This window comes from Acinetobacter larvae, from assembly GCF_001704115.1.
Lineage (GTDB): Bacteria > Pseudomonadota > Gammaproteobacteria > Pseudomonadales > Moraxellaceae > Acinetobacter > Acinetobacter larvae.
The window spans coordinates 3,690,975-3,741,098 of record NZ_CP016895.1 but is presented as its reverse complement, the minus strand read 5'-3'; the positions used below and the strand labels follow the sequence as shown (position 1 = coordinate 3,741,098).

Sequence of the window (50,124 nt, the reverse complement as noted above, 5' to 3'; positions counted from 1 at the left end):
GTGAGACCCCATTATTTATACCATTCAATTTCAAAGCCATCCCCCAAGAGGGCTCGCCATTCTACCCAAGTTATCCACATCTGTCATGACTAATTCGGGCGAATTTGTGTAAAAAAACAACCCCTCGCACCATATTTTTAAATTTAAAGCCATTATGGATAGCTCTAAGCAAAAGCTGTGGATAAAATATAGCATAAACTTATCCACAATCCAGTCTTTTAATTCAAACATAGATATCAACAACCCAAACTATTGTTATTTTTAAATAAAAACATCATTTCCACAGAAAAACCCTCCCCTAATAATAATAAATTTAAATTTATAAATTTGAATTTAATTATAGAGGGCTTCAAAATTGTGGATAACCATTTTAAATTCATTTCCAGTAAAATAAATTCAAATTTAAAATCTCGACGTTTTATTATATGTGGATAAACTTGTTGTTAACGCTGTTTATATCTGTAATTTACTTTAAAAATCTAATACTTACAATGTGAATATTTTATATTAATTATAAATCGTGTGAAAAACAGACAAAAAATCATGCAGACTTCAACGCTCAGCAAATTATGGCAATGTTGTATAAAGTTAAGTCAAAAAGGGTTAAAAACTATGAATTACATTGACAGTTCAAACAATGCGCAATACAATCGCGAACCTTTATAGATAAGATCATTTTGGAGTTTCGATATGAAACGTACATTTCAACCATCCGAATTAAAGCGTAAGCGTGTTCATGGTTTTCGTGCTCGTATGGCAACTAAAGCTGGTCGTCAAGTATTAGCTCGTCGCCGTGCAAAAGGTCGTCACAGCTTAACTGTTTAATTAATAGTTATCTGTACGATTGAAAGAGGTATGACACTTTATCATTTCAGCACGGCGCTTCGATTACGTTGTGCTGCTGATTATAAAAGTGTGTTTGAGGGTGCGCTTTTTAAAGTGCATCAACCTCATTTCTTATTCTTAGCTACCCCATCTAAACAGCAAAATAGCCGTTTAGGGCTTGTTGTCGCTAAGAAAAAAGTACGTCGCGCACATGAAAGAAATCGAATAAAACGTATAGCGCGTGAAAGTTTTCGCTTACATCAACAACAAATTGATAATTTGGATATTGTGGTGATGCCTAAAATCGGTATTGAAGCAATTCCTAATCCTGAACTACATCAGCAGTTACAATTTGCTTGGTTGAAATTACAGCGTCTTGTTAAAAAGCACCATAAAATAGCAATTTCCTCTGAAAAATGAGAGTAAACCGATGGCTCGTATTCTGCATTGGTTAATTCGTTGTTATCAAATCTTGATAAGCCCGATGTTAGGGCCTCGTTGTCGCTATATTCCTACTTGTTCACAGTACGCCATTGAAGCAATTCGCAGCCATGGTGCGTGGAAGGGTGGATGGTTGGCAACACGACGTATTTGTCGCTGTCATCCTTGGGGGGGATATGGTTATGATCCAGTGCCGCAAAAAGCCATTCGTTTTATTTCATTTCAGCAAATAGATTCTCAAAAGCTTCTTGTTGCTGTACCCTTGCGTGAACGTTTATCTAATCCAAAACACTCTAACCATTTGGGGTAATGAATATGCAACAATGGGCCAGGTTTGCGATCCTCGGGGCCATGTTAGTCACCGCATATTTGCTCATTTTGGCTTGGCAAAAAGACTATGGACATGACAATGCGAGTAAGCCAGCAACACCAGCAGCTGCAGTCGCCCATGATGTCTCTGCTGATATACCAAATGCGCAAAGCACTGCGGCATCTAGTGATGTCCCACAAGCTCAGGTAACTGCTGCTGCACAGCCAAATACCGCAGCACCAACCAATGCAAATCAACAACTGATTTCAGTTAAAACTGACCTTTATCATCTTTGGATTAGTCCGAAAGGTGGTGATATTGTTCGGATGGAATTACTTGCACATGACAAAAGCAAAAATAGTGATCAGCCATTTGTCATGCTGGAAAGTGATCATCAGCGTACCTATGTCGCGCAGTCTGGTTTAATTGGTCTAAATGGTCCAGACAGTAATCGTAATGGACGCCCAAATTACGAATATGAGAAAGCAAGTTTTAGCCTAGAAGATGCTAAGGTTGTTAACCAAGATGGTAAGTCTGTTAAAGTCTTAAATGTACCTTTGGTCTATAAAACACCCGAAGGCGTTGAGATTATTAAAACTTTCACATTCTCAGCAGGTGACTATCCAATTAAAGTGAGCTATCAGGTATTAAACCGCGGTACTCAAGATTGGCAAGGTCAAATGTTTGGTCAAATCAAACGTGATAACTCTGAAGACCCTGGTAAGTCTGATCAAGGTATTTTTACCTTGGGCACTTTCTTAGGTGGAGCTTGGGGCACGCCTGATTCTCATTATAATAAGTTGAAATTCGACAAGTTTAGTGAGGAAAAACTCGCCACTGAAGCAACTGGTGGATGGGTTGCTGTGGTACAACACTATTTTGTTAGTGCTTGGGTACCAGGGCATTTTGGTGATAAGCCTTATCAGGCCAAATTAGAATCACGTAAAGCCGCAGATAATAGCAATATTATTGGTTTTACCTCACCAGCAATCAACGTTCCTGCTGGTAAGACCATGACTGTTGATGCAACTTTCTATTCTGGTCCAAAAATTCAGTCTGAATTAAAAGATCTAGCGCTTGGTTTAAATCAAACTGTAGACTATGGTTGGTTATGGCCAATTGCCAAATTATTATTCATGGGCTTACAGTTCTTCCATAACATTGTCGGTAACTGGGGCTGGTCAATTATTTTATTGACGATTCTGGTGAAACTGATCTTATGGCCACTGTCTTCTAAAAGTTATCGCTCTATGGCGAAAATGCGTGTGATTGCACCAGAAATGCAACGCATGAAAGAAGAATTTGGTGAAGACCGTATGCGTTTTTCACAAGAAATGATGGCGCTATATAAACGTGAACAAGTCAATCCACTGTCTGGTTGTTTGCCTTTATTATTACAAATGCCGATTTTCTTGGCTTTGTATTGGGTGTTGATGGAAAGTGTGGAATTACGCCATGCGCCTTGGATTCTTTGGATTCAAGATCTATCGGCAATGGACCCATGGTTTATCTTGCCATTGTTGATGGGGGCAACCATGTTTATTCAGCAAATGCTGAACCCACAACCTGCCGATCCAATGCAAGCAAAAGTCTTTAAAATCATGCCTATCATGTTTACAGTGTTTATGCTGTTCTTCCCTGCTGGTCTGGTTTTATATTGGATTGTGAACAACTCGATCACAATCTTACAGCAAGGCTTTATTAATAAGAGCGTCGAAAAACAACGCTTAAATAAAGACAATACTGTGGCCAATTAGGCGTCAGGAAACTGCTGATAAAATCCGCTTAAGATGGTAATCTTAGGCGGATTTTTTATTTTATGAAATTGGAAAGTATGATGAGCCACAGTGTCAGTCAAACCACGATTGCTGCGATTGCAACACCACCAGGTCGTGGTGGGGTAGGCGTTATCCGTTTGTCTGGACCGAAAGCCTATTCTATTGCTGCCGCACTCACCCAACAAGATTTACCGGCTACACGTTTTGCCTGTTTTCGTCGCTTTTACGACGCAGAGCAGCAAGTGATGGATGAAGGACTGATCATTTGCTTTGCCGGTCCACAGTCATTTACTGGAGAAGATGTTGTTGAGATTCAAGGGCATGGTGGACCTGTAATTCTAAATACTGTCTTGGCACGCACCTTGGCATTGGGTGCTGTGGCGGCAAAAGCAGGAGAGTTTTCCTTACGTGCTTTTGAAAATGGCAAAATGGATTTGGTTCAGGCAGAAGCCATTGCCGATTTGATTGATGCCAGTTCGCAAGCTGCTGCACGCTCAGCTGTACGTTCTTTACAAGGTGCTTTTTCCAATAAAGTCAATACTGTACTAGAGCAGTTGATTCATTTGCGTTTACATGTAGAAGCAGCAATTGATTTTCCAGAAGAAGAAATAGACTTTTTAGCTGATGGCAAAATTCTGAGCTTATTACAACAAGTACAACATTCTGTAAGCCAAGTACAACATTCTGCACGTCAAGGACAGTTATTACGAGAAGGTTTGCAAGTGGTGATTGCTGGTAAGCCAAATGCTGGTAAATCTAGTCTACTCAATGCTTTAGCTGGCAATGAACGTGCGATTGTGACGGATATTGCCGGCACGACCCGCGATGTATTACATGAGAAAATTACCCTAAACGGTTTACCGATCACCTTAACTGATACTGCTGGTTTACGTGAAACGGGAGATCTTGTTGAACAAGAAGGAATTCGACGTGCTATTCGAGAGATCGAACAAGCTGATTTATTATTGTTGGTTTATGATTTAAGTGGTGATGAAGAGCCTTTACAGTTGGCTGAGCGCTATTTTGCTGAGCATATAGACCGTAAACGCTTAATTTTGATTGGTAATAAATGTGATTTAACCAATCTGACACCGGCATTATCAGACTATCAAGGCTTTCGTCATGTACGTGTATCTGCAAAGCAAGATTTGGGCGTAAACAGCTTAATTGACTGCGTTACTGCACATGCTGGCTTTCACCCTGCAGAAGATACTTTTATCGCCCGTACGCGCCATTTAGACGCAATGCAGCGTACACAATATTATCTGGCTGAAGCACATGATCAGCTGACGGTATTTCATGCTGGTGAATTGGTTGCCGAGTCTTTACGCTTAGCACAAAATGCTTTGGGTGAAATTACTGGTGATTTTAGTGCGGATGATTTACTGGGTAAAATTTTCGGCTCTTTTTGTATTGGCAAGTAAAATTTAATAGAAATCCCGCTCAAGCTTATTTTTTCATCTTATTTTTCAATCGTGATGAAGTGCTGGAGCGGGATGAGATGGATTAGAAAGAAAGTTTGAGATTTAGATAATAATTACGACCTAAAACATTGCTATAACGGCTGATATAGTTTGTGCCAGACATATCTAAAGTATAAGTATCAAATAAGTTATTAATACCAAAACCAAGTTCAGCGTGATTGAGTTGTTTCACCCCAGGAACCTTAAATTTAGCACGCGCAAAAATATCGTGGAAGAATTCCCCACCGATTTTTAAGCTATCCGCTGTTTGACCGGTTTGATTTAAAATTGCTGCAGCATTGCTAATATGATAAGCGCTGTAGTATTGCGTTCCCCAACCGAAGGTCCATGTTTCATTTGGTTTTAAGGTGAAGGTGGCATTGGCACGATGTCGGATAGGGTTGCCGCTAGCACTACCATCTAATTGACTTTCCCAACCACCATTTAAATTGGTTTGACGAATATATTGGTCTACATAGGTATAGCCCAAATTAAAGTTTGATGAGCCTAAGATACTGTCAAAAGAATAATGAATAGCTGTGTCAAAGCCACTGGTTTTTAGACCTAATGCATTAAAGGGCTGGGTATTAATCGCAGTGACATTGCCCTGTTCATCACGTGTGACACGTCCAGGAAAATTTCCTTCATTGGCTAAGATATATTCTGCTGATGGTTCAGTAATATTGTTGGTTTTTTCGATATGGAAATAGTCTAGCGACAAGCGTAAGTCAGGAATAAAATCAGGTGTTAAAACAATACCAGCATTATAACTTTTTGATGATTCTGGGGTGATATCTGGGTTACCACCTGAAATAGCATCATAACTGCTAATAATCTTTCCAGTTTTAGGATCGACGAGTGTAGTACTGGTTGTCTGGCTACTGCTTGCTTCAGCTAATTGGGATACAGTTGGTGCAATAAAGCCTTCACTATAAGACGCTCTTAATAAAATCTGCTCATTTGGCGCGAATCTAAAACCAATCGTTGGGGTAATCGCATCAAACTTGGTTTTAGGTTGGGTGGTATAGCCAGTTAAAACCGAGTTATATCCGGTTGAGGAATCTACTTTATATTGAGGTGTACTGGAATCAATATTAAATTCTTCATAACGCCCAGCGATTTGAACATCAAATAATTTAGCCCAAGGTATTTGCATGTCTGGTGAAATCAATGGAATACCAAATTCTAAATAAGCACTTTTAGCTTCCATATTACGTTCCGTGGGTTTTCGCCACGGGTTATCGACATGTTGATGGTCCGCAAACCCTTCTGTTTTGGTTTTACGATATTCTAGTCCTGTTGCCATACTAATATCGCCTGCATACCAAGTATATATCGAGCCCGCTCCTCGCAACGCAAAATCATTGAGAGTTGATTGGGTCTGAGTTTTTGGATAATTCCAATATTTGGCAATAATATCTGTACTTTCAGTTGTGGTATCTTTAATCAGTTCGATTAAGCCTGCGTTTAAATCCGCCGTCCAAGCTTTGGCACCAGGGTTATTACTGCCACGTCTTGGGTAGTTCACCATAATGTCGGCTTGGCTCCAAGCATAGTCGGCAGACACCGTAAAGTCAGGTGTTAAGTCAAAGCTAAATCCTGTGGCTACTCGTTTGGTCTCATTTTCAATACGTCGGTAGGCTTTTTCTCCCATATCTGACCAATTGACGGGGAAGTTAACCTGTACCTCTTTACCGAATGGGTTAGTCGGATTATCTGCTTTATAGGTTACGACACCATAGCCATGTGGTGTGGTTAAATGTTTACCCTCTTCTTTGTCATAAGAGCCTTCTAAATATACATTTAACTTGTCTGTAAAATCACGATTGATCGATAGACTATAAGCTTCTGTTTTACTTTCTGTGATGAGCGTGGTATTACCAGACCAAGCACTCATTTGATCAGAAAGACCAAGTGCATAACCCTCTCCAAGCTTATTTATATCACCATCCCATCCCTTGGGAATATGCGCAGCAGTATAACTCCCATCGCTATTTTTAATGCGCAGGTTGACCAGATCCCCTGCAGGTGGGCTAGACGCATTATGAATTGAATTGGGGTTATTCTGAAGTTGTAAATTACGCCCCATATTGCGCCATTTTTTGTCAAACTGTGACAATGGGTCTTGGTCACGTTTGGATGCCGTGAATAATACTTGCGTACGCCCTTCTTCAAGGGCAAAGCCTGTGACTAAATTGACGGTTTTAACGGGTTGGTCATTCCCCAATGTATTTTCATAGCGGACAGTCACATCTGTACCAACATAATCTCGTTTTAAAATAACGTTAATAACCCCACCAATGGCTCCCGAACCATAGATTGCCGAAGCTGATGTGGGCAGGACTTCAATGCGTTCAATCGCTTCTAATGGAATATTATTTAAGTTGGGTTGGTCGGTACTTTCTGCTGTTCCTCGACTGCCCATACCTGCTGCTCGTCGACCATTAATTAAAATTAATGTATGGTTTGCGCCTAAACCTCTTAGGTTAATTTGGCTGGTTGTTCCGGTAAAACCAGAACCAGAATCATTGGGAATCGAGGTGGCTTGCGGTAAAAGTTTGGTTATTAAATCACTGACATTGGTTGCACCAGTATTTTTAATGTCTTCTGCTTTAATAATGGTATAGGGCTGAATATCATTTTCAGTTCTAATAATATCCATATTGCCATTTTTAAGAGCTTTTTCTTGTTGCTGTGCCTGCATCTCAATGACCGGTAGCACAGATACATCCTGTTGTTGTGCAAATAAAATTGGACTGCTACCGAGCATCATTGCCGTAAAAATCATCTTTTTTAACAGTTGCTGGTATGGGTTCTTTCTAAAACTTATCAATTGCAGCGATACAGCTGGATATGATTTGGTCATATCTAAAATTTCCTATTGCGCCATTATTACAAATAGTCACAAAGCATACATTATTAATCATTAATGTAAATAATTATCATTAATATTTTAATTTGTATTTTGAAAAATGATAAATTTAATAATTTGAAAAATAATAATTTTTATTATGTTTTTGGGTGTTATAACTAAGCCAGAACAAGGCTTAGCGCTTGAGCAAAACACAAATATTGTGAATAAAATATGGAAAAAATATCGCGCTAAAGAATTGCTCAAAATCTTATTTTAGCTTTGTAAAAGTACTGCTTAAAAACTGAGAAAAATATAGATAGAACGCTGCACTAGACGCGATGTGCAGAAAAAGAAAATAAGTGTGAATAGGTGTGGTTTAATATATTTTGCTATTTTGACGTGGTATTGTACTCAAGGCTTTGCTGCCAAAGGCATACGGTACAGATCAAACTGGTGAATATGCAAAAGAAAATAATGCCCGCCTGAAAACCCCATAGATCAGCCAAATAGCCAACCGCCATAATGGGGAGGATAGTCCCCCAATAGGCAATGAATAAATAAGTCGCCATCACGGCTGAACGATTGTTGCTTTGGGTAATGCGGTGAATGGTGGCAAAGGCACCCATCAAACTCAAACCATGCCCGATACCAGCACATATCACACTGACAAAAAACAGCCAGCTTTGTTGCAGTAAAATACTACAGAGTAGAATGGCACAGCTACAGATCAGCATCAAAAAACCACGTTGTAGACAGCTTCTTGCAGCTAAGCGTTTGGCTATAATCTGGATGCACAGTGAAATCATTAAAATACTGGTAATGGTCGCACCACTGACCAATGGACCATGCCAAGGAATAATATCGCGTATAAAGGATGGTGCCAGAGAAGCAAAAAGGCTAAAACAACTAAATGCACAAAATGCAGCAAAACTTGCAATATAGAAAGTACGATGCGTATTGTGCGATGGTAGCTCCAGATGCGGTGCCATAGAAAAGTTTTGTCGATAAAAACTTTGTTGTTTAACTAGAAATAAGCTAAAAAAACTAAAGATTGCCGCAACAATGATGGGAATATAGGGGCTAATGAGTGGATGCGCGGAAAATTGTGCAATACTGCCACCAAAGAGCGGTCCTATACCAAAACCAGCCACAGTAATGATTGAGCTGAGTTGTGGCGCGGAGGTTTGGTGTTCGGGAGGAATGGTATAAATTAACCCTAACATGGCAGAGGTACTAATCAGCCCAGAAGCGATGCCGATTAAGAAACGCCCAAATGCCAGTTGGTAGGCATTCTCTGCCAGTACTGAAAGAAGCAGTCCTAAAATAACAAAAGCTAAACCGATTTGAATGCTGCGGACAAAACCAAAACTATTACTACTGCGCCCTAAAAAGAGCAGTGTGGCTAAACAACCAAACATATATGCCACGAAGATGTAACTAATATGGCTAGGTTGTAACTGCCAAAGCTGTTGGTAGAGCGGATATAAGGGGCTAGGCAATGCAGTCCCCATTGTTCCGATACACAGCGCAAGGCTAATCAATAAAAAAGGTTGCCACAATGTATATTTCATAGCTGCTCTGACATTGCTCAATTTTTCAATCCAAGTGCTCGCTTCAGCAATAGCCGCGCTGATACGGTTGGAAGGAGCTTAAAAGCCTAAGATTTAAACGCTTAAAGGTCAATTGATTTATATTATTTTGTCTGTTTAAGCATAACGTTTCAGCAATTTAATAAACTGCTGCAATTCTTCTTCATCAATTGCTGCTTCTGTCGGTAATACATGTTCACGTAAATGCGCTTCAATCAATTCATTCATCAAGCCGTTGATTGCACCTTTAATGGCTGCAACTTGTTGTAGTACCGAGATACAAGAGTTATCCGCTTGCTGCATGCTATTTTCTACTGCTTGTAACTGCCCTTTTAGACGACGTACACGGTTTAAGACTTTTTTATTTTGATGAAGGTGGCTCATAGCTGAATTCCTAAAATATATACTCTGGTATAGTATATTTAAAAAAACAATTCTATACTGGGTGGGGGTATTTATGGGGAATAAAATGACTCTGCATGATGATAAACAAGCCATTCGTGACGATCAAAACGTTGCACACGCTGATCGACCCGCAATAAGCGCGATATGTACAGACGTTGCAGCATTAGGGCAGCAACATAATCCATTACTACAAAAGAAATTGTTTTATGCAGCTGTCTTTACCGCCGTCATGATGTTATTGGAAATTATTGGTGGTTGGTATTTACATTCAATGGCTTTGTTGGCTGATGGCTGGCATATGAGTTCACATTTGATTGCCTTAGGGCTCGCTTATTGCGCGTATTTTGTTGCGGCAAAATATGCTCATGATCCACGTTTTTGCTTTGGGACGTGGAAAATAGAAGTTTTAGCAGGTTTTAGTAGCGCGATTTTATTGTTTATGGTTGCGGTGCTGATGTTCTATCAATCGGTAGAACGTCTATGCTTCCCAGCAGAAATTCAATATCAACAAGCAATTGTGATTGCAGTACTGGGCTTGATTGTGAATTTAATTTGCGCATGGTTATTGCATGATTCAAGTGTGCATCATCATGAACACCAACACCAACACCAACACCAACACCAACACCAACACCAACACCAACACCAACACCAACACCAACACCAACACCCAGAGCATGATTTAAATCGCCATTCTGCGTTTATGCATGTGGTGGCAGATGCTTTAACCTCAGTCTTGGCTATTATTGGTCTAACGTTGGGTTTGTACTTTGGTTGGCAGTTTTTAGACCCATTATTGGGCATTGTTGGAGCAATTCTAGTCTTGAGATGGTCAATACAGCTGATCATCCAGTGCAGCAAAGTCTTGGTTGATGCCGAGATGGATCATCCTTTAGTACAACGTATTCGACATGATTTACAAGCGTTTTCTACTGGTTTACAGATAGAAGATTTGCATCTATGGAAAATTGGTCAAGCACAGTTTTCTTGTATGCTGCGTATTAGTGGAATTTCCTTGCAGGATTTTCATCAAATTCAGCATCTATTACAGCATTATCCAGAGCTTGCACATGTAAATATCGAACCGCAGTTTCGAACTGAGTAAAATCATTAGCACTCATTTAGTCGCCACATAGATCTTGTTAAATTTCTAGGTCTGATCTGAGCGGTTCCACGTGAAGTTATACTCAAAATAGGCTTCAGGCAGTTGCCAAGATTGGTGCTTTACTGTGTTTTTTTATAGGTTTCTACGTGTTTCTTATGATTTGTAGGTGGATACAGGGCTGATACAAAGTCGATGCTTGCTTGCTATCTCTTTGCTATGGATGTCATTTACAATGCAATTCTTCTATATTGGGGATTAAGTTGGAATGACAAAAATAGCAATGGTTGCCAAAGGGGTATTTGCGAGTTTGTTATTGGCGAGTAGTATGATGCTGCATGCTGATGTGGACAGTGTTCAGCATAAACTCACGCAGAACTATCCCAATGTAAAAATCACTGATTTAAAAACCACGCCAGTCAAAGGTCTATATAGCGGTATTTTAGATCAGCAAGTGATCTACTTAGATGAAGAGGCGCAACATATTTTGGTGGGTTCCATGATTCGTTTGCAAGATCAGCGTAATCTAAGCAAAGACTTAGTTGCAAGCACCCGCGCTGGTTCGAATACCCAGATGTCAGCAGTAAAGATAGATGTAAAAAGTTTGGATTTGTCTGATGCTCTTAAAACCGTCCGTGGCAATGGTCGTCATCAGCTCATCGTGTTTTCTGACCCGAACTGCCCATATTGTAAAACCTTAGATAATAATTTATCTCAGCTGAAAGATGTCACCATCTATACTTTTTTATATCCAATAAAACATCAATCCGTTATACCGAGCCAGCAAGTGTGGTGTTCTCCCAATCGTCAGTATGCTTGGCAGCAACTCATTGCTAAGGGCGTGATTCCGACAGCTTCTGCCGATTGCCCTAACCCAGTTGCACGTAATTTAGCCTTAGGCAAACGCCTCGCCATACAGGGTACGCCTGCGATCATTTTTGCCGATGGTCATGTCGTGATGGGAGCTTACTCTGCCACTGAAATTCAAAATATTTGGCAACAGTTGGGGCTTTGATTCGGCTTATTTAGATGCTCTGGAAGCAGATGCTGTTTGGTCGAGACGTAATCCGATGAGTAACTGTGTTAGAACGTCGATACTTTGTGCTAGCGTCTGCTGACCATCTTGGCTTTGCGCAATCCAAAATGCAGCCTCATTGAGACTGCCATGGATGAAACGTGCCAATGCTGTACAGTCCATGTGTTTGATGATCTGTTGCTTCATGAGTGTTGTCAGTATATTTTCAATCGAACTTATGCAGTATTGCTGGGCATCTAAGCTTTGTTGACCCAATACCGCCCGCGCATCTTCTAAGATTAAGCGTTGTATTTCAGGTTCTAATGCCATTTCTAAAAAATGAATACAACGCTGTAAAAAGCCTTGCCATGGATCAGTATGTTGCGCAGTAATCTGCTGTAATCGTTGATCCATTTCTTGATCTATTTCGATAATTACTGCCTGAAATAAGCTTTTTTTATCACCAAAATGATGATATAGCGCACCACGGGTTAAGCCCGCTTGTGCGGTTAAATCATCCATAGATGTAGCATTAAATCCATGTGCTGTAAAAACTTTACGTGCAGTTTGTAATAAGGTGACACGAGTTTTTTGCATATCAGCCTGTGTACGACGCGCCATAATCTAACTGTCCTATTCTTACTGTCCTATGATGTCTGAGCAATGTTCGGATCTATGCATTTAGCTATTTACATACGAAGCGTATGTATATATGATTTTATACATACGCTTCGTATGTATTATGACGAGAGCAGTTATAAACCACAAGCTTGAGGTGTGCCATGTTGCATCGTTATACAGCATTATTTTCCGTAAAAGGTACCTTAGGCTTTACTTTAGCCGGATTACTTGCGCGTATGGCATTGCCCATGACAGGGATTGCGATGATTACCATGTTGTCGCAACAATATGGTCGTTATGCTTTGGCAGGTGCGGTCTCGGCAACTTTTGTTTTGGCTTATGCCCTACTCTCACCACAAATCTCACGACTTGTCGATCGCTATGGGCAGTATCGTATATTGATGATCAGTGCCCTACTCAGTGTGTTTGGCACGAGTTTGATCTTACTGTGTTCTTATTGGCAGTTGGGACAATGGCTATTATTTGTGGGGGCAATTTTTACTGGCTGTATGCCTAGTTTATCTGCAATGTTGCGTGCACGTTGGACACAGATTTATCGTGGGCAACCTGAATTAGCAACGGCTTATTCTTTAGAATCTGTTCTGGATGAGTTAAGTTTTATTGTGGGTCCACCGCTTGCTGTTGGATTATCTGTGGCTTGGTTTGTGCAGGCTGGTCCATTGTTGGCGGCTATCTTTTTAATATCGGGTATTATTTTTCTAGCATTGCAACGAAATACGGAACCCAAAATTGATTCTGCCCAACAGGCACAACACACGACGGCCATCATTAGGCAAGTGGATGTGTTATTACTGGCTTTATTAATGCTCGCAATGGGCGTTATTGTGGGTACCATTGATATTATGAGCGTGGCATTTGCAGAAAGTCTGCAACAGACTGCTGCTGCCAGTTGGGTCTTGTCTGCTTATGCACTGAGTTCCTGTGTGGCTGGATTAATATTTGGTGCAACGAACCTTAGGATGCCTTTGCACCGTCTATTGTTATGCGGTGGAATTGCTACAGCGATAACAACCCTGCCCTTGCTCTGGGCAAATAGTATTGTAGCTTTGTTGCTTATGGTCTTTGTCGCGGGGATATTTTTTGCACCGACCATGATTATTGCGATGACGTTGATTGAACGCATGGTACCAGCATCTCGTTTAACAGAAGGAATGACTTGGTTGTTGGCAGCATTGAGTATTGGTGTTGCACTTGGCGCTGCGATTACTGGGCAAGTGGTGGATGCTATGGGGATTGATGTTGGTTTTAGGGTTGCCGTTGTGGCTGGGATATTGGTGATATTGGCGGTATGTCTAGGTTATCAACGTTTAGGAAAGTATCAACGCTGTGAGCCATCATGAAGAGAAGAGAGCTATTATAATACCATCCGTCGTTTAGAGCGTGCTTCTAGCCTAGCTTAGCGTGCGCTCTGGTGCTTGTATAATTCTAGCGATGTTATGTCGATTCTGTGATTGCATGTTGCTATTGCAACTTTGTGATTCCAATTCTGTTATTTCAATAAAGCAACAGTGCATGTCGATGTGCTCGGTTTAGACTATCGCAACGATAATCATGATGAGCAATACGATCGTATGCCAACTTCAATCACTTTTAAAAAATTTTTATCAACCATATTGGTTAGACCAGCTGTTCTGGTTGCAATGGGTACAACATTAAAAGCTTCTACAGCAAGCAGCATTGGATCAGAAAAATTAGCGCCCAAAGCTTTAGCAGCAACAGCACCTAAGGCTAAATCTAGCGCAGAGCGCTTATTTTTTGGAAGTTTAGTGTTGAGTATCAGCAGTGCTGCCCTACTACTAAGCGCTTGCAGTAGCGTACCTCTGGCTGAATCTGATGGTCAACCACGTTATGAGTCACCACAGCCCAAGCATGTTGAGGAATGGCAGCAATGGGAGCGTCAGCAACAGCAACAACAGCTTGAAAAACAGTGGAAAAACTCTCATCTGCCAGCATCACAATAGTTTAGATATCTAGGTTTAGGGACCAGGGCTGCTGTGCTGAAAGCAGCAACCTAGAACGCTGTAGACCGTGCTGCTCTCTGTCTTTAAATCTGAATCTCTTAAGCCAAGTTTCTTTTAAGCTAAGTTTCTTTATTTAAACTTGCTCTAATATGCTGAGCTGTCCAAAGCTTGTATTGCCTAAGGGGTATATGGACCAAAGCTTGTATCGACCAAAGCTTGTATTGTCCAATGGTTATATGGTTCGAAGCCGGTCAACATGATGAGGTCTTTCCGACTATTCCACAGTGCTAAACGTACCCGTGGCAAAGAGTTTTGATTATACTCATGGCTACCATGATCTTGAGATAATTGTATGAGCACTGTTGCATCTAATGTTTATGATAAAGTTGCCATTCGTGGACGTTTACTCGATATTCAACAGAGCGTAAAGCAAGCAGCAGAAATTGCACAGAACCTTCGTTATTTTGAAGATGGTTTATTGCTGATTGAGCACGGCATTATTCAATGGTGTGGTGCTTGGCAAGATGGGCAAGCACAGCTTAGCGCAGAATTTCACGTGGAACATTATCCAGAGCAACTGATCGTTCCTGGCTTCTTAGATAGCCATATTCATTTTCCGCAAACAGAAATGGTTGGTGCTTATGGTGAGCAACTATTAACATGGCTTGAGCAATATACTTTTCCGACAGAAATGAAATTTTCTGATCGTGATTATGCCGATAAAATTGCCGCATTTTTTATTGAAGAATTACTTAGAAATGGCACCACCACGGCGCTGGTTTTTGCCAGTGTCCATCCACAGTCAGTTGATGCATTATTTAGTGCCGCACAACGCTATCAAATGCGTATCATTGCTGGTAAAGTCATGATGGATCGTCATGCGCCCGAAGCGTTATGCGATAGCGCCGAAAGTGCTTATCGAGACAGTAAAGCTTTAATTGAAAAATGGCATGGCAAAGGACGCAATCTTTATGCGATTACACCGCGTTTTGCCCCAACCTCTAGCCCTGAACAATTACAGGTTGCAGGTCGCCTCAAAGCCGAATATCCAGATGTCTATGTACATACCCATTTAAGTGAAAACCACAACGAGATTCAATGGGTAAAAGAACTGTTTCCAGAGCATAAAAATTATTTAGATGTTTATCATCATTATGCCTTAACGGGTTCTCGTTCTGTCTTTGCCCATTGCGTGCATTTACAAGATGCAGAATGGCAATGTTTACATGATACCGATTCAGCCATTGCCTTTTGCCCAAGTTCTAATTTGTTTTTGGGCAGTGGTTTATTCCCATTGCAAAAAACATGGCAGCATCAAGTCAAAGTGGCTGTGGGAACCGATATTGGTGCTGGTACGCGTTTTAGCCAGCTGCATAGCTTGGATCAAGCGTATAAGGTTTTACAGCTACAAGGCTATAAGTTATCGGCGCTGGAAGCACTGTATCACATCACCTTAGGTGCTGCGAAAGCACTTGATTTAGATCACTGTTTAGGGAACTTTGCCGTGGGCAAAGAAGCTGATTTTGTAGTGCTTGATCTTCAGGCTACAGCCCTACAAGCGCTCAGACAACAGCACAGTCGTGGCATTGAGGATGCTTTATTTGCCTTAATGATTATGGGGGATGATCGCAATGTACAGGCAACCTATGTGCTAGGGCAAAAAGTCTATGACAAGGCAGCCACAGCATAATGGCTGCTGATTCTTGAAGATTAAAGCTTTGCAAAACTGGGCGTTATTTGAAAAAAGGTGTAAATGGGATGCATCCTACAGGGATATGTTCTAAAATACGCCCATCATGGAGGTGTTGCAGGTCAACGCCTTTTTTATTTTTCTATAAGTCGATATTTTACGTTTAGGTACCTTCCCCATGACTGTTGATATGAGAGTGATGATTTCAGCTGAAGAAATTCAAGCCAAGGTCAAACAACTAGGCCAACAGATTGATGCCCACTATGCCAATAGTAATAAAGAATTGGTTTTAATTGGATTATTACGCGGATCTGTCATTTTTATGTCAGATTTATGCCGTCAAATCAGCAAACCACATGAGTTGGATTTTATGACGGTGTCGAGCTATGGGAAGAGCACGACCTCCTCGGGCGATGTCCGAATTTTAAAAGATTTAGATGGAGAAATTCGCGGCAAAGATGTATTGGTGGTTGAAGATATTATCGATTCTGGTCGTACGCTCAGTAAAGTATTAGAAATTTTACAAACCCGTGGACCCAATTCGATTGAATTGTGTACGTTGATTAGCAAACCCTCGCGCCGCGAAATCGATTTACCGGTTCGATTTTTAGGTTTAGAAGTTGAAGACCGTTTTATTGTTGGTTATGGCTTAGATTACGATCAAAAATACCGTCATTTGCCATTTATTGGTGAAATTGGTTTATAAATCTCATTATTTTGAGCATTTAGGTCAAGTATTAAGGCAATAATTAAAGGGTTTAATTTGACTATTGCCTTGATTCAATTAATTTTTTAATATTTTATAGCGCATAAAAATCAACAAAAAACGAACAGGATTGTGCTAAGTTATACTATCCAGCAAGTGAAATATCGTTAATTATAACTTACTTAGCAACAACTCATCATAATCGTATACATCATAAACAGCACCGAATTGATTGGAGAACATTTATGAGCTTTATCATCGCAATTATCGTCGGTTTTTTTGCAGGTCTCATCGCACGTGCTTTACATCCTGGTAATGATAAAGGTGGTTTTATTTTCACCACACTATTGGGGATTGGGGGCTCAGTTGTGGCAACTTATATTGGGCGTTATATGGGCTGGTATGCAGAAAATTCCAGCGCTGGATTTGTTGCGTCGATCATTGGTGCCATCGTGGTCTTGATGATTTATAACCTAATTACCCGTCGTGCCAGTTAGCCTAAAAAAATATTTTTTATAGCGAGATGATCTTCGGGTGATCTCGCGTGTTGCTTGTTGTACTATGTGTTTAAAACTAGTTGTTGATAGTTGTCGGTTTTTTCTTACAACAACAACAGATAAAAACGACTATTGTCATGCCATGCTTTTCACTAAGATGCTTTTAACAGTGACAGGAAGTTACTTTGATGAAAAAACATGGATAGATGTTATATCATGCAGGATGCTCGTCTCAAATTGTGTGATAGCTACAGCCGAAAACAGGAAAGCCCTAACAGGATGTTAGGGCTTTTTTGTATGAGTTTAAGACGCGTTTAGCTGATACAACTGATACAATTTGTGCTGTTGACCCATCAGCTTTGCAGCATTGGGTACAGCAGTGTGCTGGCTTAAGGGGTGCTATGATTTTTATGGTGTCGCATAGAAAACCACGTGGTGATGGCTAAGACGATCACGATAAAGCTGAGAGACATCCAAATCGGTAAATGTACGATATCCAGCAGTAGCATTTTTACCCCAATAAAAACCAAGATAACCCCTAGCCCATAGGGAAGATAGTGCATTTTTTCTGCGGCACCTGATAATAGAAAAAACATCGCACGTAAGCCTAAAATGGCCATTAAATTGGCAGTCAGTACAATAAATGGGTCGGTTGTGACGGCGAAGATCGCGGGGATAGAATCTACTGCAAAAATCACATCGGAAGCTTCAATTAAAACCAACACCAGAAATAACGGCGTTGCCCACAATAAGCCATCTTGGCGTACCCAGAAACGGTCACCATGCATGTGTGCTGTAATCCGTAAATGACCACGTAACCATTTGAGTAGTTTCATGTCTTCGATATTATGTTGTTCTTCAGCCTGACCTTTTAAAAACTTAAAGCCGGTATAGACCAAGAAAGCGCCAAATAGATAAAGTACCCACGAAAACTCTTGTACAAACCACGCACCGATAAAAATAAAAATACTGCGTAGTACAATGGCGCCTAATACGCCATAGAGTAAGATTTTACGTTGCAATGCTGGTGGAATTGCAAAAGCAGCAAAAATCATTAACCAGACAAAGACATTATCGATGGCTAAGGATTTTTCTAATAGATAACCTGCTAGATATTCCATGGTCTTCTGATTGGCAATATTGACGCCAACGGTTTGTTGTAAATACAGCCAAAGTCCTGCAGCAAAGAGCATGGCAACAGAAACCCACGCTACGCTCCATTTTGCAGCACTTTTCAGGCTGGGGGCCTGTGATGATTTTTGTTTAAAGCCGAAGAAATCGATTAACAGCATGACCGCCACTAATATGAAAAAAGCGCAGTACAGCCAAGGATTGCCAATGGTATTCATACTTATCTCCACATCTGACAACTGGCCACAAAAAAACCTTGACCTGTTGGCAGATGGATTAACATCTGTTTCAACATGATCAAGGTCTTGCCTACATCGTCTTAAGATGCTCAGTTACCGACTTTTATAAAAAAGTGTAATGACGATAAGCTGACACACTCGGCGCGCATAATCGCGATGAGCTGAGTGTTTGGGTGAGGCTACTCCCCTTGTCCTAAATTCTGTTATGTCAATGCTTTGGGCGATGACATAATAAGCTGCCAGTAGCATCGCATATTTATAAAATAAGCGCAAATGCTATTCGCCTCTGCCTGATGTATTGTAGACCTGCTGGCTGTCTACCGCTGTCGGGTTATTTCAGAAGCTATCGGGTTATTTCAGAATCAGTGGATTATGCAGTGGACACCTCTAGATTGAAGGTGACTGGACCATCATTCACCAAATGCACTTTCATGTCTGCTGCAAAAATCCCTGTGGCAATGTGTGGAAATTGTGCCTTGGCATAATCGACTAACTGCAGGTAGAGAAGCTCAGCAGCAGCAGGTGGCATGGCTGGAGCAAAATCTGGGCGTAGCCCTTTATGGGTATGCGCCATCAGGGTAAATTGTGAAACCAATAAAATACCACCAGCAGCCTGTTGGACGTTATGCCCCATTTTGCCTTGTTCATCGTCAAAAATTCGATAGTTTAAAATTTTGTCGATTAGTTTTTGCCCGATTTTGAGGTTGTCTTGTTGTGCTATGCCAAGAAAAACCACTAAGCCCGAATCAATTTGCCCGACAGTTTGCCCATCGACGACCACTTTGGCTTCCAATACCCGTTGTAATAATGCCCGCACAATAACCTCTTAGACCGTTGTTTTAAATCATGTAAATACTAGCATTGTATAGACCTAAGTGCTGTGTTTAGGTCAAGTCTATGTATTCTCCGTGCGATTGATGATCCGTAGCACAGCCAGTACCCTGACCGTATATCGGTGATGCTAACAAGAATTATTTATGAAAACTTTAGTCCTTATCAGTGATTTTATGCTTTAATGCCCAGAGTTGAACCAAAACAGTCTGCGTTATGTCACCAATAATCCATTCGCTGCTCGATACTGATTTATATAAATTCACGATGTTACAAGTGGTATTACATCAATTTCCACAGGCGCATAGTGTCTATCATTTTCGTTGTCGAAATCTTGATGATACGGTTTATCCACTCAGCGATATCTTAGATGATTTAAACCGACAGCTGGATTATCTCTGTGAGCTAAAATTTAAAGAAGATGAGTTACAGTATTTACGCCAGTTCCGTTTTATTAAAAGTGACTTTGTCGATTATTTAGAACTATTTCAATTAAAACGTAGATTTATTCAAGTTGGTTTAGATGCTCAAGGACGTCTTGACATCTGGGTTGAAGGACCGATGGTTCAAGCGATGATGTTTGAGATTTTTGTGCTCTCAATTGTCAATGAGCTTTATTTTCAACGGATTCATAGCCCTGAAGTATTAATTGAGGGTGAGCGTCGCCTACAAGAAAAAATTGCACTGATTGGTCAGTACGCGCAGCAACAGCACCCAGATCAACCGTTCTTGGTTTCTGATTTTGGTACACGTCGCCGTTATAGTTTTGCTTGGCAAAAGCACGTGGTACAGTCTTTCCATCAAGCGGTACCGACGATTTTCCGAGGGACGAGCAATGTTTATTTGGCCAAAGAGCTGAATATTATTCCAATCGGGACCATGGCGCACGAGTTTCTCCAAGCTTTCCAAGCCTTGGATGTACGTTTACGTAATTTTCAGAAAGCAGCACTTGAGGCATGGGTGCAAGAGTATCGTGGTGATTTAGGGATTGCCCTGACCGATGTGGTCGGAATGGATGCATTCCTTTGCGACTTTGACTTATATTTTGCCAAACTCTTCGATGGTTTACGCCATGATAGTGGTGATCCCTATGTGTGGGGGGATAAAGCCTATCAGCATTATCGTAAGCTAAAAATCGATACCAAAACAAAAATGCTTACTTTTAGCGATGGCTTGACTATTGAAAAAGCTTGGCAGCTTTACCAGTATTTTAAAGACCGCTTTAAAGTCAGTTTCGGTATTGGTACCAATCTGACCAATGATATGGGACAGACACCGCTGAATATTGTTTTGAAGTTGGTTGAATGTAATGGTCAGTCGGTCGCGAAAATTTCTGATAGCCCAGGTAAGACCATGACCGACAATGGCACTTTCTTGGCTTACTTAAAGCAAGTTTTTAGTTTGAGTGAAACAGAAGAAAGCGAGTAGACCGAAAAAAGTTATTATGGGAAAAATTATTATGGAAAATTATTATATTGAGTATCTTGTTCAATATATGTGATGAATAGTGAGTCAATTTGCGTGAGCTGTATTGGCTTATGCTAATATTCTGAGCAATGATTTTAACTGTGATTATCGATGATGAAGGCGTTGAATTTAGATTTTAAAATTGAGGTGGAGCAGCTGGCTGCATGCTTAGGGCACCCTCAATTAAGGATACTTGATTTAAGCCGTGCATCGGTTTTTGCGCAGTTGCATATTCCCCATGCCATGCATGTTGCCCCAGCACGGTTATTGGCGCAAGGCGATGATGCAACAGGTTTATTACCCGATCCAGCACAAATGGAAAAATTCATTGCTGACTATGATCTGACCACAGACTGTCATGTGGTGGCCTATGATGATGAAGGCGGTGCATGGGCTGGTCGCCTACTTTGGAATTTAAACTGTTTAGGCTTTGCAAATTGTAGTTGGTTAAATGGTGGGATTCATGCTTGGTTAGCTGCAGCTTATCCTGTGGCCAATGGTGTTGTGACGGTCATGCCATCCGGTCAGCCATTGATTCATCCGCAGTACCCTGCTTTGCCGCAGTATCGTATCCAATATGATGAGCTTAAGGCACAGGTTGTACAGGGTGGTCTACAATTGTGGGATTGTCGGAGTTGGGATGAGTACATCGGTCAACGATTGGCTGCACGTAAAGGTGGGCATATTCCTGGTGCTTACCATTTTGAGTGGAGTACTGCCCTAAATCGTGAAAATCATCTAAAATTGCGTCCTTTAAAAGATATTCAACACGGTCTAGAACAAAGTGGCTTAGACTTGAGTCGAGCTGCTGTGACCTATTGTCAATCTCATCATCGTTCGGGATTAGCCTATATTATTGCACGCCTGTTAGCATGGGAGTTGCGGGTTTATGATGGCGCCTGGAGTGAATGGGGAAATCGTCCCGATAGCCCGATAGTCAGCGGAGAGCAACCATTTTGAGTCTTAAATCGCGTTTAAAAGAACAAGTTTTTATTCGTGCACAGCAAATCGTACCACAACATCGTTTGAGTCGTTTGGTGGGTAAACTTGCGGCCAGTGAAAATCCGCTGATTAAAAATGCTGTCATTCAAAGCTTTAAAGCCAAATATGGCATTGATATGAGCATTGCTGAACAAAGTGATGCGCTGCAATATAAATCCTTTAATGATTTCTTTACCCGCGCACTGAAAGCGGGTGTTCGTGCCATAGATACCGCAGCCGAGAGTATCGTTAGCCCAGCAGATGGCTGTATTTCACAAATTGGTCAGATTCAACAAGGGTCGATTTTTCAGGCCAAAGGCCAGCACTTTAGTGTTGATCAATTGATTGGTGATCCACAATTGGCGGCAGTTTTTCAAGAGGGTGAATTTGCCACAGTTTATTTATCACCGAAAGATTATCATCGGGTGCATATGCCTGTTGCTGGGCGATTAACCGAAACACTGTATATTCCAGGCGAATTATTTTCAGTCAATCAAACCACGGCAGAACATATCCCCGGTTTATTTGCCCGTAATGAACGCATGGTTTGTCTATTTGATACCGCACTCGGACGTATGGCTGTAGTCTTGGTGGGAGCCATGATTGTGGCTGGAATCGAGACTGTTGCAACAGGACGTGTGAAACCATCGGGTTGTATTGAACTCAAACAGCATGCAATGGATTTAGCCAAAGGCGATGAGCTGGGACGTTTTTATTTGGGTTCGACAGCGATTGTTTTATTTGAAGCTCATCGCATGCAATGGGATGCAGCATTTACAGCCAACAGTACTGTTCGTATGGGTGAAGCGCTAGGGCATCGCCTCGCTTAGTACGATTGCTTTTATTTTTATTTGGGTTTTGAGTTGCCTCGATCATCGCCAGCAAGCGCTATGCAGGCTGGCGATGCATGGTTTGAGCAGCGGCTTAATCGACAAAATATAATGCCGATTTGGGAAAGACTGCTTTAAAGACTGAGCCTTGATTTTCAACTGATTCAACTTCTAAATGCGCCGCATGCTGCATCAGTACGTGCTTCACAATGGCTAAACCTAAACCTGTGCCACCAGACTGACGGCTTCTGGCACTGTCTACCCGATAAAAACGCTCAGTGAGTCGGGGTAAATGTTTGGGGTTAATGCCTATACCAGTATCTTCAACACTAAAATAAGCCTGTTCACCATCATCATGCCAACCAATGGTAATACTGCCACCTTTCGGGGTATATTTGATCGCGTTGGTAATTAAGTTGCTAAACGCACTGGCAATTTCCATATCTGAACCAATCAAATCATAATGACTGTCTATTTCTAAGTTGAGCGTATGACCATAATCGGCATTATAGGCTTGGGCATCATCAAATAATTGATTCATCAAACTGGGCATTTCGATGATCTGGTTTTTAGGAATCTGCTTTTCATTTTCTAAACGTGATAATAAGAGCAAATCATTGACCAAAGCATTCATGCGCCGTGTTTGAGATTGCATTTGATCAAAAGCACGTTTCCAGCGTGGGCTGATATCTTCTTGATCAGTAAAGGTTTCAATATAACCACTGAGCACGGTCAAGGGAGTACGTAACTCATGGGAAATATTATCGACAAAATCTTTACGCATTTGCTCTAGGTTTTGCATTCGGGTGACATCATAGGCCACCAATAGCAAACTTTCGCTACCAAAACGGGTCAATTTAATTTGCACATATTTTTCATCTTCAATGGAGAGCTTGACGCGAATACCATCGGGATATTGATCGATATGACTAAAATACTCGATAAAACGTGGATGCCGTAAAATGGTGAGCAGATTACGTCCACGATCTAAGGCTTGAATACCCAATAACGCTTCAGCCGCAGGGTTGGCCCATTCGATTTGATGCAGCTCATCTGTGAGGACCACTGCCTCCGCCAATGCCACCAAAGAACTTTGTGCACGGTCAATTAAACCGACCATTTCGGCTTGTACAACCCGTTCTTGGCGCTGCGCTCGATAAAAATTGAATAATAATGCTCCCCATATCCCATTTAAATTGGGTGGAACCTCATAGGGACGATTGGAAATCCATTCATTGACCAAATACAGTGAATAGAGCTGAAACGCGAAAAATACAGCAAAAGCAAAGACGGCACAGAGCAGAAAGTAACCTGTTCCATAGCCAATGAAAGCGGCAATAATCAAAAGAAAAGCAAGCAGTTTGAGATCTTGCTTAGCAAATGTCCTTAAACTGCTATAGCGTGATTTTTTATGGTCACGCGCTAGTTCGGGGACCGGATAAGGCTCATACATGAAGTCAGTTTTAACCTAGTGCAACATCTGCGCGAGTAGAGAAACGATAGCCTGTACCACGTACAGTTTGTACAAAACGGTCTACACCATAAGGTTCAAGCACTTTACGTAAGCGACGAATATGTACGTCAATGGTACGATCTTCAATGTATACATTACCGCCCCAAACTTGGTCAAGTAGCTGGGCACGCGTATAAGCACGCTCTGGATGCGTCATAAAGAATGCCAATAAACGGTATTCTGTCGGTCCCATATCGAGAATGTTGTCACCAAAGCTGACCCGCTGACTGACGGGATCTAAAATTAAGCCATTGGCATCAATGGTTTTTTCACCTGTTAAGGCATTGGCACGACGCAGTACCGCCTTGATGCGTGAGACGAGTTCACGGGTGGAAAAGGGTTTGGTCATGTAGTCATCTGCACCCGCATCGAGACCTTGTACTTTATGGTCTTCTTCTCCGCGTGCTGTCAGCATAATGACTGGAATTTCTGATAGGTTATCATCACGTTTTAGACGGCGGCATAGGTCTACACCGCTAATGCCACCGGGTAACATCCAATCGAGTAAAATGAGTGCTGGACGTTGATCGACAATGATCTGGTGTGCTTGCTTGGCATCTTCTGCCTGTAGACACTGAAAACCTGCCATATCCAAAGAAGTATGGATCATTTCTCGAATCGGAAGTTCGTCATCTACAATTAAAATGTAATCATCTTTCACAACGTAATATCCTTTAAGTACAGTAGGCTGTTTATATTTATGACAGGCTTATTACAAAGATTAATTATGACAATATCATTGCAAAAGCTGAAATCCCAGCATTTTTGCAATCATTTGTGACAAAGCACGGTCATCAAACTGCAAAATTTGCCTAAAACGCTATTGTAGTGCCGTGGACTGGATACTTTGTTTTTATAGTGCGGCTATTTGTTGTGTTGCTTACTGTTGCTGTTGAAGTTGATGAAAAAGCGCCATAAAAACTACTTCACAAGATGCGACCACATCCTCGATGGCATATTGATGACCACCAATCACCCAGCGTACCGCAATTTGCGTGACATAGCCATTTAGACCGGTTGCCATAAGTGAGATATGGTGTGGTGCTAAGGCGCTATCTGGTAGTCCTGTATTGATGAGCGCTTCAATCATTTGATCAAATCGCGCCATGGTGTCCCGTAGCGTAGCTTGATTATGTAATTCTTGTACCAGCATGGCATCCACATAAATGATTCTGGCAATCCGTGGATCTTGCATGAGCAAACGAAATAAAGCATCGAGTCCTGCACGAATCATACCGAGATGATCACCGCGATGCTGTTGTATGGCGTGCAGCACCGTATCTTGTAACTTTTCTGTCAATTGTAAAAAAATACATTGGAACAGCTGTTCGCTCTTTTTGAAGGACTCATAAAAATAGCGTTCGGTTAATTGTGCTTGTTGGCAAATATCTTTGACAGTGACAGAGAAAAAGCCATGTTGACCATAGGCTTCTATTCCCGCTTGAATCAGTTTTTCACGTCGTAACCGTTTCCGCTCGCTAAGCGATAAACCTTTGAACTGCCGCTCTTTACTTTTCGGTGTTGCAGTTGGCGTGTTTGGGCTGAGTGAGGAATCTTGTTGAGTCATGGTCGAGTTGGATCAGGTTGAAGGATCATCCATGCCATATTAGCAATATCAACACATAAAACCTAATTTTCATCCGTTTTGCTTTGCTGCCTAGCAAGCAGATGCAGTCTGAATGTAATGCTGATTTTAGCTGACGTGCGCTACTATCTTTTTGGATTGACAATGCTTGTTGTCAAAATTATAGTTGCAACAACAAGCTCGTACATCAGGCTCATTTCAAGCGTAGCGGATCGCTATCAAAGGTATACTATGAAAAATTTTAACAACAAAGTTGCTGCAATTACTGGTGCTGGCTCTGGTATAGGTCAACAATTGGCATTACAACTGGCAAAACAAGGCTGTCATCTCTCTTTAAGTGATGTCAATCTGGCAGGTTTGGAAGCAACTGCAGAATTACTTAAGGATAGTGCAGTACACGTGACTTATCAGCAACTTGATGTTGCAGATCGTGATGCTGTTCGGGCATGGGCTGCCCAAACTGTAGCCGATCATGGCGCTGTGAATATGATTTTCAACAATGCTGGTGTGGCGCTAGGATCGACAGTTGAAGGCGCGAGCTACGAAGAGTTGGAATGGATTTTTAATATTAATTTCTGGGGTGTAGTCTATGGCACCAAAGAATTTTTACCGTATATTAAAAAAACGGGTGATGGGCATATTATTAATATTTCAAGTTTGTTTGGTTTGGTCGCACAACCGACTCAGTCGGCTTATAATGCGACTAAATTTGCAGTACGTGGTTTTACTGAATCTCTGCGTATTGAATTGGACATGGAAAACTGTGGGGTGAGCGCACTTTGTGTCCATCCTGGTGGTATTCGTACCAATATTGCCAATGCAGCAAAAACCAATGACAGTGTACGGAGTCTGGGCATGAATCCACATAAATCTGCCAAGTCTTTTAATAAGTTATTGCGTACACCACCAGAACAAGCCGCGAATGAAATACTTCAAGCCGTAAAAGCTGAAAAACCACGGTTATTAATTGGTAATGACGCCAAAATGATTGATGTGATTCAACGGGTATTACCAACACGTTATCAAGATGTTATTACTTTATTGGGTAAATTGACCAAAGCTTAAAACTGGCTCAAAACCATATACCGTATCAAAACCATAAATATTTGAATTGTTGATTTTATTTCAACCAAGCCAAAAGCGGATTTCCGATTCATCCGCTTTTTTTTGTTTTGGCAGATTTTTTAATTTTTAAAAATGATAATCTTATCTCTTAAAAGAACTTAGTTTATTTGCCTTTTTCAGCTAACTTATTTGGGTCATAAAATGCTGCCATTGTTATTGTTAGTGATTGCCAATTGTTTTATGACCTTGGCTTGGTATGGGCATCTCAAATTTTTACATGATGCGCCTTGGTGGCAAGCCGTCTTATTCAGCTGGTGTATTGCTCTATTTGAATATAGCTTTATGATTCCTGCAACGCGGATGTTAGCACAGGCACAATGGTCCATGGGGCAAATCAAGATCAGCCAAGAAGTGATTACATTAATTGTATTTGTCCCCTTCATGTTACTCTGGTTTAAGCAGCCGTTTAAGTTGGATTATGTCTGGGCGGGATTATGTTTATTGGGGTGTGTATATTTTGTTTTTAGGAGTCAAGGCTAACCAATGCGCAATGTCGAGCGCATTGGTTTAGAATATTGGTTTAGAGTAATGCTTGAAACGGTATAGGTTGATTTTAAAGGTGACAGCATTGAAGATTTTATCGCGCCGCAAAAAAGTCTAGAAATGATCTCTCGCAAATTGTTTCCCAGCTTACGATAAGCATAGGCAAAATAACCCAAAACGCGGTAGACTATAGCGCACTAGATGTGCTGAAACGTCTACCGTTAATTGAGTCAAAGGTGAAGATTGATGGCGCTTAATACTGTTGAAGAGTTAATCGCAGATATTCGTGCAGGTAAGATGGTTATCCTCATGGATGACGAAGATCGTGAAAATGAAGGTGATCTCGTGATTGCTGCCACGCATGTTCGCCCAGAAGATATTAACTTTATGATTACCCACGCGCGTGGTTTGGTCTGCTTGACCTTAAGTAAAGAACGTTGCCAGCAATTAAATTTACCATTGATGGTTGAAGCCAACGGTGCACAGCATGGCACCAACTTTACTTTATCTATTGAGGCAGCAGAAGGTATTAGTACGGGGATCTCCGCAGCAGAACGTGCTCATACCATTCGTACCGCGGTCGCAGCACATGCGAAGCCCAGTGATATTGTACAGCCAGGACATATTTTTCCCTTGATGGCACAGCCTGGTGGCGTGTTGCATCGTGCGGGACATACTGAAGCGGGATGCGATTTAGCACGTTTGGCGGGTCTTGAGCCAGCAGCCGTCATTTGTGAAATTATCAAAGAAGATGGCAGCATGGCACGCCGTCCAGATTTAGAAATCTTTGCAGAAAAACATGGTATTAAAATTGGCACGATTGCAGATTTAATTCATTATCGGATGACCAATGAGCAAACTGTAAAATGTATCGATCAACAACATATCGAGACAGATTATGGTGCTTTTGAAATGTACCGCTACCAAGAACTGGGTAATCCGAGTGTTCATGTGGCTTTGGTCAAAGGTCAACCCAGTCAAGGTGTGACCACAGTTCGGGTACATGGTTTTAATCCAGTGCGTGATTTATTAAAGATTCATAAAGCCGATGGTGCAGTCGCTTGGGATTTAGATAAGGCATTGCATCATATTGCACAAAGTGAGCGTGGGGTATTGGTCTGGATTGGGCAAGGTCAATTGTCAGACTTGGGTCCTGCCCTTGAACAGCACAATCAACCGAAAGTTGCCAAGAGCAATGCTGCACTATCACATCAATATCAAACCATTGGGGTTGGTGCACAGATTTTAAGAGATTTAGGCGTTGAAAAAATGAAGCTATTAAGCTCGCCATTACGTTTCAATGCCTTATCTGGTTTTAACTTAGAAGTGGTGGAATACGTCACCGCAGATCAAACTCCTGAGAAATAAAGAGGTTGCTATGGCGATTCGCCGTATAGAAGGTTTTCTACATCATGCCAGCGAAGGTCGTTATGCGATTTTAGTTGGTCGTTTTAATAGCTTTGTGGTGGAACATTTGTTGGATGGTGCCATCAACACCTTACAACGTCATGGTGTGGCAGATGAGCAAATCACTGTACTGCATGCCCCAGGTGCTTGGGAGTTGCCTGTTGTGGCGAAAAAACTTGCAGCATCAGGTCAGTATGATGCGATTATTGCACTAGGTGCGGTGATCCGTGGTAGCACACCGCATTTTGATTTTGTTGCCGGTGAATGCGCCAAAGGTTTAGGCGTGGTTGGTTTAGAATATAGTCTACCGGTCATCAATGGTGTACTCACAACAGATAGTATCGAACAGGCCATTGAACGTTCGGGTACAAAAGCAGGCAATAAAGGCAGCGAAGCTGCATTGACTGCAATTGAAATGGTTAATTTGTTAAAGGCGATTTAAAAACATGTCGCAGACTCTGCAAGCAGCCTACGCAGCAAAACGCAAAGCACGTCGTTTTGCTGTACAAGGTATTTATGAATGGCAAATGAGCCATAACCCAGTTCATGCGATTGAAGCGCGTACCCGTGCCGAAAATCATATGCATAAGGTTGATTTAAACTATTATCACGAATTGCTGACGCAAGTGGTTGCTGAACATAACGCATTAGATGCGCTATTGGTACCGGTATTAGATCGCGAACTCGCTGCACTAGATGGTGTAGAGTTAGCAACTTTGCGCCTCGGTGCTTATGAACTAAAACAGCATCTTGAAATTCCCTATCGTGTGGTATTGGATGAAGCCATTGAATTGGCTAAATATTTCGGCGGTGCCGATAGCCATAAATATATCAATGGCGTGCTAGATCGTTTGGCTGAGAGCCTACGTGAAGCCGAAAAGAAACAAGCAAAATAACGAGTTGCAATGGCTGAGTTTTCTATTATCGAGACCTATTTCAATCGTCAGCCACACGCCGTCGATGTAGGCATAGGTGATGACTCGGCTGTGATTCAGCCACCGTCACAACAACAATTGGTGATTTGTACCGATACACTGATATCGGGGCGGCACTTTCCAACCGATACAGCAGCACATGCTGTGGGTTGGAAAAGTGTGGCGGTGAATCTTTCCGATATCGCAGCAATGGCTGCCACACCACATAGCATTTTGTTGGCACTGAGTTTGCCAAGTATTGATCACGCATGGTTACAAGGCTTTAGTGATGGGCTTTATGCTTGTTGTGAACACTATGGCGTCAGCTTAATTGGTGGTGATACCACACAAAGCCCGCATTTAACCATTAGTGTCACTGCACTTGGTTGGGTTGCACCGCAAACTGCTGTGACGCGATCCAATGCACAAGTGGGTGATCTGATTGTTGTCAGTGGAACGGTGGGTGATGCTGCATTTGCTTTACAGCATTTGGGTGATCCCCTACAACAACGTTTGGATTACCCTACCCCACGCTGTGTATTGGGACAGCAGCTCAATGGTTTAGCCCATAGCATGATTGATATCTCTGACGGTCTTGCCCAAGATTTGCAACATATATTAACAGCATCACATTGCGGTGCTTGTATAGAATTATCGCAGTTACCTTTGAGTACACGCGTGCAAGCCTTGCCTTTAGTCGAGCAGTGGCAATATGCGTTGACTGGTGGGGATGATTATGAATTGTGCTTCACCCTATCCAAAGAAAATTATCAAAAACTTCTGCAACGACACCCCGATGTACAAACCACAGTGATTGGTCAGATTATTGCGCAACCCCAGTTGCAATTTATGTATCAAGGTCAAGCACAATCATTAAAACTAAACGGATATCAGCACTTTGCATCAGAATAAAATAAATTGGCAGCGCATGACGTGGCAACAACGCTGTATTGTATTTTGTGGCGTTGGTTTTGGATCAGGTTTGGCGCCCAAAGCACCAGGAACTTTTGGCTCTCTCTTTGCCTTACTTTTTGTGCCTATTTTTATGGCACTTGGCTACTATCCTGCCCTGCTTTTGATACTCATCATGACGGTGTTGGGAATTTATATTTGTGGTAAAAGTGCCGAGCTCATGGGCGTACACGATGATGGTCGTATCGTATGGGATGAATTTGCCGGTCAATCCATCACATTTTTACCTTTAATATATATCAATCAAATGAGTTGGGCATGGCTGCTGATAGGCTTTTCCCTCTTTCGTTTATTTGATATTTGGAAACCATGGCCGATTGGTGTGGTGGATCGCCAAGTTGCTGGTGGTCTCGGTATTATGCTTGATGATGTAATTGCTGGTATATGGGCAGCATTATGCATTGTCTTGTATTTATATATTTCAATTAGTTAGTAATAGTTGTTGAGAATAACTCAATTTGAGAACTAGGTGTGTTATGACGATAAGTGTGATTATACTTGCGGCGGGTAAAGGAACGCGAATGCGTTCTGCTTTGCCTAAAGTATTACAGCCCTTAGCAGGTCGTCCCTTGTTGGGGCATGTGGTCGATACTGCAAAAAAACTACAAGCAAAACAAATTATCACAATCTATGGTCATGGTGGTGATCTGGTACAACAGGCATTTGCAGCTGAACCAATCCAATGGGTCGAGCAAGCACAACAACTGGGTACTGGGCATGCTGTACAAATGGCATTGTCTGTTCTGCCCACTGAAGGAATCTCCTTAATCTTATCGGGTGACGTGCCCTGTGTAACACAAGACACCTTACAGCGCTTGATTGCGGCTTCACAAGAAACAGGCATTGGTTTGGCGACACTGACTTTAGAAGATGCTAGCGGTTATGGTCGTATTGTTCGTAAAGCAGGACAAATTCAAGCCATTGTTGAACATAAAGATGCCACAGCAGAACAACGCCAAATCCAAGAAGTTAATACGGGTTTATATTGTGTAAGCAATGCCAAACTGCATCAATGGCTCCCTCGCCTCAGCAATGACAATGCCCAAGCTGAATATTATTTAACAGATATTTTTGCCATGGCTTTGGCGGATGGCATGCAAATCGCTTCGATTCAACCCAATAAGGCTTTTGAAGTCGAAGGTGTAAATGATCGTGTGCAACTGGCGGCTCTAGAGCGGCAGTTACAGCATGATCAAGCGGAGCAATTGATGCGCCAAGGTGTACATTTGATTGATCCAACGCGTTTCGATTTACGCGGTCAACTCGAGGCTGGTCAAGATGTACGGATTGATATCAATGTGGTGATAGAAGGACATTGTGTCTTTGGTGATGGCGTTGAAATTGGTCCAGGTTGTATCATTAAAAATAGCCATATTGCTGCGGGTAGCAAAATACAAGCTTATAGCATTTTAGATCAAGCGCAGGTCGGTGTTGCAGCACAAATCGGACCTTTTGCACGTTTAAGACCTGGCACGGTACTCAGTGATGAAGTACATATTGGTAACTTTGTTGAAGTCAAAAACTCTAAGATCGGTTTAGCGTCTAAAGCCAACCATTTTACCTATTTGGGGGATACTGATATCGGCGCAGATTGTAATATTGGTGCCGGTACCATTACCTGTAATTATGATGGTGCCCATAAACATCGTACGGTTATTGATGATCAGGTATTTATTGGTTCAAATAGCTCATTGGTCGCACCATTACATATAGGTGAAGGTGCAACGGTTGGTGCAGGCTCAGTCATTACCCATGATGTTGAACCCCATGCGCTCGCTTTTGAGCGTGCAAAACAGTTGAGCAAAACAAATTATCAACGTCCCCAAAAGGCTAAGAAATAAGAGGATAAATTTATGTGTGGAATCGTTGGTGGTGTTGCCGAACGTAATATTAGTCATGTGCTGATCGAAGGTTTAAAGCGTTTAGAATACCGTGGTTATGACTCTGCTGGGGTAGCAGTAATCGATCATGGTGATATTTTGCGTGAACGTCGTGTGGGGAAAGTTGCCAATCTCGCTGAAGCGGTAGAGCAAGCAGAGATTAGTGGTTCTTTAGGCATTGCACATACCCGCTGGGCAACACATGGTAAACCGACTGAAGCCAATGCGCATCCGCATGTTTCAGGTAAGGTCGCCGTGGTGCACAATGGTATTATTGAGAATTATCAAGATATTAAACAATCATTGATTGCTTTGGGCTATCACTTTAGCTCACAAACAGACAGTGAAGTCGTTGCCCATTTGATTGATCACCAATTAAAAACTACAGCAGATTTATTGACGGCTGTACAACAGATTGTGCCTCAACTCAAAGGTGCTTATGCACTGGGTATTATACACACCGATTTTCCTGATCAATTGGTGACAGTACGTGAAGGTTCGCCTTTGGTGATTGGTGTTGGGATTGGTGAGAATTTTATCAGTTCTGATCAATTGGCATTATTACCGGTAACTAACCGCTTTATGTATCTTGAAGAAGGTGATATTGCGCTTTTAACACGTGATCACATAACCGTTTTTGTTGATGGTCAGACAGTACAACGCCCAATCAAAGAACTCGACGCAACGGTAAGTAACGCCTCGAAAGGTGAATACAAGCATTATATGCTCAAAGAAATCTATGAGCAGCCAGAAGCCATTCAACAAACCATATCGCAAGCTTTAAATGGCAATGTCTTACGTGAAGATTTTTTAGCGTCAGCTGTGGTCGATTTTGCGCGTATTCAACAAGTACAAATTATTGCTTGTGGTACCAGTTATCACGCTGGCATGATTGCCAAATATTGGTTTGAGCAATTAATTGATTTACCTTGTCAGGTCGAAATTGCCAGTGAATATCGCTATCGTAGCCCAGTCATTGTTGCAGATACCCTTTATGTTTGTATTTCCCAATCTGGTGAAACCGCAGATACCCTTGCTGCGCTACGCGATACCCAAAAACGTGCTGCAGCGAAGCACTGTAATATCAGTACATTAGCTGTATGTAACGTCGCGACCTCTTCGATGATTCGTGAGACTGACCACCATCTTTTGACTTTGGCAGGTCCTGAAATTGGTGTTGCATCAACCAAAGCCTTTACCACGCAATTAGCTGCATTGATGTTATTGGTACTGAAAATTGGTCAGGTCAAACATAATATCAGTGCGCAAGTACTCACAGAGATTATTGTGGCTTTATGGCATTTGCCGAAAGTGTTAACCGATACGCTGCAGAATGACCGTAATATTTTGGCACTCTCCACGCTTTTTGTGGAAAAAAATCACTGCTTATTCTTGGGACGTGGTACGGAGTTTCCAATAGCGCTTGAAGGTGCGTTAAAGCTTAAAGAGATCTCCTATATTCATGCCGAAGGTTATGCCGCGGGTGAGCTAAAGCATGGTCCATTGGCATTGGTGGATAACGATATGCCTGTGGTGATTCTTGCGCCGCAAGATCACATGTTGGATAAACTCAAATCTAATATGGAAGAAGTACAGGCGCGTGGTGGTGAGTTGTTTGTATTTGCAGATGAACACAGCGGTATTCAAAAAGCAGATCGCCAGCATGTGGTATATGTACCGACTATTGATGAGCGTCTTGCGCCAATCGTATACAGTATTCCGGTACAACTCTTGTCTTATCATGTTGCTGTATTGCGTGGTACCGATGTCGACCAACCACGTAACTTGGCGAAGTCTGTAACGGTCGAGTAAGTATAAGCTTGTTTGATGGGTGCTTGTAGTCAGACAATAAAGTCTCACACCAAACAATAAAGTATCATACTAAACAAAAAAGTGTCATACTAGATTGTTTGTTTTATGAACACCTGTTATGCTCATTTCAAATGAACACAACAGGTGTTTTTTATGCTCTCAGTCCAACAACAGCAAGAATGGATCAAAGATGGCCGAGGCGATGGTGAGTTATCATCATATAAACCGTGGTTGACTGTTCGGGATCTATCATCACTTGGTCGCTCTCATCGAGTTTACGGCCATAAAACGAAGCGGACACATCATCTACTCTCTGACTTAGAGCTCGCTATTTTCTTAATTTTAGAATGGAATCCTCTGATTCAAGATATACGAGAACAATTCCCTCTTCGGATAGAACAAACTGAAGAAATCGCCCATTTAACTTGTATTCCACACCCTGCCGTTAGAGGCATTAAGCAGATAATGAGTACGGATTTTTATGTATTTAGTTCCGACGCTATGAATCCTCGATTTAGCATACAAGCTAAATACCAGAAAGATCTTGAAGATATCCGTACAATTGAGAAACTAGAAATCGAACGACGTTATTGGCAAAGCAAAGAAATCCCTTGGCAAATCATCACTGAACAAGAAATTCCTAAAGTTGTTTTTGACAACATTAAATGGTTATATCCTGCCATTAGAGATAATGATCACATCAATCAGTATGATCAAATTGAATTCTATGTAAAGCAATTCCATAAATATCCAAATTTATCCTTGGTTAACTTAGCAAAAAAAATTGATTCATCTTATGACCTTGAGATAGGTACATCTCTATCAGAATTACGTGTACTTTTTGCTCAACGTTATTTTAAATTCAACCTAAAATTAAATTACAAAGATTTAGTCCCACCCAATATTCAATTAGGCAATCTAACGACTTGGGAGGAGGTTCGCTATGCTGCGAATCAATGATGTATATCAGTATCAAGATCTCTCGATTAGAATCCTCAAAATTTTATCTGAACATATTGTTTGGATTGATATCAATGATGTGAAAGCACTTCCTGAAATCATCAGCAAAACGGAATTATTTCATGCCATTGAATCTTTTGAGGTGTTTCGAATTGAAGATCCCTTTCAAGATGTTGCCTTCATACAGCCCGAAAAAGATTCCACTTCTCAACGAAAAAGAGATGAAAATTACAATTTAATCAAAAATATAGTTGATCATGAACAGTTTTATATACCAAGTGCCCGATCCTCACTAATTAATGAAATTATAAATAGTAAGAAATCTACCAAACAGACAATATACCGCTTGCTTAGACAATACTGGCAAAGAGGGCAGACACCGAATGCTTTGATCCCTAACTACCAAAATTCAGGTGCAAAAGGGAGTAAAAAAGTTGCAAGTCAAAAATTAGGAAGAAAGCGCCTCTACAAAGAAGGTACTGGAGCTATTATTACACACGAAATTGAACGCCTATTTCATCTCACGATTAGCAAATACTTATTATCAAATAAGAAACATACTTTAAAATATGCCCATCGGGAATTTCAAAAGCTATATCGCACACTTCACCCAGATACCCCTGAAAATGAATATCCTACACTACGCCAATTTCAGTATTTTTATCACCGAGAATACAATCAAGTAACTCGTTTACAGAAGCGATCAAACGACATTGAGTATTCTAAAGATTTACGCCAACTCCATTCTACAGTAAATACACAAGTTCTCGGCCCTGGTTCACGGTATGAAATAGATGCCACCATTGCTGATATTTATTTAGTTTCCAATCTTGATCGAAGCCGAATAATTGGCCGACCAACAATTTACTTCGTCATTGATGTCTTTAGTCGTATGGTTACAGGCTTATATATTGGCTTAGAAAATGCTTCTTATAAAACAAGTATACAAGCACTTTATTGCGCTTTTACAGATAAAGTCGCTTTATGCAAAAAGTATGGAATAGATATTACTTATGAAAACTGGCCTTGTATCGGCTTGCCTGATGCGATTTTGGCTGACCGAGCCGAGTTATTTGGTCATCAAATTGAAAATTTAGAAAAAAGTTTTTCGATAAGGCTTGAGAATGCACCACCCTACCGTGGTGATCTAAAGCCAATTGTTGAAAGCAGATTCAAATTAATACAAGCTGAATTTAAACCCTTTGCAAAAGGGGTGGTTCAAGATGTAATCACAAAAAAACGAGGTGGAAAGGACTACCGTCTAGATGCAACACTTAATCTAGATGAATTCACTAAAATTATTCTTTTATCAGTACTGAAATATAACCAATTTCACCAAATCAACAATTATGATCGTGATATCGATCTACCACATGACCTACCAGCCGTCCCAATGGCGTTATGGAACTGGGGAATACAGCATCGTACGGGGAAACTACGATCAGCTTCCGATAAGGCTGTTTATGTCGCATTATTGCCTAGAGAAAAGGCAACTTTATCAAATCGAGGTTTGAAAATTTTTGGTGTGACTTATACCTGCCCAGAATTATATGAAAAGGGTTGGCTACACCGCCAAAATACAATAAATCGACCCAAGTTTTTATATGCTGCCTATGATCCAAGTAATGCAGACAAAATTTATGTTTTCTATGAACAAAGTAGTCTGAAATATTGGGAAGCAACGATTTCCGACTATTCCCGTGAATTTAAAGGCTATAGTTTTTGGGAAGTTTGGCAAATCAATAGTGTTCAGAAAAAAACTATTGAAAAGCAAAATATAAAGAACAACTTAGCTCAATCTGAGTTAGAGCAGAAAATCATGGATATTATTCAACAAGCTAGTAGCGAAACACCATTGTCTACTCAAAGCCAGAAAAGTCGAATCTCTGAGATTAGGAGTAATCGAACCCACGAAAAAGAGCTTGAACGTTCTAAATTGAAAGGTACGACTTCCATTGTTAATGACACTGCTACAACGGTTATGAAACCCAAAATCACACAAGATGCTCAGAGCAATGTCATTCCTATGCCAAAGCGGAAGAAGTCATCTGACGAACTTGATGAGGATTTAAAGTTACGTTTCCCTCTATACCACGATTTACTCAGTGAAGATGATGAGCCATAACTTTATTCACGAATAAGGATGAATAGAATGAGTAATAAAGTCATTGTTAAGGAATATCAACCTAGTATTGGGCATTATGCTGGCAATCCATTCATTGAAGCATTACCCCCTATTTTGGATACGCCTGATATTATCAAAGCACTGAGAGGGAAAGTAAATTTCGATATTACAGACCAATCTCTACCAGCATCACAACGTATACACCTTATTCCTCAATTACTGAATATTTTTTTTCATCCAATTGAACGACATATTGAACTTTGGACAAAATTTTCAATTATGTTAAGACAAGGGTATGTCGGTCGAAATATATCAAATGGAGAATTGAACAAACATATTCAGAACGGTTATGAGCGAACAATGAAAGGAGATATTTCAGCTTTTAGGTATGAGCCTGCTCGATCAACAGCTCAAAGTATGAGTATTATCGGATGTTCTGGAATCGGTAAAACTACAACAATCAATAATATTCTCAGTGTATACCCACAAGTTATTTATCACGAAAAGTATAACTTTACCCAAATTGTATACTTAAAAATTGACTGTCCTCATGACGGTTCATTAAAAAGCTTGTGCTTACATTTCTTTAGAGCCGTTGATATTGCTCTTGATACTAACTATGAAGCTAAATACGCTTTAAAGCGTCATGGTGTTGAAACGTTACTCAATTTAATGCGTCAGATTGCAAATTTTCATGCAATTGGCTTGCTTATTATTGATGAAATACAGCACCTTAATATCAAAAACTCTGGCGGTGCTGATAAAATGTTAAATTTCTTTGTCACACTCGTTAATGTGATTAGTTTGCCCGTCATCATGGTAGGTACACCAAAGGCAAGGTATATATTTAATGATCTTCGTGGTAACCGTAGGGCTGCTGGATTTGGATCTGTATTATGGGAACCTATAAAAAATGAACCAAACCTTGAGTTAAATAATCGCATATATAAATCTGAATGGAATGCTTTTACCGATGCTTTATGGAAATATCAGTGGTTAAACAAAGCAGATATGCATCTCTCTGATGAGATTCGTGAATGTCTTTATGATCTTAGCCAAGGCATTCTTGATATTGCTGTCAAATTGTTTATACTTGCACAAATTAGTGCCATTACATCTGGTCTAGAACGCATTACAATTAAATTATTAAAAAAGACTTACCATGATGAACTTAAGCCCATCCATCCAATGGTCAATGCACTTAGATCTAAAGATCCAGAAAAAATCATACAGTTTTCTGATCTAATTATTCCTGAAGTCGATCAGCAAATTCTTAAATTACAAATGATTGTAGATAAGCATACTGAATCTACTGAGTATGATGATTTGAGTGAATACAATGGTAATAAAGAGGCTATACGCTTACATCACCTTTTACTTGGGCTAGACTTTAAATCTGAACTTTTAGTACCAACTATTAAACGAGCCTTTCAGCAACATCCCCATCTTTCAATGCAAGAACTTATGCCAATTGTCATGATATGGCTGAATGATATAGGCAAAAATATTCAGACTAACCCAAAGCCTAAAAATAAAAGTAAAAGGGTTAAACAAGATCAATGGCATACTTTAGATACTGAGGATTTACGATTCCAATTCTCACAAAAAGATGAGAAACAAAATTTCTATCAACATCTTAAAGAACATACTCAGCTTATTTTTAATATGGAACGCTGGTTTGAGCAGGTGAGTTAGATGCTAAATTTCCCTCTGCCATATCAGAATGAACTCATTTACAGTACTGTGGCTAGGGCTGGAATCCGTCTTGCTTTAAGCAGTCCAAAACAATTATTGGATGAAATTTTTCAAAACCGTAAAGTTATTGCTACAGTTGATCTCCCTTGCCACTTAAACGCTATTATCAACCAATATCCTAGCAATCAGTTAAGCCTAGAGGATATTGCATATCAGCATACGCTCTTCCCTATCTATGCCCCCTTTGTACCTGAGGATAGACGGCAACAGTGTTTACAATGGATGGCTGAAGTATCTCAAGGCTCAATTCATCTTGCCCTGGGTGTTAATGTGTCACGACTTAAACCCATCCATAAACTCCGCTACTGCCCAGCCTGTTTTAAAGAACAGTTAGAATTATATAGTGAACTTTATTGGTCACGCTTATGGCAAATACAAGGTGCTTGTTGTCCAATACATGGTGAACTTATTGACTCAACCATTGAACTAAGATCATTACATCGACATGATTTCATCACACCAACATACCAAACGTGCCCTGAGAAAATTCAGTCGAAAGCGACATCAGATAGCCTATTTATTACAAAGAAATTATTAGAATTATTGTCTCTTCCGTCTTCTGAGTCACCTCATTATGAGCAATGGACAAGGTTCTACCATCAGCTTGCTCAAAAAAATCATTGTATACGTGGTCGAAACTACATTAGTCACGACAAAATCTTAGACAAAATCATTGCTCGATGGCCTTCCAAATTTTTAGGACAATACAATTTAGGCGGCTTAAAATCTGAAACAGGTTGGTTACGAAGTATCTTCAGAAAACACCGAAAAAGTTTTAGTTATCTGGAACATATCGTTGTGATTGAAGCATTAAGTAATAAAGAATGGTCTTTTTCAGCGATTCTAGAACAAGTTAAAAATTTAAATAAAGACTCGAAAGACAATAATAGTCAAAATTTAAATATATGTGTGCACCCCAACCACTTTGAATATAGAGAAAAATGGCTAAAACTGGTCAAAGAATTAGGTATTAAACCCGCTCGTTCTATAGATCAAGCCTTATATGCTTGGCTATACCGTAATGATAAAGACTGGCTATTGAAAATAAATCAAACCTTCCATCAGGGCTTTATTCCACAGGGAGCTAAAGTTGACTGGTACAACCGTGATCTTACTTATGCAAGACAACTTATTCGGCTCTACAATGAGCTCATTTGGGATGTAGATAGTCCTCGACGCTCTGCAAAATGGTGGCTTTCACAAATCACCCATGTTTCGACTATTGAAAAAAATTTATATCGTTTACCCATTACTCAATCATTTTTGAAACGCTATAACGAAGATATTAGTAGCTACCAAATTAGACGGTTAACTCAAGTTTTTATTGAAATAAAAATGCAAAGCCAAGACTTACCTCGTTGGAGAATTTTACGCAAAGCAGGTTTGAGTGACGAGCGTATGACCTCTGAAACGGCAAAATTTCTAAATATGGCATTACAATACTTAAGGTTAAATTAATGAAAATTAAGAATTTCCCAGAAGATGCAAAAATTACATTCTTAGGTGAAATATTTAAATTTAATCACTTAAAATCTTGGAATATTAAATTAGGAATCCATGCTGATTCTGAACTATCCGTCAAGCACTCACGTCTATCTAATTTACCAGCTTTTGCAAGAGGTCGATGTCTGAATCCAAGTGACGGTCAATGTCGTAAAGGTGGGTATAAAATTAATATCAATATTCAATCAAATGAAGATTGGAAAGTTAAAGTTGATTCAAAAAATAGAGGGTATTATTTTGAATTTGATTTTAATAGAGGTAGTGAACAAAACCCAGACCTCCTGCATATCTGTATACCCCAGATTGAGTTAGCACGCGTTCTTTTCTTTCACAATGCCTATTTAGCTAGGAACTGTATTGATCAAGGTATCTTAGCAAGAGAGTTTTTTGTTGATCCTATAGATCAGAAAACGACCGTTATTCATGTGCTACCACACCGCACATTTCCTTTAGGTCAATTCAATAATGAGGGCATTCGCAGATTACTCTCATGGATATTATTAGATGAAAATGCTAGGCAATCCTATGAAAGTATTGCTCATTACTTCAAATTAGAAGCTAAACAATTTGAAGAAAAAACATCATGGCAATTTCACTTCACGCCACCGCAACTAATAAATATCTCACTCAAAATGCTTGGTCGATTTGATTCTACAACCAATGAATATTTAGTCTTTGAAATTACTGATCTACATAATATTAAGACTACTCTGCCTCCAAACGTTCTTTATGAAAGCCCTGAGTTCAAATCAGGTAATTCAACAGGCTCTGGAGGAGGCTCTTCTGGCTCTAATCAAGGGGGAGATGATTCTTCGGTAGATGATGATATTGAAGGTGACTCAAATTCGAAATTAGTACAAATAGAGATCCCTCAAACATCCTTAAGTTTTTCGAATCCTAGTGAAACGAGAAAAGTCGTGAAGAAAAAAACGAAAAGCGGATCAGGTGGATATGATGATGTGACTGAGTATGAAGAAGTCGGTGTTGGAACAGGTGAACCAACCGTTAATGGAGATGGGGCTCAAGGCGAATTTAATGGATTAGAAGATGACAGCGACGTGATCGCTCTCTACATGCAACGTTTTGATGCTTTTAAACTTCTTGTAAAACAACTTGCCTTAAAACATCATCTAAAATATGAAGAAAAACTGCACTATTTGCAAAAAGTTGGACGTTCACGTCTGCATCGGACACTAGACGGAAACAATCGATGCCTACTTGAGGTTAGATTCTTTATTGAGAATCACTGGTATGCAATATTAGAAATTGATACCAGTGATAACGCAAAACCACTCTCAACATTGATTGTACAAATCCATGATCTCAATAAATGGAATTATAGTTTTAAAGATATTGCTAAAAAAATTGTTAAAAACTCCCTTCGATGGCCATCTATTGAAAGCCTACAAGATTTAGGAATTCCTTATACGTTGAATCATCCCAAACATCTAATTGAATTAACTGAAACAGATGATGAATTTAAGGGATGGTTGCAGCGTTTGGAAAAAATACTTGATCTTTCATAAAATGTTATGGGCTTAATCACTTATTTTGTACATACATACTCTTAGATGCATTAAAATAGCTTAATTATTCTGTTAGATGCTCAATATATTGTTTGTCTAAAAGAAGTAGCTCTGTTTTTTATATTATGGAATAACATGTCTAGCTCCGAAAACAATCTCGAAAATTCACTTATAGCTAAGCTTGAAGAGTTAAAATATAAAAAAAATGAAATTCATGATCTAGACTCACTCAATGCCAATTTTCGAAATAAGTTTAATGAGTTAAACCAAGTTCAGCTTACAGATGCTGAATTTGAGCGCTTATTACAAGAAAATATTAGCTCTGATGTATTCACTTGTTCTCAACGGTTACGAGAACAGCATGTTTTTGACCGAGAAGATGGTACACCTCTTTATTACACTCTAGTTAACACAAAAGACTGGTGTAAAAATGAATTTGAAGTCATCCGTCAGTTCCGTGTAAATTCTCAGAATAGTCATCATCGTTACGATGTCATTATTTTAATTAATGGCTTACCTTTAGTTCAAATTGAACTTAAAACCTTAGATATTTCTCCTCGTCGTGCAATGCAACAGATTGTGGACTATAAAAATGATGTTGGTAATGGTTATACCAATACTCTATTTGTGTTCATGCAATTATTTATTGTTAGTAATCAAAAGCAAACTTATTATTTTAGCAATAACCAAGAGCAACATTTCAACTTCAATGCTGACGAACAGTTTTTACCAATTTATCAATGGGCTGATCCTGACAATCGTAAAGTCAATGATTTGCATGAGTTTTCTGAAAAGTTTCTCAATAAATGTAAACTAGGAAAAATGATCAGCCGTTATATGGTTCTAGTAGCGACAGAACAAAAAATCTTGATCATGCGGCCTTATCAAATATATGCCGTTGAAGCGATCATCGAAACGATTAAACAAAACCGTGGTAATGGATATATCTGGCATACTACAGGTAGTGGTAAAACTTTAACTTCATTTAAAGCATCAACTTTACTTAAAGATAATCCCGATATTGAAAAATGCCTATTTGTGGTTGATCGCAAAGACTTAGATCGTCAAACACGTGAAGAATTCAATAAATTCCAAGAAGGATGCGTTGAGGAAAATACCAATACAGCTTCATTAGTTCGACGACTACTTTCTACGAACTATAGTAATAAGGTCATTGTAACCACAATTCAAAAGTTAGCGCTTGCGTTAAATGATCAGTCAGACAATCTTAATAAAGCTAAGAGTTCACGTTCAAAATCTCCAAGCTTTAAAGAACAATTAAAACCTCTGCAAGATAAAAGAATCGCAATTATTTTTGATGAGTGTCATCGTTCACAGTTTGGTGAAAATCATCAAGCAATCAAAAAGTTTTTTCCTAACTCACAGCTATTTGGATTTACTGGTACACCTATTTTTGGAAAAAATTCAACGGTGCAAAGGATAGATGGAAGAGAAGCAAGTTATGCCGAAACAAAAGATATTTTTCAACAACAGTTACATGCATATACCATTACTCATGCAATCGAAGATCAAAACGTTTTAAAGTTTAATATTGAATATTTTCGTGCTACTCAGGTTGATCAAAATAAACCTATTACAGCTCGTGTGGGTGATCCTATAACCCAAGAAAAAATTGTTGAAGCCATTCTTAATAAGCATCATCACGCAACTCATGAGCGAAAGTTTAATGCTATCTTTGCAACGAGCTCAATTAATGATGCAATTAGTTATTACCATTTGTTTAAGGCAAAACAAGCAGAATTATTAGAAACCAATCCAGATTATCAAGTATTAAATATTGCTTGTGTTTTCTCTCCCCCTGCCGAAGGTGATGCTGATGTAAAGCAGTTATCTGAAGATTTACCAAATGAGCAATTAGATAACTTAGATAAGCCAAATGAAAAAAAACAAGCTTTAACTACAATCATCAATGATTATAACGCTCAATTTGGTACCAGCCATAGCTTGGCACAGTTTGATAATTACTATCAGGATGTTCAACAGCGCATTAAAGATCAGAAATATCCAAATAGTCAGGCTTTTCCTCAATCACAGAAAATTGATATCACAATTGTGGTTGATATGCTGCTAACAGGTTTTGATTCTAAATATCTTAGTACTTTATATGTCGATAAAAATCTAAAATATCATGGTTTAATTCAAGCATTTTCACGAACGAATCGAGTCTTAAATGATTCTAAACCTTATGGGACAATTATCGATTTCAGAGGCTTGGAGTCTGCTGTCGATGAGTCAGTAAAATTATTTTCTAACTTAGAAAAAGACGATCATGTTAAAGAAATCTGGCTCGTTGAATCTGCGACCCAAGTAATTGCTAAACTTGCTGTTGCTAAACAGAAACTTGATACTTTCATGCAATCAAAAGGGCTACCAACCACCCCTGAAGATGTTATTAACTTACAAGGCGATATCGCAAAAGCTGAATTTATTAATAAATTCAAAGAAATTCAACGCTTACAAACTCAATTAAGTCAATATACTGATTTAACTGAAGAGCAAAATGAATCTATCAATAAGATTATGCCTAGAGACGAATTGCGAAGTTTTCAAGCCGTTTATTTGGAAACAGCAAAGCGTTTAAAACCAAAGCAAGACAATCCAGATAATGTCTCAAATGAAACAGTACAACAAGTTGATTTTGAGTTTGTCTTATTTAACTCTGCAATGATTGACTATGACTACATCATGAAACTGATTAGTGATTACAGTCAAGCTTCATCTGAAAAACAGAGTATGACTCGTGAAGAGCTGGTCAATCTAATTAGTAGTGATGCTAAGTTTGTCGATGATGCTGAAGATATTAAAGAATATATCTACAGTTTGAAAATTGGTGAAGGCCTCAGTGAAGAAGATATCAAACGTGGTTTTGAGCAATTCAAACTAGAAAAAACTGACTACGAAATTGAAGAGATTGCTGAAAAATATGGTTTAGAAGTTGAAGCTCTCAGACTATTTGTTGATGCGACACTTGCACGCATGATTTTAGATAATGATCTACTACATGAGTTACTTTCTCCGCTTGGCTTAGGCTGGAAAGACCGTAGTAAAACTCGTAAAGCTTTAATACAGGATTTAACTGAACCAATGCAAAAACGTGCCAATGGGCGTGAAATTTCTGGGTGGGATGCTCATGTCAAATAATCAAGTTTTAGATTTCAAAGAAAATTCTGTATTACCAAAATTAAGATTTACTGAATTTGAACAAGAGGCTCAGTGGGAGATAAAAAACCTAGCTAATATTGCGACGTTCCTAAAGGGTAAAGGAATTTCAAAAGCAGATATTGATGAAACTGGTGTAATACCCTGTATTCGATATGGTGAACTTTATACCACATATAATGAAATCATCGATAAAGTTTTATCCAAAACTAATATACCGACTAACAATCTGATTTTGAGTAAAAAAAATGATGTCATCATTCCATCCTCTGGGGAAACTCATGAAGATATTGCGAAAGCATCTTGTGTGATGCTTGATGATATTGCATTAGGAGGTGATTTAAACATTATTCGAAGTCATGAAAATGGAGTATTTATAAGTTACTATCTCAATAGTTCTTTGAAGTCTGAAATTTCTAAAATTGCTCAAGGAAATGCTGTTGTGCATTTATATGCAAACCAGCTAAAAAAATTAGAAATAGCACTTCCATCTCCTTCAGAGCAAGGAAAAATTGTAAATTGTTTATCTTCTTTAGATAAAGTTATAGAAAGTGCATCAATTAAACTTAAACTTTATATAGACCATAGAACAGGCATGCTACAACAGCTTTTTCCTAAAGATAAAGAAAATTTACCAAAATTAAGATTAGGTAAATTTAGTCAAGAATGGGAGAACATTGAGCTTTCTCAAATTGCTAAACCTGTTAAGAAAAAAAATTCTAATGAAGATAAACTTAAAGTTTTATCTCTTTCCAATGAGCACGGATTAGTTTCCCAAGCCGATTATTTCTTAAAAAGAGTTGCTGGGGATAATACTGATCGATATATCGTTTTACAAAAAAATGATTTTGTATATAACGATCGGATTACAAAGAATTCGACTTATGGAACGATTAAAAGACTTTCTCTTTATGAAAGTGGGATCGTTTCACCTATTTATAAATGTTTTCGTTTTGAAAAAAATCAAGATCCTGTTTTTTGGGAATATTTCTTCGAATCAAAAACTCACGAAAGTGAAATTAAGCAAATCGTAAATGAGGGTGCTAGAGCTGGTCGTTATAATATTTCTATTGATAAGTTTTTATCAATAAATGTTATGCAGCCATCTCTTCTAGAGCAAGAAAAAATTGCTTCTTGTCTTACTTCACTCGATCATTTAATTTCTCACCAAAAAAATTATATTGATAAACTTAAAAGACATAAGAAAGGTTTAATGCAACAACTATTTCCAGTAGTTGAGGAAATATAAAATGTCTGTAAACAGAAAGGTATACCCGTATAAAAGCATAAATAGAATTGTTGAGCGTTTAAGAAATGATCTTAATGACGGTAAAGATTTCGTTCTAGTGTATGCCTACAATGGAACAGGAAAAACTCGCTTATCAATGGATTTTAAAGAGAAGGGTAAAAAAGGCAGCAGAAGAAATAGATCGAGTGGTAATCGAGATACTCTATATTTCAATGCTTTTACTGAAGATTTATTCCGATGGGATAATGACTTAGACACAGATACAGATCGAAAATTATATCTGAATAAGGATTCTAAATTTTTCTTAGGTTTCCAAGAGCTTGCATTAGAAGAAAAAATTTTTGTACATTTACAAAAATATGCAGATTTTGATTTTCGTATTGATTATGAAGCATGGTCAGTTTCTTTTTCACGTAAAGAAGAGTTTAAATTAAAAGGAAAAGATGAATTTTTTACAAAAATAATAGATAACATAAAAATATCTAGAGGTGAAGAAAATCTATTTATTTGGTGTACGTTTTTAGCTATTTGCGAACTAGCGATTGATAAGCAAGAAGCATACGATTGGGTAAAATATATCTATATTGATGACCCTATTTCATCTCTAGATGATAATAACGTAATAGCTTTATCAAGTGATTTGGCAAAGTTAATCCGTAAAGGAAAAGATTATGTAAAGGTCGTAATTTCTACACATCATGGTCTTTTTTTTAATATCATGAATAATGAGTTAAAAAAACATAGTCATAAATGCTATTTCTTGTATAAGAGCAGACATAACAATGAATACCAATTACAAAGTACAGGAGATACCCCCTTCTTTTATCATGTTGCAATGTTAAAAGAATTAAAAGATGCTGCGTATTCCACGCCTTCAAGGTTATATACCTACCACTTTAATATTTTACGAAGTATTATGGAAAAAACAGCTTCTTTCTTTGGCTTTGAAGATTTTTCAACCTGTATCAGTGGTATTGAAAATGAGGCTCTCTTCTCGCGTGCATTAAATCTACTTAGTCATGGTAAATATTCAGTCTATGATCCTCAGGCAATGGGCTTAGACAACCAGCAGTTATTTAAAAATATTTTAGACGCGTTTTTAGAACGCTACCCATTTCAATTACCTAATATTGGTGAGGTTGCTCAGGCAACTACTTCTACATCTCTTCAAATAGCTTCTCCACAGGAAACTCTGTCATGACCGAACAGGAACAGCAAAAACTTGGTGCCTTACTTTGGGATATTGCAAACCAATTACGTGGCTCAATGAATGCCGATGACTTTCGGGATTACATGTTGTCATTTCTATTTTTGCGTTATTTATCTGCGAACTATGAAGAAGCTGCTGCTAAAGAACTTGGGCGAGATTATCCAAAGCCAGTTAAAAATGATGATGGTTTAGTTAAGCAGACATCACTTAATATTTGGTATGCCAATAATGCTGAAGATGTGGCTGACTTTGAAGATAGTATGAGAAGTTTAATTCACTATGTGATTAAACCCGAATACTTATGGAGTAATATTGCAGAACTTGCACGTACTCAACATGAAGATCTACTTAAAACATTAAATGCTGGTTTTAAATATATTGAAGAACAATCTTTCGCACGTAGTTTTAATGGACTCTTCTCTGAGATTAATCTTAACTCTGAAAAATTAGGTAAAGATTACAAGATACGTAATACTAAACTATGCTCAATCATTAGTAGTATTGAAGAAAAGCTTGTTAATTTCTCAACAAATAACGACACATTAGGTGATGCTTACGAATACTTAATTGCACAATTTGCATCAGGTTCTGGCAAAAAAGCAGGTGAATTCTATACACCTCAACCGATATCGACAATTTTATCTCGAATTGTATCTTTAGATAGTCAAGACCCAAGTACTGGCTATAAAAAATCTTTAGATCGGATTTTAGACTTTGCTTGTGGTTCGGGCTCATTATTACTAAATGTACGTAATCAAGTAAAAGAGCATAATGGCAAGGTAGGTAAAATTTACGGGCAGGAAAAAAACATTACCACCTATAACTTAGCCCGTATGAATATGCTATTACATGGCGTAAAAGATACTGAGTTTGAAATATTCCATGGTGATACTTTAGCAAATGATTGGGATATTCTAAATGAGCTAAATCCATCTAAGAAAATCACATTCAATGCCATTGTAGCTAATCCACCATTTAGTTTGAAATGGGATACGACTGAAGCTTTAGCTAAAGATTTTCGCTTTAAAGATTACGGTTTAGCCCCTAAATCGGCTGCTGACTTTGCATTCCTTTTGCATGGTTTTCATTTTTTAGCAGATGATGGAGTCATGGCTATTATCTTGCCACATGGAGTGTTATTCCGTGGAGGAGCTGAGCAAAAAATACGACAAAAACTCATTGATGATGGTCATATCGATACAGTAATTGGCCTACCAGCAAATCTGTTTTTCTCAACAGGCATTCCTGTATGTATTTTAATTTTAAAGCGCTGCAAGAAATTTGATGATGTCTTGTTTATCAATGCTGCTGATTACTTCGAAAGAGGTAAAAAACAAAATTACTTACGCGAACAAGATATTGAGAGAATTGTTGATACCTATCAATATCGTAAAGAAGAAGAGCGTTATTCAAAACGTGTAAGTTTGGATGAGATAAAGAATAAAAATGAATACAATCTTAATATCTCTAGATATATTAATACTTCAGAAGCTGAAAAAGAGATTGATTTGACAGACGTTAATAAAAATCTTCAAAAAATTGCTGAAGAAATTAAACAATCTAAAGATACCCATAATGCCTTTTTAAGAGAACTCGGATTATCCGAATTGCCTTAAAAACAAGATCCAAATTCCATGAGTTGGAACAATTTAGTATGATACTTTATTGTTCCTAAATTCATAATTGTTAATAATGGATAATATCTAGTATGAAACTTTATTGTTTCATAATGAAATAAATATCAATAACTTATGAAAGGGCTGAGTATGAGACTTTATTGTCTCATTACAGTGCTGGTCTGAACATATCAGCATCCCACATCATAACCCAGCCACTCAATCAGGAGGCTGGGTTTTTATGCGTAGGGCACCGAGATTCTTCAGGATGTACCCTCTGGTGGGGCTCTCATCATATTATTTCATCATCTATTTTGCGTTGTATCGTCTGTTCAACGCTGTGCATCCGATGAACATCATCGCGTAGTGGTACAAAAAATTTAATATAAAAATAAATAAAACAAAATACTTAGTTATTCATACAGCAAAGCATTTTAACGATAATAAAGGCTTTTAAAGATAATATTGACAGACAGAGCTGTATGAATTGGTTTAGATTAAATACGCTATTCTGGAGATAAAAATGTCTAATAATAAAATTGGTCGCTTTGA

Annotated in this window: 43 protein-coding genes and 1 pseudogene (1 of these 44 cut by a window edge); 34 read left to right on the top strand and 10 right to left on the bottom strand. The window is 39.4% G+C overall.

All coding sequences use genetic code 11. The annotated features are described in order from the left end of the window. Window positions 1–690 precede the first annotated feature (690 nt). The 5 genes from rpmH (at window position 691) to mnmE (ending at window position 4,778) form a co-directional block, all read left to right on the top strand. Window positions 691–825, top strand: a complete 135-nt coding sequence (rpmH, locus tag BFG52_RS16520) for a 50S ribosomal protein L34 (protein WP_000831329.1) — start codon at window positions 691–693, stop codon at window positions 823–825. A 30-nt stretch (window positions 826–855) separates the two neighbouring features. Then, on the top strand, window positions 856–1,245 hold the full coding sequence (rnpA, locus tag BFG52_RS16515; RefSeq protein WP_067558901.1) for a ribonuclease P protein component: 390 nt from the start codon (window positions 856–858) through the stop codon (window positions 1,243–1,245). Between the two features lie 10 nt (window positions 1,246–1,255). Further along, window positions 1,256–1,576, top strand: a complete 321-nt coding sequence (gene yidD / locus BFG52_RS16510; protein WP_067558898.1) for a membrane protein insertion efficiency factor YidD — start codon at window positions 1,256–1,258, stop codon at window positions 1,574–1,576. Between the two features lie 5 nt (window positions 1,577–1,581). Next, on the top strand, window positions 1,582–3,333 hold the full coding sequence (yidC, locus tag BFG52_RS16505; RefSeq protein WP_067559696.1) for a membrane protein insertase YidC: 1,752 nt from the start codon (window positions 1,582–1,584) through the stop codon (window positions 3,331–3,333). Window positions 3,334–3,413: 80 nt separating this feature from the next. Beyond that, window positions 3,414–4,778 carry a tRNA uridine-5-carboxymethylaminomethyl(34) synthesis GTPase MnmE gene (gene mnmE / locus BFG52_RS16500; RefSeq protein ID WP_067558895.1) on the top strand — a complete coding sequence of 455 codons (1,365 nt, stop codon included), beginning with the start codon at window positions 3,414–3,416 and terminating at the stop codon, window positions 4,776–4,778. An 82-nt stretch (window positions 4,779–4,860) separates the two neighbouring features. Here the strand turns inward: mnmE and BFG52_RS16495 are convergent, their stop codons facing one another. The 3 genes from BFG52_RS16495 to BFG52_RS16485 form a co-directional block, all read right to left on the bottom strand. Further along, window positions 4,861–7,683 carry a TonB-dependent receptor gene (locus BFG52_RS16495; RefSeq protein ID WP_081408735.1) on the bottom strand — a complete coding sequence of 941 codons (2,823 nt, stop codon included), beginning with the start codon at window positions 7,681–7,683 and terminating at the stop codon, window positions 4,861–4,863. Between the two features lie 377 nt (window positions 7,684–8,060). Next, entirely contained in the window at window positions 8,061–9,242 is a 1,182-nt protein-coding gene (locus BFG52_RS16490) for an MFS transporter (RefSeq protein ID WP_067558891.1), read from the bottom strand. Between the two features lie 135 nt (window positions 9,243–9,377). Beyond that, window positions 9,378–9,644 carry a metal/formaldehyde-sensitive transcriptional repressor gene (locus tag BFG52_RS16485; protein ID WP_067558888.1) on the bottom strand — a complete coding sequence of 89 codons (267 nt, stop codon included), beginning with the start codon at window positions 9,642–9,644 and terminating at the stop codon, window positions 9,378–9,380. A gap of 85 nt (window positions 9,645–9,729) precedes the next feature. On the opposite strand from BFG52_RS16485, the gene dmeF reads away from it, so the two are divergent. Continuing rightward, complete coding sequence (gene dmeF, locus BFG52_RS16480) at window positions 9,730–10,770, top strand: CDF family Co(II)/Ni(II) efflux transporter DmeF (protein WP_081408734.1); 1,041 nt, start codon at window positions 9,730–9,732, stop codon at window positions 10,768–10,770. Between the two features lie 280 nt (window positions 10,771–11,050). Continuing rightward, the gene (locus tag BFG52_RS16475) at window positions 11,051–11,782 is read left to right on the top strand and encodes a DsbC family protein (RefSeq protein ID WP_067558885.1); all 732 of its coding nucleotides are present in this window, start codon (window positions 11,051–11,053) and stop codon (window positions 11,780–11,782) included. A gap of 6 nt (window positions 11,783–11,788) precedes the next feature. Here BFG52_RS16475 and BFG52_RS16470 read toward each other — a convergent pair whose 3' ends face one another. Then, window positions 11,789–12,403, bottom strand: a complete 615-nt coding sequence (locus BFG52_RS16470) for a TetR/AcrR family transcriptional regulator (protein WP_067558881.1) — start codon at window positions 12,401–12,403, stop codon at window positions 11,789–11,791. A 161-nt stretch (window positions 12,404–12,564) separates the two neighbouring features. On the opposite strand from BFG52_RS16470, the gene BFG52_RS16465 reads away from it, so the two are divergent. Together BFG52_RS16465 and BFG52_RS16460 are read left to right on the top strand one after the other, a co-directional pair. Further along, window positions 12,565–13,764 (top strand): MFS transporter, encoded by a 1,200-nt coding sequence (locus BFG52_RS16465; RefSeq protein ID WP_067558877.1) that lies wholly within the window; start codon window positions 12,565–12,567, stop codon window positions 13,762–13,764. Between the two features lie 180 nt (window positions 13,765–13,944). After that, window positions 13,945–14,385 (top strand): hypothetical protein, encoded by a 441-nt coding sequence (locus BFG52_RS16460; protein WP_157758129.1) that lies wholly within the window; start codon window positions 13,945–13,947, stop codon window positions 14,383–14,385. 177 nt (window positions 14,386–14,562) lie between these two features. Here BFG52_RS16460 and BFG52_RS17140 read toward each other — a convergent pair whose 3' ends face one another. Next, the gene (locus BFG52_RS17140; protein WP_157758128.1) at window positions 14,563–14,745 is read right to left on the bottom strand and encodes a hypothetical protein; all 183 of its coding nucleotides are present in this window, start codon (window positions 14,743–14,745) and stop codon (window positions 14,563–14,565) included. Between BFG52_RS17140 and guaD the strand changes: the two genes are divergently transcribed. The 3 genes from guaD (at window position 14,738) to BFG52_RS16445 (ending at window position 17,278) form a co-directional block, all read left to right on the top strand. Then, window positions 14,738–16,075 carry a guanine deaminase gene (gene guaD, locus BFG52_RS16455; RefSeq protein WP_067558872.1) on the top strand — a complete coding sequence of 446 codons (1,338 nt, stop codon included), beginning with the start codon at window positions 14,738–14,740 and terminating at the stop codon, window positions 16,073–16,075. The genes BFG52_RS17140 and guaD overlap by 8 nt on opposite strands. A gap of 178 nt (window positions 16,076–16,253) precedes the next feature. Beyond that, window positions 16,254–16,781, top strand: coding sequence for a hypoxanthine phosphoribosyltransferase (gene hpt / locus BFG52_RS16450; RefSeq protein WP_067558868.1), 528 nt, complete (start codon window positions 16,254–16,256; stop codon window positions 16,779–16,781). A gap of 245 nt (window positions 16,782–17,026) precedes the next feature. Then, window positions 17,027–17,278: a GlsB/YeaQ/YmgE family stress response membrane protein gene (locus BFG52_RS16445; RefSeq protein ID WP_067558865.1), complete on the top strand. Its 252-nt coding sequence runs from the start codon at window positions 17,027–17,029 to the stop codon at window positions 17,276–17,278. Between the two features lie 389 nt (window positions 17,279–17,667). Here BFG52_RS16445 and BFG52_RS16440 read toward each other — a convergent pair whose 3' ends face one another. After that, the gene (locus BFG52_RS16440) at window positions 17,668–18,627 is read right to left on the bottom strand and encodes a TerC family protein (protein ID WP_067558862.1); all 960 of its coding nucleotides are present in this window, start codon (window positions 18,625–18,627) and stop codon (window positions 17,668–17,670) included. A 391-nt stretch (window positions 18,628–19,018) separates the two neighbouring features. Beyond that, entirely contained in the window at window positions 19,019–19,465 is a 447-nt protein-coding gene (dtd, locus tag BFG52_RS16435) for a D-aminoacyl-tRNA deacylase (RefSeq protein WP_067558859.1), read from the bottom strand. 230 nt (window positions 19,466–19,695) lie between these two features. Between dtd and pncB the strand changes: the two genes are divergently transcribed. The 3 genes from pncB to asd all read left to right on the top strand — a co-directional run bounded on the left by pncB (window position 19,696) and on the right by asd (window position 22,757). Then, on the top strand, window positions 19,696–20,907 hold the full coding sequence (pncB, locus tag BFG52_RS16430) for a nicotinate phosphoribosyltransferase (protein ID WP_067558854.1): 1,212 nt from the start codon (window positions 19,696–19,698) through the stop codon (window positions 20,905–20,907). A 153-nt stretch (window positions 20,908–21,060) separates the two neighbouring features. After that, window positions 21,061–21,906 carry a sulfurtransferase gene (locus tag BFG52_RS16425; protein ID WP_081408779.1) on the top strand — a complete coding sequence of 282 codons (846 nt, stop codon included), beginning with the start codon at window positions 21,061–21,063 and terminating at the stop codon, window positions 21,904–21,906. Beyond that, a complete protein-coding gene (gene asd / locus BFG52_RS16420; protein ID WP_067558850.1) occupies window positions 21,903–22,757 on the top strand; it encodes an archaetidylserine decarboxylase in 855 nt (284 codons plus the stop codon). Before BFG52_RS16425 ends, asd begins: the two co-directional genes overlap by 4 nt. A gap of 94 nt (window positions 22,758–22,851) precedes the next feature. Here the strand turns inward: asd and phoR are convergent, their stop codons facing one another. From phoR to BFG52_RS16405, 3 genes are all read right to left on the bottom strand, one after another. Beyond that, on the bottom strand, window positions 22,852–24,210 hold the full coding sequence (gene phoR, locus BFG52_RS16415; RefSeq protein ID WP_067558847.1) for a phosphate regulon sensor histidine kinase PhoR: 1,359 nt from the start codon (window positions 24,208–24,210) through the stop codon (window positions 22,852–22,854). A 10-nt stretch (window positions 24,211–24,220) separates the two neighbouring features. Then, the gene (gene phoB, locus BFG52_RS16410) at window positions 24,221–24,931 is read right to left on the bottom strand and encodes a phosphate regulon transcriptional regulator PhoB (protein WP_067558845.1); all 711 of its coding nucleotides are present in this window, start codon (window positions 24,929–24,931) and stop codon (window positions 24,221–24,223) included. Window positions 24,932–25,150: 219 nt separating this feature from the next. Beyond that, the gene (locus tag BFG52_RS16405; RefSeq protein WP_067558841.1) at window positions 25,151–25,837 is read right to left on the bottom strand and encodes a TetR/AcrR family transcriptional regulator; all 687 of its coding nucleotides are present in this window, start codon (window positions 25,835–25,837) and stop codon (window positions 25,151–25,153) included. Window positions 25,838–26,086: 249 nt separating this feature from the next. Between BFG52_RS16405 and BFG52_RS16400 the strand changes: the two genes are divergently transcribed. The 19 genes and pseudogenes from BFG52_RS16400 to BFG52_RS16310 all read left to right on the top strand — a co-directional run. Then, window positions 26,087–26,920 carry an SDR family NAD(P)-dependent oxidoreductase gene (locus BFG52_RS16400; protein ID WP_067558838.1) on the top strand — a complete coding sequence of 278 codons (834 nt, stop codon included), beginning with the start codon at window positions 26,087–26,089 and terminating at the stop codon, window positions 26,918–26,920. A gap of 201 nt (window positions 26,921–27,121) precedes the next feature. Continuing rightward, window positions 27,122–27,460, top strand: a complete 339-nt coding sequence (locus tag BFG52_RS16395) for a DMT family protein (RefSeq protein ID WP_067558834.1) — start codon at window positions 27,122–27,124, stop codon at window positions 27,458–27,460. 249 nt (window positions 27,461–27,709) lie between these two features. Beyond that, window positions 27,710–28,831 (top strand): bifunctional 3,4-dihydroxy-2-butanone-4-phosphate synthase/GTP cyclohydrolase II, encoded by a 1,122-nt coding sequence (gene ribBA, locus BFG52_RS16390; RefSeq protein WP_067558831.1) that lies wholly within the window; start codon window positions 27,710–27,712, stop codon window positions 28,829–28,831. 10 nt (window positions 28,832–28,841) lie between these two features. After that, a complete protein-coding gene (ribH, locus tag BFG52_RS16385; protein ID WP_067558827.1) occupies window positions 28,842–29,312 on the top strand; it encodes a 6,7-dimethyl-8-ribityllumazine synthase in 471 nt (156 codons plus the stop codon). 4 nt (window positions 29,313–29,316) lie between these two features. Continuing rightward, the gene (gene nusB, locus BFG52_RS16380) at window positions 29,317–29,766 is read left to right on the top strand and encodes a transcription antitermination factor NusB (RefSeq protein WP_067558824.1); all 450 of its coding nucleotides are present in this window, start codon (window positions 29,317–29,319) and stop codon (window positions 29,764–29,766) included. A gap of 9 nt (window positions 29,767–29,775) precedes the next feature. Then, window positions 29,776–30,696, top strand: coding sequence for a thiamine-phosphate kinase (gene thiL, locus BFG52_RS16375; RefSeq protein WP_067558821.1), 921 nt, complete (start codon window positions 29,776–29,778; stop codon window positions 30,694–30,696). 16 nt (window positions 30,697–30,712) lie between these two features. After that, entirely contained in the window at window positions 30,713–31,189 is a 477-nt protein-coding gene (locus BFG52_RS16370; RefSeq protein WP_067558818.1) for a phosphatidylglycerophosphatase A family protein, read from the top strand. A gap of 43 nt (window positions 31,190–31,232) precedes the next feature. Beyond that, window positions 31,233–32,597 carry a bifunctional UDP-N-acetylglucosamine diphosphorylase/glucosamine-1-phosphate N-acetyltransferase GlmU gene (glmU, locus tag BFG52_RS16365; RefSeq protein WP_067558815.1) on the top strand — a complete coding sequence of 455 codons (1,365 nt, stop codon included), beginning with the start codon at window positions 31,233–31,235 and terminating at the stop codon, window positions 32,595–32,597. A 12-nt stretch (window positions 32,598–32,609) separates the two neighbouring features. Next, window positions 32,610–34,448 (top strand): glutamine--fructose-6-phosphate transaminase (isomerizing), encoded by a 1,839-nt coding sequence (gene glmS, locus BFG52_RS16360; RefSeq protein WP_067558812.1) that lies wholly within the window; start codon window positions 32,610–32,612, stop codon window positions 34,446–34,448. A gap of 153 nt (window positions 34,449–34,601) precedes the next feature. Then, on the top strand, window positions 34,602–35,408 hold the full coding sequence (locus BFG52_RS16355; RefSeq protein ID WP_067558809.1) for a heteromeric transposase endonuclease subunit TnsA: 807 nt from the start codon (window positions 34,602–34,604) through the stop codon (window positions 35,406–35,408). Then, window positions 35,392–37,533, top strand: coding sequence for a Mu transposase C-terminal domain-containing protein (locus tag BFG52_RS16350; protein ID WP_067558806.1), 2,142 nt, complete (start codon window positions 35,392–35,394; stop codon window positions 37,531–37,533). Before BFG52_RS16355 ends, BFG52_RS16350 begins: the two co-directional genes overlap by 17 nt. Before the next feature lie 27 nt (window positions 37,534–37,560). Then, window positions 37,561–39,228 carry an AAA family ATPase gene (locus BFG52_RS16345; RefSeq protein ID WP_067558803.1) on the top strand — a complete coding sequence of 556 codons (1,668 nt, stop codon included), beginning with the start codon at window positions 37,561–37,563 and terminating at the stop codon, window positions 39,226–39,228. After that, window positions 39,229–40,746 (top strand): TnsD family Tn7-like transposition protein, encoded by a 1,518-nt coding sequence (locus BFG52_RS16340; protein WP_067558799.1) that lies wholly within the window; start codon window positions 39,229–39,231, stop codon window positions 40,744–40,746. Next, on the top strand, window positions 40,746–42,317 hold the full coding sequence (locus tag BFG52_RS16335; RefSeq protein WP_067558796.1) for a Tn7-like element transposition protein TnsE: 1,572 nt from the start codon (window positions 40,746–40,748) through the stop codon (window positions 42,315–42,317). Before BFG52_RS16340 ends, BFG52_RS16335 begins: the two co-directional genes overlap by 1 nt. Before the next feature lie 135 nt (window positions 42,318–42,452). After that, window positions 42,453–45,479 carry a type I restriction endonuclease subunit R gene (locus BFG52_RS16330; RefSeq protein ID WP_067558792.1) on the top strand — a complete coding sequence of 1,009 codons (3,027 nt, stop codon included), beginning with the start codon at window positions 42,453–42,455 and terminating at the stop codon, window positions 45,477–45,479. Continuing rightward, window positions 45,469–46,746 (top strand): restriction endonuclease subunit S, encoded by a 1,278-nt coding sequence (locus BFG52_RS16325; protein WP_067559687.1) that lies wholly within the window; start codon window positions 45,469–45,471, stop codon window positions 46,744–46,746. Before BFG52_RS16330 ends, BFG52_RS16325 begins: the two co-directional genes overlap by 11 nt. Before the next feature lies 1 nt (window position 46,747). Continuing rightward, a complete protein-coding gene (locus BFG52_RS16320; RefSeq protein ID WP_067558788.1) occupies window positions 46,748–47,947 on the top strand; it encodes an AAA family ATPase in 1,200 nt (399 codons plus the stop codon). Beyond that, window positions 47,944–49,572, top strand: a complete 1,629-nt coding sequence (locus tag BFG52_RS16315; RefSeq protein ID WP_067558784.1) for a type I restriction-modification system subunit M — start codon at window positions 47,944–47,946, stop codon at window positions 49,570–49,572. Before BFG52_RS16320 ends, BFG52_RS16315 begins: the two co-directional genes overlap by 4 nt. A gap of 523 nt (window positions 49,573–50,095) precedes the next feature. Next, window positions 50,096–50,124, top strand: a pseudogene (locus tag BFG52_RS16310) (HD domain-containing protein); it runs 731 nt beyond the window's last position.

What these genes read in the sequence shown, in the direction of transcription:
- thiL (WP_067558821.1), top strand. Translation starts at nt 29,776, where the DNA reads ATGGCTGAGTTTTCTATTATCGAGACCTATTTCAATCGTCAGCCACAC.
- BFG52_RS16440 (WP_067558862.1), bottom strand. Translation starts at nt 18,627, where the DNA reads ATGAATACCATTGGCAATCCTTGGCTGTACTGCGCTTTTTTCATATTA.
- ribBA (WP_067558831.1), top strand. Translation starts at nt 27,710, where the DNA reads ATGGCGCTTAATACTGTTGAAGAGTTAATCGCAGATATTCGTGCAGGT.
- BFG52_RS16495 (WP_081408735.1), bottom strand. Translation starts at nt 7,683, where the DNA reads ATGACCAAATCATATCCAGCTGTATCGCTGCAATTGATAAGTTTTAGA.
- BFG52_RS16340 (WP_067558799.1), top strand. Translation starts at nt 39,229, where the DNA reads ATGCTAAATTTCCCTCTGCCATATCAGAATGAACTCATTTACAGTACT.
- BFG52_RS16445 (WP_067558865.1), top strand. Translation starts at nt 17,027, where the DNA reads ATGAGCTTTATCATCGCAATTATCGTCGGTTTTTTTGCAGGTCTCATC.
- BFG52_RS16330 (WP_067558792.1), top strand. Translation starts at nt 42,453, where the DNA reads ATGTCTAGCTCCGAAAACAATCTCGAAAATTCACTTATAGCTAAGCTT.
- BFG52_RS16475 (WP_067558885.1), top strand. Translation starts at nt 11,051, where the DNA reads ATGGTTGCCAAAGGGGTATTTGCGAGTTTGTTATTGGCGAGTAGTATG.
- BFG52_RS16425 (WP_081408779.1), top strand. Translation starts at nt 21,061, where the DNA reads ATGAAGGCGTTGAATTTAGATTTTAAAATTGAGGTGGAGCAGCTGGCT.
- yidD (WP_067558898.1), top strand. Translation starts at nt 1,256, where the DNA reads ATGGCTCGTATTCTGCATTGGTTAATTCGTTGTTATCAAATCTTGATA.
- BFG52_RS16355 (WP_067558809.1), top strand. Translation starts at nt 34,602, where the DNA reads ATGCTCTCAGTCCAACAACAGCAAGAATGGATCAAAGATGGCCGAGGC.
- glmS (WP_067558812.1), top strand. Translation starts at nt 32,610, where the DNA reads ATGTGTGGAATCGTTGGTGGTGTTGCCGAACGTAATATTAGTCATGTG.
- rpmH (WP_000831329.1), top strand. Translation starts at nt 691, where the DNA reads ATGAAACGTACATTTCAACCATCCGAATTAAAGCGTAAGCGTGTTCAT.
- ribH (WP_067558827.1), top strand. Translation starts at nt 28,842, where the DNA reads ATGGCGATTCGCCGTATAGAAGGTTTTCTACATCATGCCAGCGAAGGT.
- BFG52_RS16315 (WP_067558784.1), top strand. Translation starts at nt 47,944, where the DNA reads ATGACCGAACAGGAACAGCAAAAACTTGGTGCCTTACTTTGGGATATT.
- hpt (WP_067558868.1), top strand. Translation starts at nt 16,254, where the DNA reads ATGACTGTTGATATGAGAGTGATGATTTCAGCTGAAGAAATTCAAGCC.
- yidC (WP_067559696.1), top strand. Translation starts at nt 1,582, where the DNA reads ATGCAACAATGGGCCAGGTTTGCGATCCTCGGGGCCATGTTAGTCACC.
- BFG52_RS16490 (WP_067558891.1), bottom strand. Translation starts at nt 9,242, where the DNA reads ATGAAATATACATTGTGGCAACCTTTTTTATTGATTAGCCTTGCGCTG.
- guaD (WP_067558872.1), top strand. Translation starts at nt 14,738, where the DNA reads ATGAGCACTGTTGCATCTAATGTTTATGATAAAGTTGCCATTCGTGGA.
- dmeF (WP_081408734.1), top strand. Translation starts at nt 9,730, where the DNA reads ATGACTCTGCATGATGATAAACAAGCCATTCGTGACGATCAAAACGTT.
- BFG52_RS16405 (WP_067558841.1), bottom strand. Translation starts at nt 25,837, where the DNA reads ATGACTCAACAAGATTCCTCACTCAGCCCAAACACGCCAACTGCAACA.
- BFG52_RS16370 (WP_067558818.1), top strand. Translation starts at nt 30,713, where the DNA reads ATGACGTGGCAACAACGCTGTATTGTATTTTGTGGCGTTGGTTTTGGA.
- phoR (WP_067558847.1), bottom strand. Translation starts at nt 24,210, where the DNA reads ATGTATGAGCCTTATCCGGTCCCCGAACTAGCGCGTGACCATAAAAAA.
- BFG52_RS16335 (WP_067558796.1), top strand. Translation starts at nt 40,746, where the DNA reads ATGAAAATTAAGAATTTCCCAGAAGATGCAAAAATTACATTCTTAGGT.
- BFG52_RS16485 (WP_067558888.1), bottom strand. Translation starts at nt 9,644, where the DNA reads ATGAGCCACCTTCATCAAAATAAAAAAGTCTTAAACCGTGTACGTCGT.
- BFG52_RS16400 (WP_067558838.1), top strand. Translation starts at nt 26,087, where the DNA reads ATGAAAAATTTTAACAACAAAGTTGCTGCAATTACTGGTGCTGGCTCT.
- BFG52_RS16395 (WP_067558834.1), top strand. Translation starts at nt 27,122, where the DNA reads ATGCTGCCATTGTTATTGTTAGTGATTGCCAATTGTTTTATGACCTTG.
- BFG52_RS16345 (WP_067558803.1), top strand. Translation starts at nt 37,561, where the DNA reads ATGAGTAATAAAGTCATTGTTAAGGAATATCAACCTAGTATTGGGCAT.
- mnmE (WP_067558895.1), top strand. Translation starts at nt 3,414, where the DNA reads ATGAGCCACAGTGTCAGTCAAACCACGATTGCTGCGATTGCAACACCA.
- glmU (WP_067558815.1), top strand. Translation starts at nt 31,233, where the DNA reads ATGACGATAAGTGTGATTATACTTGCGGCGGGTAAAGGAACGCGAATG.
- BFG52_RS16470 (WP_067558881.1), bottom strand. Translation starts at nt 12,403, where the DNA reads ATGGCGCGTCGTACACAGGCTGATATGCAAAAAACTCGTGTCACCTTA.
- BFG52_RS16350 (WP_067558806.1), top strand. Translation starts at nt 35,392, where the DNA reads ATGCTGCGAATCAATGATGTATATCAGTATCAAGATCTCTCGATTAGA.
- BFG52_RS16325 (WP_067559687.1), top strand. Translation starts at nt 45,469, where the DNA reads ATGTCAAATAATCAAGTTTTAGATTTCAAAGAAAATTCTGTATTACCA.
- rnpA (WP_067558901.1), top strand. Translation starts at nt 856, where the DNA reads ATGACACTTTATCATTTCAGCACGGCGCTTCGATTACGTTGTGCTGCT.
- BFG52_RS16320 (WP_067558788.1), top strand. Translation starts at nt 46,748, where the DNA reads ATGTCTGTAAACAGAAAGGTATACCCGTATAAAAGCATAAATAGAATT.
- nusB (WP_067558824.1), top strand. Translation starts at nt 29,317, where the DNA reads ATGTCGCAGACTCTGCAAGCAGCCTACGCAGCAAAACGCAAAGCACGT.
- BFG52_RS16465 (WP_067558877.1), top strand. Translation starts at nt 12,565, where the DNA reads ATGTTGCATCGTTATACAGCATTATTTTCCGTAAAAGGTACCTTAGGC.
- pncB (WP_067558854.1), top strand. Translation starts at nt 19,696, where the DNA reads ATGTCACCAATAATCCATTCGCTGCTCGATACTGATTTATATAAATTC.